Below are 57,671 nucleotides of genomic sequence, written 5' to 3' on the forward strand. Positions count from 1 at the left end.
GCGCGCCGGCTCTGCACTCCTTGGCGACGCAGCCGGCGCAGAACGGTCAGCAGGCCGGTCAGCAGACCGCGCAGCCCTCGCAGGGCGCCGCGGCGGGAAACACCGGCGGCGGCGCTGGGGCGGCCTCCGGCCGGCAGGTCTGCAAGGGCTCCACCGTGACGCTCTCCGGCGAGGGCGGTGCCCCGGCGGCCTCCAGCGACCAGTTCCCGGCGGGGACCACGCTGAAGGTCACCAACCTGGACACCAACAAGTCCACGACGGTGAAGGTCACCTCGGTCTCCGGTAGCTGTGTGCTGCTGAACAACGCGGCCTTCGAACAGGTCCGCGAGCCCGGCAAGTTCCTCGTCCGCCACGCGCTGATCGAGAAGGTGGGGTGAGGATCGGGCCGGCAGGACCCTCACGTCCTCACGACGTGACGCCGGGCACAGAACAGCCAGGTAACACGGGGTTCACACTCGGGCAATGATCGGGAAACCGCCTGTTGACAGGCTGCCGGGCAACAACGGCGGTGCCCCAGTGCCGTAGCGCCGCAGCACCCGCAAGTGCGCCTAGACCCACCCCGAAGGATGTGGCCCCGTGACCTTCAAGGCTGAGTACATCTGGATCGACGGCACCCAGCCGACGGCCAAGCTCCGTTCCAAGACGAAGATCCTCGGGGACTCCGCCAAGGGCACCAAGACCACGGAGCTGCCGATCTGGGGCTTCGACGGGTCCTCCACCAACCAGGCCGAGGGCCACGCCTCGGACCGTGTCCTGCAGCCGGTCTTCTCCTGCCCGGACCCGATCCGCGGCGGCGACGACATCCTCGTGCTGTGCGAGGTGCAGAACATCGACTTCACCCCGCACTCGTCCAACACGCGCGCCGCGCTGGCCGAGGTCGCCGAGCAGTTCGCCGCGCAGGAGCCGATCTTCGGCATCGAGCAGGAGTACACCTTCTTCGACGGCTCCCGCCCGCTGGGCTTCCCCGAGGGCGGCTTCCCGGCCCCGCAGGGCGGCTACTACTGCGGTGTCGGCGCCGACGAGATCTTCGGCCGTGAGATCGTCGAGGCCCACCTGGACAACTGCCTCAAGGCGGGCCTGGGCATCTCCGGCATCAACGCCGAGGTCATGCCCGGCCAGTGGGAGTTCCAGGTCGGCCCGCTGTCCCCGCTCGAGGTCGCCGACCAGCTGTGGGTGGCCCGCTGGCTGCTCTACCGCACCGCCGAGGACTTCGGCATCTCCGCCACCCTCGACCCCAAGCCGGTCAAGGGCGACTGGAACGGCGCCGGCGCGCACACCAACTTCTCCACCAAGGCGATGCGCGAGGGCTACGACGCGATCATCACCGCGTGCGAGGCGCTCGGCGAGGGCTCCAAGCCGCTCGACCACGTGAAGAACTACGGCGCCGGCATCGACGACCGGCTCACCGGTCTGCACGAGACCGCCCCGTGGGACAAGTACTCCTACGGCGTCTCCGACCGCGGTGCCTCGGTCCGCATCCCGTGGCAGGTCGAGAAGGACGGCAAGGGCTACATCGAGGACCGCCGCCCCAACGCCAACGTCGACCCGTACGTGGTGACCCGCCTGATCGTGGACACCTGCTGCGCCGCGCTGGAGAAGGCCGGCCAGGTCTGATCCCCGTAACTCTCCGAGGGGGTGTCCGCCGTCATGGCGGGCGCCCCCTCATGTCTGCTTCAATGAGCACATGGCCAGCTTCCAGAAGCACCCCGCGACAGGTCGCCATGACCTCGAGCCCTTCTGGCCTTCCCGTCAGCACCACGACTTCGACCGGGTGTGTTGCCGCGCGGTGAACGCGCGGGCCCTCTAAAGCCGTACACCCGGCCTTCGGCCAGCGCGACACGACGTACGTCCTCTCCGACGACCTCCTCGCGCGAAAGAGCTGACCTCTCATGGCGAACACTCGTTCTCTCTCCACCGCCACCACTGCCCCCTCCGCCCACGGTTCCCGGCACCGGCTGCGCGCCGTCGACCGGGACGAGGTGGTGGACGTCGCGGACTTCCTGCCGCCGGGCGCCACCTGGCTGCCCGCCCCGCAGCACACCCTGCCCGCCCTGCCGGGCCACCCGCCGATGATCGGCTACCTGCTGCTGGTCCCGGCCGACCAGCAGCCGCCGTTCCAGCCCGTCGCCGTGCCCGACCAGCCCGACCTGTCCGACCGGACCGACCTGTCCGACCTGTCCGACCTGTCCGACCTGTCCGACCTGTCCGACGGCGACGCTGCCACCGGTGCCGCCACCGGTGCCGACCAGCTGGTGCGGATCGACACCTGGCAGCGCACCGCCAGCGTGGACGGACGTGAACTCGACCTGACGTACCTGGAGTTCGAGCTGCTCGCCCACCTCGTGGCACACCCGCACCGGGTGCACACCCGCGACCAGCTGGTCACCACGGTCTGGGGCTACGGCCACGTGGGCGACGGCCGCACGGTCGACGTGCACATCGCCCGGCTGCGCCGCAAGCTCGGCGCCGAGCACCGGGGGACCATCCAGACGGTGCGCCGGGTCGGCTACAAGTACGCCCCGCCGACCGGCCGCCGGTGATCCCGCCGCGGTGATCTGCTGACGGCAGAGCGGCGTTCCGTTCCGCGGCCTCGGCGGGCAGAGTCACCGGCATGAGACTTCTGGTGCTGGGTGGTACGGAGTTCGCGGGACGGGCCGTCGTGGAGGCGGCGCTCGGGCGGGGCTGGGAGGTGACCGTCCTCAACCGGGGGCGGCACGGGCCCCTGCCGGGGACGAGGGCCGTACGCGGCGACCGCACCGCGCCCGGCGGACTCGCGGGCCTGGCCGGGGGCGAGTGGGACGTCGTCGTCGACACCTGGTCGCGGGCGCCGCGCGCGGTGCGGGACGCGGCGCGGCTGCTGCGGGGCCGCGCCGGCCGGTACGTGTACGTGTCGAGCTGCTCGGTGTACGCGTGGGCCCCGTCCGCCGGGTACACCGAGGAGGCGCCCCTGGTCGAGGGCGCCGCGGCCGACGCGGAGCAGACCGAGTACCAGCAGGACAAGCGGGGCGGCGAACTGGCCGCGCTGGGCGCCTTCGGCGCGGACCGCTCGCTGCTCGTGCGGGCGGGGCTGATCCTCGGACCGTACGAGAACATCGGCCGGCTGCCCTGGTGGCTGTCCCGGATCGCGCGGGGCGGCCCCGTGCTGGCGCCCGGCCCGCGGGACCTGCCCCTGCAGTACGTGGACGTCCGCGACCTCGCCGAGTGGATCCTCGACGCGGCCGGGGCGGGGCTGAGCGGGCCGTACAACCTGATGAGCCCGCGGGGTCACGCCACGATGGGCGAGTTGCTCGACGCGTGCGTGCGCGCGACCGGCGCCGGCGCCGAGCTGCGCTGGACCGATCCGGACGTGGTGCTCGGCGCGGGCATCCAGCCGTGGACCCAGCTGCCCGTGTGGGTGCCGCCGGGCACCGACGGGCACGACGCCCTGCACGGCGCGGACGTCTCGCGCGCCCTCGGGGCCGGTCTGCGCTGCCGGCCCGTCGGCGAAACCGTGGCCGACACCTGGGACTGGCTGCGGTCCGTCGGCGGCAGCGCACCGCACCGCCCGGACCGTCCGCCGGTGGGGCTTGACCCGGAGGTGGAGGCGAAGGTGCTGGCGGCCGGGGGTGTACCTGGCACCACCCCCTGAGACGGGGCTCCGGCCCCGTGCCCGCCGCGCACCCGTCGGACAGACTGGCGCCATGACGACGAACACGCGCAGCGGCGGCCTCCGTGCCCGTGCCCAGGCACGGGCACGGGCACTGGCACGGGAGATCGTGCTCGCCGGCGTACGGGGGCTGGTGCTGGCCGTGGTGATGCTGCCGGTCTCGGTGCTCTGCCTCACCCTGACCCTGGTCTCCGTCGCGCTGGTCCCGATCGGTGTCGGCGTCTACACCACCCCGTGGATCCTGGGCGGTGTCCGGGACGTGGCGGACACCCGGCGGCGGCTCGCGGCCGAGTGGTGCGGGGTGCGGATACCGTCGGCGTACCGGCCGGTGCCCGAGGGAGCCAATCCGTGGCGGCGCACCTACGCGCTGCTCCGCGACCCGGCGGTCCGGCGGGATCTGCGCTGGCTGCCGGTCGACATGACGGCGGGGTTCGTGACGGCGCTGCTGCCGGCGGTGCTCCTGCTGTACCCGCTGGAGGGGTTCGCCATCGTGGCCGGGCTGTGGCGGGTGCTCGGCGCGGCCGGCGGCTACTGGTACGGCTTCGTGCACGTCACCGGCCAGGCCTCCGCGCTCGGGGCCGGCGCGCTGGCCGCCGTGCTCCTCACCCTCACCCCGTTCGCGCCGCGCCTGCTGACCGCCCACTTCCGGCTCACCCGGGCCGTGCTGGGGGCGGACCAGGAGGAGTTGGCCGAGCGCGTGCGGGTCCTGACCGAGACCCGGCGGGACGCCGTCGACACCTCCGCCGCCGAGCTGCGCCGGATCGAACGGGACCTGCACGACGGGGCGCAGGCCCGGCTGGTCGCCGTGGGCATGGACCTCGGCACCGTCGAGATGCTCATGGACAAGGACCCGGCCAAGGCCAAGCAGCTCCTCGCGCAGGCCCGCCAGTCCTCCGCCGAGGCCCTCACCGAACTGCGCGACCTGGTTCGCGGCATCCATCCGCCGGTGCTGGCCGAACGCGGACTCGGTGACGCGGTGAGGGCGTTGGCGCTGCGGCTGCCCCTCTCCACCGGGGTCTCGGTGGAGTTGCCCGGCCGCGCGGACGCTCCGGTCGAGTCGGCCGCGTACTTCGCGGTGAGCGAGGCGCTCGCCAACGCGGTCAAGCACTCCGGGGCCGACCGGATCTGGGTCGACGTCCACCACGCCGGGGGCATGCTGCGGATCGCGGTGACCGACAACGGCCAGGGTGGCGCGGCGGTCGGGACCGGTTCCGGGCTCTCCGGGATCGAGCGGCGACTGGGTACATTCGACGGTGTCCTGGCCGTCAGCTCTCCCGCGGGCGGTCCCACCATGGTCACCATGGAGATTCCGTGCGTGTTGTCCTAGCCGAAGACCTGTTCCTGCTGCGCGACGGGCTGGTCCGGCTGCTGGAGGCCTACGACTTCGAGATCGCGGCTGCCGTGGAGAGCGGGCCCGAACTGACCCGGGCCCTGGCCGAGCTGAAGCCGGACGTCGCCGTGGTCGACGTCCGGCTGCCGCCCACCCACACCGACGAGGGCCTGCAGTGTGCCCTGCGGGCCCGGCAAGAGCGGCCGGGCCTGCCGGTGCTGGTGCTCTCCCAGCACGTGGAGCAGCTGTACGCGCGCGAGCTGCTGGCCGACGGCACCGGCGCGGTCGGCTATCTGCTCAAGGACCGGGTGTTCGACGCGGAGCAGTTCGTGGACGCCGTCCGGCGGGTGGCCGCGGGCGGTACGGCGATGGACCCGCAGGTGATCCAGCAGCTGCTGTCCCGGCGGTCGGCCGCCGAGGAGCAGCCGCTGGGCCGGCTGACGCCGCGCGAGCGGGAGGTCCTGGAGCTGATGGCGCAGGGCCGGTCGAACGCGGCGATCGCCGCCCAGCTGGTGGTCACGGAACGGGCCGTCGCCAAGCATACCGCCAACATCTTCACCAAACTGGGACTCGAGGTGTCGGACGACGACAATCGGCGCGTTCTGGCGGTGCTCGCGTATCTGGACCGAGATCGTTGACCATGATTCAATGTTTAGTCAACTCTCCCTGCTCAGGCAGTGTTTGAGGGCGGACCGGGCAGGGATCCTCTGAAGAATTTGTGAGACCGCTGAACACCTCCGGGGCGGCGTCCGTATGGAAGGGCGCCGCTTCACTCCTGTCGGGCGCCTCGATGCTGCCCCGCAAGGAAGTCAGAGGAGTTCCATGGGACGCAACACACGCAAACGCCGTACGCCATTGGCCACCAAGGCCATAGCCGCATCGGCGGCCCTAGCGCTCGGTGGGGGCGGGCTGATCTGGGCGAATTTCTACGCTTCGGCGCATGAGTCGAACGACTCGGCGCAGAACCAGACCAAGGCCGCCGCCGCGCAGGTGGCGACAATCTCCTGCCCGGACGTGCAGCAGAAGCTGACGAACATTCCGGCGAAGGCCCAGCAGGGCGTGGCGGCGGAGCTGGCGAACCTCGACAAGCAGGTCACCGAGGCCTACGCCAGGCTCGCCTCCACGCGCCAGGCACAGACCAACGACCCGAGCTTCGTCCAGAACGCGATCGTCGGCCCCTTGAAGGAGAAGCGGGCCGCGACGATCGACCGGATCAGGATCGACATCCAGCGCGTCGGCGGCCAGTTCGACAACTCGCTGGCCCAGCTCGCCGGCTGCACCACGCAGACCGCCAACCAGACCACCGCCGGTGGCCAGAACGGCGGCCAGCAGAACAACAACGGCGGCCAGCAGCAGAACGGTGGCCAGCAGAACAACAACGGCGGCCAGCAGCAGAACGGCGGTCAGCAGAACAACAACGGCGGTCAGCAGCAGGGCAGCAACGGCCAGGCCGGCAACGGCCCGACCGCCGCCGACTTCGTGGACATCACGAAGGTCGCAGCGAACGTCCAGGCCAAGCCGAGGAAGACCCGTAACGCCTCGACCGGTTCGTTCTCCGTGAGCTGCGGTGTGAACGCCAACAAGAACTTCAACACCGACAACGTGATCGTGGCGCCCGGTGTGACCAACGGCGCGCACCACACGCACGACTACGTCGGCAACCAGAAGATCAACGCCTTCTCCAACAACAACAATTTCCTGCAGGGCGGCACCAGCTGCAGCAACAAGAGCGACCTCTCGTCCTACTACTGGCCGGTGCTGCGTCTGCAGAACGGCACGCAGGAGTTCGACCAGAACAGGGACGGCGGTGGCAAGGAAGGCAACGTCGGCAAGATCCTGACCGCGCAGCAGGCGGAGATCAAGTACGTCGGCAGCCCGGCCGGCAAGGTCGTCGCGATGCCGCAGTTCCTGCGCATCATCACCGGTGACGCGAAGACCACCACCAACGGTCTGGCGAACGCCAACGCGCACTGGAGCTGCACCGGCTTCGAGAACAAGGTCCAGCTGACGGAGCAGTACCCGATCTGCCCGCAGGGCAGCAAGGTGGTCCGTTCGTTCGCCTTCCAGAGCTGCTGGGACGGCAAGAACGTCGACAGCGCCAACCACCGCACGCACGTCGCCTTCGCCGACCCCGCGAGCGGTGCCTGCGGCAACGGCTTCAAGGCGATCCCGACGCTGACGATGCGCCTGGTGTACAACGTTCCGGCGCCGACCATCCAGAACGGCGTGGTCAAGAACGCCTACGCGGTGGACGGCTTCCCGGAGCAGCTCCACAAGGCCGCCACCGACCACGACGACTTCATCAGCATCACGACCGGTGGCCTGGCGAACAAGATCGCCAACTGCATCAACCGCGGTCAGAACTGCAAGTGATCCACTGAGTGGCCACCGGGGCGAACCGCCTCGGTGGGCCCACCGAGAAGGCCGGTGACAGGTCCCTCCCGTCACCGGCCTTCGCCGTGTGTTCCCCCGCGCTGTCGTCCGTCAGCCGACGTGACCGCTGTGGTCGGTCCCGATCTCCAGGTCGCCGCCCAGCGTGCCCCGCAGCACCTTGACGACCTTGTCGTCACCGACGGCCACCCACTTGCGGCCGACGAGATAGAAACCGCCGTAGTCCTTGGCCTCGTTGATCCACTCGCGCTGGCCCCGGTCGGTGGCGAAGGTGGCGAGGATGAATCTGCCGCCCTTGGTCGTGCACCTGGCCTGTCGGAGATCGTCGACGTCCAGTTGGATGTCCGGCGAGCACTTGACCTCGGCGGCCAGGCTCTCGAGGCTGCCGGTCGCCGTGGGCGGCACCGACGCGGTGGTGTCGCCGGAGCCGCAGCCGGCGAGCGCCAGCACGGCGGCGGTGCCCGTCACGGCGAGCAGCCCTCTTGTCAACCTCATCTGATCCTCCGGTCCCGGTCGGGCGACAGCATGCCGCAGGGAGCCCCGGCGCGGTGCCCCGCCCTTCGATACGGCGTGTACCGGCGCAGTACTCAAATCGGGTGCCACCTCAGGAACACGTGTGCGAGGGTGAGCCGGTGAACCAAGACTGGGAAGACCGTGTGACCGCCGCCTGGGCCACCTTCGACGACTACCCGGAGGAGCGTGCGGCCGACTTCCGCGCCGTGATCGACGCCCTCGTCGCCGAACTGCCCGAGGGCAGCCCGCTGGGCCCCTTCGAACGGGCCTGCGCCTGGGACTCCACCGGCCACTCGGACCAGGCGGCACCGCTGTACCGGGAGGCGCTCGCCCTCGGCCTCGGCCAGGCCAGCGGCTACAAGGGGCGCCGGGCCAAGATCCAGCTGTCCAGCTCCTTGCGGAACATCGGGCAGGCGGAGGAGGGCGTCAAGCTGCTCACCCCCGAACTGGACGCGCCCTCGGACGAGTTGGACGACGCGGTACGGGCCTGCCTCGCCCTGTGCCTGTCCAGCCTCGGCCGGGACCGCGAGGGCCTGTCCCTCGCCCTCGGTGCCCTCGCCGCGCATCTGCCCCGCTACCAGCGGTCGATGGCGAACTACGCGCGGGCCCTGGTCGAGCCGGAGGACTGAGTCACCCGGACGGCCGGTGACCATCGAACGGCTCGCTCGTTCTCCCGAACGTGCAGTCACAGGATGTAGCCAACCGTCAAGCACCCGTCCCCGCCCCGGCCGTCGGCGTCGAGCAGGCCGAGGCCGCCCTCGTCGAGCACTACCCGCGGCTCGTCCGGCTCGCGTATCTGGTGCTGCCGCACGGTCCCGGCCGGGGCAGGCGCGTCCTGGCCGCGCACGCGCTCACCCAGCGCGCCCTGCCGCGGGGCCGCAGGTCGTCGTCCGTGATCCCGGCCCAGTCGACCGGCCGGGACGGCGACCCGGGCTACGCCTTCGTCCGCCTCCAGGTGTTGCGTACGGCCCTGGAGGCGGCCCTGCCGCTCCGGCGCAGGGCGTGGCTCACCCGCTCCCAGCTGCCGCCGCTGCTGCCCCAGGTGTGGGGCCTGCGCCTGTTCCCGCACTCGGGCGGCGCCGAGGAACTCGCCCTGGACCAGCGGCTGGCCGCCCTGTCCGGGCCGGGCCGTGCCGCGTACGTGCTGCGCGGGCTGGAGAAGCTCCCCGACGCCGACGTGCGGGCCCTGCTGACGGCGGCCGGCGTCGCGGACCCGGACGCCGCCCTGAAGGAGGCCGACGGCATCCCCGCCCCGTACACGCTGCTGGGCTCCGCCGAGTTCGACCCCTGCTCGCTCCAGGTCCGGCCCACCGATCTGATGCGGCGCAGGCAGCACACCAACGCGGCGCTCGCCGCGGCGGCCGCGCTCGCGGTGTGCGGCGCGCTGATCGCCCTCCCGCGTGGCGGCTGGGGCGCCGACGGCCCCGCCGCCCCGGTGTACGCGCGGAACCCGGCGGCCGAGGCCGCCCTCGACCCGGCACGGCTGGTCCGGATCTCCCCCACCGCCTGGAGGACCGCCGCCCGCACCGACTTCTCCGTCTGGCCCGCGCGCGGCGGCCTCACCCGTGACACCGCCCTGCTGCGCCGCGCCCTCTCCGTCTGGGCCCGCCCCGGCGAGACGGTCAAGGTCTCGGCGACCCCCGGCACCCAGACCGGCGGCCCGGCCGGACCGCCCCAGCTGCTGTACGCGGGCCTGGTCGACAACGCCCGCGTGGTGATCCTCTACGACGGTCTGCGCATCGCCCGCTACGCCGAGCCGACGGACGGCACGCAGGGCGCCGCCCTCGACTTCGCCCGCGTCGACGGGGCCAGGAAGGCCGACGCGGGGGCGCTCGTGCTGGGCCGGGCCGACGGGAACGTGCGGTTCCTGACCGCCCCCTGGGTCCAGAAGGCGGCCGAGCGGGACCTGATGAAACCCGGCGCCGGAGCCATGGACCTGGACCTGGCCGACGGGGTCACCGCGCCGCTGGGCAGCCCCGTCCTGCGCACGGGTGCGTGCACCTCCTGGAACGCGCTCCAGCTGACCGACGACTCCGGCACCCGCCTGGCCACCGACCTCGGCGAGCTGGTCCCGGCCCGGCTCACCTCCGGGCGGCCCACCAAGGCGGGCGACGCGTCCGGGGCCCAGGCCCTGCACACCTGGGCGCCGTTCGCCTGCTCGCTGGCCCAGGAGCGTTCCGCGGGCGTGCGTACCGTCAACGCCTGGTCCTTCGCCGACCAGCCGCTGCCCGACGGGAGCGGCGAGGGCACCTGGGTGTGCACCCGGGCCGAGACCTGGCGGGGCGGCGGCTCGGCGGCCCTGGCCCAGTTCCAGACGGCGGGCTCGCGGCACGGGGTGATCGTGGCCAAGGGCAAGGACGTGACGGCGTGCGGACCGCGTGATCCGCACGTGCTGGCCGGGGTGCTGTGGAAGGCCGGCACGGGGAACTGGTACCTGCTGGCCGCGGGCAGCCGGGGCACCGCGTCGATCCGCACGACCGGCGGGGTCACCGCGTCGGCCCAGGGCAACCTGCTCGCCGTGAAGGCCGAACAGGGCGCCCGCGCGGACCTGAAGGGCACCCTGGACGACGGCACGCCGGTCAACGGCCTGCGTTAGGGCCTGTCCTTTGCATCAGGCCGGACCGGGCCGGACCGGGCGGATCAGGCCGGATCGGGCAGCGCACGTGAACGGCCGAATCCGATCGGTAAAGTGTTCGCATGAGTACCGGGATGCGCCGCAGGATGGGCGTCGAGGAGCGGCGGCAGCAGCTGATCGGCGTCGCCCTCGAGCTGTTCAGCCGGCGCTCGCCGGACGAGGTGTCCATCGACGAGATAGCCGCGGCGGCGGGCATCTCGCGCCCGCTGGTCTACCACTACTTTCCCGGCAAACTCAGCCTGTACGAAGCAGCGTTGAAGCGGGCCTCGGAGGATCTGGCGGGCCGGTTCACGGAGCCGCGCGAAGGCCCGCTGGGCGCCCGGCTGCTGCGGGTGATGCGCCGCTACTTCGACTTCGTCGACGAGCACGGGCCCGGTTTCTCGGCGCTGATGCGTGGCGGACCGGCCGTCGGCTCGTCCACCACCAACGCGCTCGTCGACTCCGTCCGGCAGGCCGCGTATGACCAGATCCTTTCGCACCTGGGCGTCACCGATCCGCCCGCGCGACTGGAACTGGTCGTCCGCTCCTGGATCTCGCTCGCCGAGTCCACGGCCCTGATCTGGCTGGACGGCCGGCGCATCCCGCGCGCCGAGCTGGAACGGCAGCTCGTCCACGACTTCGCGGCGCTCGCCGCGGTCAGCGCGGCCTACGACGAGGAGATGGCCACGATCCTGCGCGGCATGCTCGAGGAGGAGCCGGCCGACGGTCCGCTCAGCGGACTGGTCGGCCGGCTCGTCGCACTGGCCTCATAGGTGCCCTGGACGGCGTCCTGTGCGCCTCAGGGCTTGATGCCCACTCCCGTCCACAGGCTGACCTCGGCGTCCGTGGGGGCGTCCGGGCCGGCGGAACCGGTCTGCGCGGCGTCGGGACGCCAGCGGTGGCCGACGGTGACGCCCGGGTCGAGGAGTTCGAGCCCGTCGAAGAAGCGGGTGACCTCCGCACGGGAACGGACCTGCACCGGGGTGCCGCCGGAGATGTAGATGTCGGTGATCTTCTGCCAGGTGGGCGGGTCGAAGTCGGGCGTGCAGTGGCTGAGCGCCAGGGCGCTGCCGGAGGGCAGGACGTCGAGCAGGCGGCGGACGATGCCGTACGGGTCCTGGGCGTCGGTGACGAAGTGCATCAGGGCGTTCAGGGACAGGGCCACGGGCCGGCTCAGGTCCAGTACCTCGGCGAGCTCGGCGGAGTTCACGAGTGCCTCGGCGTTGTTGACGTCCGCCTCGATGTACGTCGTGCGGCCCTCGCGGGTGCTGCGCATCAGGCGCTCGGCGTACTTGAGGACGAGCGGGTCGTTGTCCGCGTACACCACCCGGGCGTCCGGGACCACGGACTGGGCCACCTGGTGCAGATTGGGCTCGGTGGGGATGCCGGTGCCGATGTCCAGCCACTGGCGGATGCCGTGTTCCCGGGCGAGGACACGGGTGGCCCGGTGCATGAAGGCACGGTTCTCCCGGGCGCACACGAAGATGGCGGGGTACACCTCGGCCACGCGTTCGGCGGCCTGCTTGTCGACCTCGAAGTGGTCCTTGCCGCCGAGGTAGTAGTCGTACATGCGGGCGGAGTGCGGCCTGCTGGTGTCGATGCCCCGCGGGGGCTGCGAGCTGGTCATGCTGTGCCTTTCGGTGGGGGTGGGCTGAGCGGTAGGTGGTCCGGGTCAGTGGGCCGTCAGGTGGTCGGCCAGGCCCCTCTTGACCCCCGCGACGAACGCCGTGATCTCCTCCGGCGTGTAGATCAGGGCGGGACCGTGGGGATCGGTCGACTGGCGCAGGGCCACGCGTCCGTCGGCGAGTTGCTTCGTCTCCACGCACTGGCCCCCGTTGGGGCCGCTCCACGGGCACTCCCAGCCCTGGTCTCCCAGGTCCGAGGCGGGCATGCCGTTGTAGACACTGCTCTCGGCGATGGTCATGAGTACTCCTTGCGCATGCGGTTCAAGAGCGCCTTGCTGTCCGCGGACGAGGTCATCAGCGACAGCCGGTTGTGCGCCTCCAGATGCGCCACCACGTCCGAGCGCTGGTCGAGGTACACGGCGGCGGAGAGGATCTCGCTGTAGACGATGTCGGGCAGCTCCGGTTCCTCGAAGCGGAAGTAGGTGAAGGGGGCGCACGCCCCGACGTGGGCGCAGGCCGAGAAGGGCACGACGTCGAGGCTGACGTGCTCCAGCTCCGAGACCTCGAGGAGTCGGTCGATCTGCTCCCGCATCACCTCGGGGCCGCCCACCATCCGGTGCAGCACGGCCTCCTCCATCACCACCCAGAGGGTGGGCGCGTCGGGCTTCTCCAGCAGGCTCTGGCGGCGCAGCCGGAGATCGACGCGCCGGTCGAGGTCCTCGGAGCTGTCGTTCGGGAAGCCGCCGCTCAAGGTCGCCCGGGCGTAGGCGGGGGTCTGCAGCAGCCCCGTGACGTAGTGCGGCTCGTAGGTGCGCAGCACCTTCGCGCCGGTCTCCAGGCTCACGTAGGCCGTGAACCAGGCGGGCACCACGTCGCGGTACGGGTGCCACCAGCCCGGCTCGTTGGCCCGTTCCGCGAGGGCGACGAACTCGTCGATCTCCTGCTGCTCGGCACCGTAGGTCTCCAGCAGCTTCTCCACGTAGAGGATCTTCAGGCCGACTTCGGCCTTCTCCAGCCGGCGGATGGTCAGGGGCTTCACGCGCAGGGCCCTGGCCGCGTCGTCCAGAGACACACCCGCGCTGTGGCGCATGTCCTGCAGCCGTCGGCCGAGGATCATGCGGAGAACGGTGGGAGCGCTGTTGCCGGCGCCCGCACGTGCCTCGTTCATGGCGACCTGCCTCCTGAGAGTCCGTCATCAGAACTCAGCTTAAAGCGACTTGAGGAGTCAACCATTCGGAAAGCGTCGTCCTGAAATTATCAGGGAGGTGGTTGCAGCGTGAACCGGACTGCAAGCATAGTTACTTGTGTGACGATGCCTCCGTCACGTGAGACTTCGTTCGTCAACGGCCTTACCCCACAGCTGTGTTGACGCACACGTCGTTCTCGCGACCCCCATGGAAGGCGACCGCCGTGTTCCCCCACACGACTTTCCCGCTCCGGCCCCTGGGCGGAGCGAGCCCGGACCGCGCGCACTGGCTCGAGCTGCCGGGTCACCGGACGAGCGTCAGAGCGGCGCGGCGTTTCGTCAGCGCGCGGCTCACCTCCTGGCGGGTGCCCGACGACGCCTGCGCGAACGCCGTGCTCCTGGTGTCCGAGCTGGCCACCAACGCCGTACTGCACACCGTCAGCCTGCGCATACTGTGCGGTATCGGTCTGCTGCCGGACGACCGTCTCCGCCTGGAGGTGCACGACCGGGACGACTCGGCCCGCCGTCTGCCCCGCCGCGAGCCGGGTCCCGACGACGAGGGCGGTCGCGGACTGCTGCTCGTGGAGGAGATCGCGGACAGCTGGGGAGTCTCCCGGTCGAACCTCACCGGGGGCAACGCGGTCTGGGCGAACCTGGCGACCGGCTGAGGCGCGCTCCCGGGCGGCGGGTGCCCGGGCCTGTCCGACCCTTCCCGTCGTCCCCCGGAGGGCGGCCGCGCGGCGTCAGGTGCGTGCTCCGGGGGTCCCCCCGGCCGAAGGCTGGGGGAGATCTTGAAATCACGCCCGGCTTGCCTCGGTTCAGGGCGATCGGCACTTACGGTCAATACAGGACGAGCCGGGCGGCCAGCGCAAGATCTCCAGCGGTCTCCTAGCGCTCGAACTTCCGGTACGAGGCCGCCAGGTCGCGCACCTCGGCGGAGGCGTGCAGGACGAAGCCGTCGTCCGTCACGTGCTCACGCAGCAGTTCGAGGACGGTCTCGGTCAGTTTCGCCTTGGTCTCCTCGGTGCGGCCGGCGAGCAGGCCGATCGTGACGTGCACGATGGCGTGGTGCTGGTCCTCGGGGTCCTCGTAGCCGAACGCCGTGAACGCGCTGGGCCGGAACTGCGTCTTGCAGGCCTCCGGCTTCGCGGCCGCGATCTCGACCGTCGCGGTGTGCAGGGCGTGGGCGAAACCGGCCCGGTCGAAGGCCGGGGCCATCACGGCGGAGTAGTCGACGGTGATCTGCGGCATGACACGCACTCCTGTTCTAGGCAACGGTGTCACCCTAGTCCGCGTGGTCCGCGAGCCGCAGGGTGAGCCGCCACGCCGGACGGGACACCGGCGACGACCCGGACCGTGGTCCGGCGGGCGGCCGCTGTCGTCCCTCTCTTCAGGCCCTCGACACGGCACGGTGGGGCGGCCCCGTCGAACGGGATCCGCCCCACCCACGCCGGTGCCCGCGCGTCACCGCCGGGTGAAGACCGCCACGGTACGGGCGGGGACGGCGAACGTGCCCGACTCCGAGGTGAACGCAGCGGACTTCACGACGGCGTCGGCGCCCTTGGCCTGCACCGGGTGCAGCCGGTAGTGCTCGCCGGCGAGCGCGGCGATCCGCTGCTCCTGCTTCTCGGGGGTCGCGTTGAACACCACGACCAGGTCCCCGAGCCGCATGGTGATCACACCGGGCGTCTCGTCCTCGCCGGACAGCGGGAAGGAGAGCCGGTCCTGCACCTGCGCGGCCGTTCCGAGCGAGAACGCCTTCTCCGCCGTACGGATGCGCAGCAGGTCCCGGTAGGCGGCGGAGGCACCGGTGATCTGCGGGCAGCCCACTTCGACGCCGGTCAGCAGCGGCCGGGCGTAGTCCCACTTGGACTGGTTGCCGGCGGCCATGGGCAGCCCGCGCCCGAAGCCGTTGCCGTCGGCGCAGTTCCAGTGGATGGCGTTGAACCAGTCGCCGCTGTCGAAGGAGTCGCGGTCGAGCGACTTCGAGCGCAGCAGGTCGGTGCCCGCCTGGGACAGCGCCGGGCCCTGCGAGAGGGCGGCGGTGGCCATCGCCAGCACCTGCATCCGGGCCCGGTCGGCGGCCGGGGTGTCCTTCGGCAGCTTGTACGTCAGCGCGTCGAACAGCGACTCGTTGTCGTGCGCGTCGACGTAGGCGAGGGCGTCGCCGGGCGCGGCCGCGTAGCCCGCGGGTGCGCCGTTGTAGTCGATCTCGGCGCCGGTGACCTCCTTGCCGTCGGTGTCGGTGAAGCGGTACTTGGCGAGGTCGCCGGTCAGACCGACCTTGATCAGGTCCTGGTAGTGCAGCAGCCGGGCCTTCTGCTCGGCCGGGGTGCCGTTCGCGGTGGACGCGTTCGGGTCGGTGTACAGGCCGGACGCGAAGCCCTGGACGCCGGGGTCGGAGTCGAAGGGGCTGCCGCCGCGCACGGCGTCACGGGCGCGGTCGGAGAAGGTGGCGATGCCGGTGCCGGCCATGTTGGCCTGCGTGGCCTGCACGAACCGGGCGTCGTCGGCGACCTCCCCGAAGTTCCAGCCCTCCCCGTACAGGATGATCTTCTTGCCGTCCACGCCGTCCTTCTTCAGGGTCAGCGCGTCGAGCGCCTTGCGGACCGCGAGGATGTTGGCCTTCGGGTGGTGGCCCATGAGGTCGAAGCGGAAGCCGTCGACCTTGTACTCCTTGGCCCAGGTGACGATGGAGTCCACGACCAGCTTGCCCATCATCGCGTTCTCCGGCGCGGTGTTGGCGCAGCAGGTGCTGCTCGCCACCGAGCCGTCGGCGAGGAGCCGCTGGTAGTAGCCGGGCACGATCTTGTCCAGCACGCTGGTCTTCGCCTGGCCGGCGGCCGCCGTGTGGTTGTAGACGACGTCCATGACGACCCGGAGCCCGTCCTGGTTGAGCGACTGCACCATCTTCCGGAACTGGACGGTGCGGGCCGTGCCGTCCGGGTCGGTGGCGTAGGAGCCCTCGGGGACCGTGTAGTGGTAGGGGTCGTAGCCCCAGTTGTAGGGGTCCTTGGCGGCTGTCTTCGCCACGCACTCCTGCTGCTTGTCGGAGTCGCCCGGGTAGGAGGCCAGGTCGCAGTCCGGGGTGGCCTGTTCGGACTTCCGCTCGGGGACGGTGGCGATGTCGAAGGCCGGCAGCAGGTGCACGTACGACGTCCCGGCCTCGGCCAGTGCGCGCAGGTGCCGTGAGCCGTCGCTGTTCTTGTCGGTGAAGGCCAGGTAGCTGCCCCGGTCCTTCGCCGGGACGGTCGTGTCGGCCACGGAGAAGTCGCGGATGTGCAGTTCCTGGATCTGCGCGTCCTTCAGCGGGACGGCCTTGGGCTTGTGCAGCGCCGACCAGCCGTGCGGGGCGAGGGACTTGTCGTTCAGGTCGACGACGAGGCTGCGCTCGGAGTCGGCGGTGAGCGCGACCGAGTACGGGTCGGTGACCTCGTTGGTGACCAGCTTGCGGACGCTGGGCGCCCACACCTTCACGGCGTACCGGTAGGGCTTGCCCTTCCAGGACGCCGGTCCGGTGACGGACCAGACGCCGGTGGCGGCGTTCCGGTGCATCTTCACCCGGCGTCCGTCGAGGTCCAGGTGCACGGACCGGGCCGTGGGCGCCCACACCGACAGGGTCGGCCTGCCGTGGCGGAAGACCGGGCCGAGGGAGGCCTTGGCGGCGCCGGCGTACAGGTCGTCCAGGACGCCGGCGGTCTGCACGCCGGTCGCGGCCAGGACGGCGCCGTCGGCGGCCCGCTGCGAGGCCACGAGCTGCCCGCCGAGCGCCTCGCGCACCCGGTCCCGGTCACGCGGGTCGACGGACCAGGCGGCGTAGTCCTTCAGGTACGGGAACCTCGCCTTCTGGGCGTCGGTGAGGGTGGTCTTCGTCAGCCGGAGCCAGCGCTCGTCGTCACTGGTCAGCGTCCCGTCCTTGACGGCGATCGAGCCGTCGCGGGAGTACAGCAGCTGGGTGGACGCGGCGCCCTCGGCGCCGTTCCAGGCGACGGTGTCCCGGTCGATCCAGACCGCCTTGGAGGTGGTCGGGTCGAGCGCGGCCGCACTGCCCGCCGGCTGCGGCAGGAGGTACTTCTCCTGGCCGTTCAACAGCCACACCTCGTAGCCGTCGGACTTGAGGTCCAGGGACTGGTCGGTGGCGAGGTCCTTCTCGTCGCCCTTGTGGACGATGTAGCTGAGGCTGGTGGCACCCTCGGCGAGCGGCACCTCGTAGACCGCGCCGTAGGCGTCGGTCCGCACCGGCTTCAGCGGGTTCGACCAGTCGGTGGGGTTCGCGGCGCCCGTCCAGACGTGCAGGCCCCAGCCGTCGTAGTCACCGTCGGCGCGGTGGTAGTGGATGACCGCCTTGGCCGTGTCCTGGGCCGGGTAGGCGGGCTTCTCGGTGGCCACGTCGGCCTTGCCCTGCTCGATCCAGACCTCGCCCGTCTTGGTGACGTCGATGCTCCGGTCGGCGGAGACGTCCTTGTCGCCGTCCTTGTCGATGACCAGGAAGCCGACGTCGGAGGCGCCCGGCTTGAGCTTCACCCAGGCGAACGCGCCATAGGCGTCACGGCCCGTGAAGGGGTGGCCGGCGGGCCAGGTCGTGGCCTCGCCGTCGGCGATGTCGCCCCAGGCGTACAGGCCCCAGCCGTCGTAGTCGCCGTCGGTGCGCTTGTAGTGGACGATCGCGTAGTCCCTGGACGAGGCCTTGGGGACCTCGGGTGCGGGCGGGGTGCCGGTGGTGCTGCTCGCCGTGGCGCTCGCGGTGTGCCCGGCGACGTCCACGACGACCGCCTTGTAGCGCAGGGCGGTGCCGGCGGGCACGTCCGCGCCGATGGCCTGGGTGACCTTGTAGGGGGCGTGGTCGGCGGTGCCGAGCGTCTTCCACGTGCCGCCTCCGACCTGGGCGGCGAACACGACCCGGTCGAGCTGTCCGCCGTCGACGCCGGCGGTGACCTCGACGGTGCCGGTGGCGCCGGTGTCGGGGGCCTTCAGGGTGAGGGACGGCTTGGTGGCGGGCCGGTCGAGGGGACCTGTGGCCTGGTAGACGACGGCGCTGCCGGCGGGGACGGTGACGGTGAGCTTGCGGTCGCCGTCGGTGGTGCGGCTGTCCTCGGCGCCGTAGATGCCGTGGTACGCCATGCCGGCCGAGCCGGTCGCGAAGGTCGCCGACTTCGCCTCGTCGGCGTTGTTGAAGGCGACGACGTACTCCTGGCCGGTCTTCGCGTCCGTCCGGGTGAAGGCGTAGACGCCGGCGCCGTCGGCCGCGTAGCGCTCGGTCTGGACCCCGTCGGTCAGGGCCGGGTTGGCCCTGCGCAGCTGGGAGAGGGCGGCGATCTGCCGGTAGAGCGGTGCGCTCGTGTCGTAGGAGTCCCGGGCGTGGGTGCGGTCGGTGCCGATCTCGTCGTCGTCGAGGTAATCGGCGACCTTCGAGGCGAACATGGTCTGGCGGGCGTCCTTGTCGCCGCCGGAGCCGGTGAAGCCCTGCTCGTCCCCGTAGTAGACGACCGGGTTGCCGCGGCTGAGGAACATCAGCTCGTTGGCGAGCTCGTCCTTCTCGAGGATCTCGGCGTCCGTCGCCTTCGGGTTGTCCTGCTTCAGGAAGTACCCGATGCGGCCCATGTCGTGGTTGCCGAGGAAGGTGACCTGCTCGTAGGCGTTGGCCTTGTCCGTCGTGTACGTGTAGTCGTCACCGAAGACGCTCGCCAGTCGCTGGGCGCTGCCGCCCTGGGAGGCGTAGGCGCGGGCCGCGTCCTGGAAGGGGAAGTCGAGGGTGGCGTCGAGCCGGCCCTGGGTGACGTACGGGGACGTGACGGAGGTGTCGGCGGAGTAGACCTCGCCGAACATGAAGAAGTTCTTCCGGCCGTGCGCCGCCGCGTAGGAGTCGAGCGCGGTCGCCCACTGGGTCCAGAACGGCAGGTCGACGTGTTTGACGGTGTCGATGCGGAACCCGTCGATCGCGAAGTCCTTCACCCACCGCTCGTAGATCTTCTCCATGCCGTGCACGACCTCGGGCCGCTCGGTCCACAGGTCGTCGAGCCCGGAGAAGTCCCCGTAGGTGGTGGACTCGCCGGCGTAGGTCGAGTCGCCCCGGTTGTGGTACATCGTCGGGTCGTTGAGCCAGGCCGGGACCTTGCTGCCGCTCGTGACCTTCGGGGTGTACGGGAAGGAACCCCCGTCCACGGCGGGGAACTCCTCACCGCCGGCCGCGTAGTCGGCGTCGTCGAAGGGCCGGCCGTCCTTCGTCAGGTAGGGGAAGGCGCCCTTGGAGAGGTAGCCGTAGGACTTCTCCTGGTGGTCGACGACGTCGGCGGTGTGGTTGGTGATGACGTCGAAGAAGACCTTCATGCCCTTGGCGTGTGCCTTGGAGATGAGGGTCTTGAGGTCCTGGTTGGTGCCGAAGTGCGGGTCCACCTGGGTGAAGTCGGTGATCCAGTACCCGTGGTAGCCGGCGGAGGCGTTGGCGCCGGTGCCCTGCACGGGCCGGTTCTTGAAGATCGGCGCCATCCAGAGGGAGGTGGTGCCGAGCTTCTTGATGTAGTCGAGCCGCCCGGTCAGGCCCTTGAGGTCGCCGCCCTGGTAGAAGCCCTTGTCGGTGGGGTCGTAGCCGGTGCTGAGGCGTGAGCCGGTCAGGCCGCCCTTGTCGTTGGCCTTGTCCCCGTTGGCGAAACGGTCCGGCATGACGAAGTAGAACTGCTCGCGCGTGTCGTCGTGCCGGGCGGGCTGGGCGGCGAGCCGCGCGTCGGACGGGGGCGCGGGCGGGGCCTCGGCGTGGGCCGCGAGCGGCTGTACCAGGGCTGCGGCGAGCGCGGCGGCGGCGACGGCCGCGACCCGTCTCGCATGGGCGGTGCGGCGCGTCCGGGACGCCGGCCATCTCGGTATCACAGGCGGGAACTCCTTGCGATTGCGGCTCTCTTGGGTCCGACCCCGCGCGACCGTATCGCCGACGAAAGGCTTACAGCAAGAGGGGTGAAACTCATAGCAAAGATTTTCATCGGCAGCCTTGACGGTCCATCCCGGCTCCCCCACTCTCACGACTGGTTGAAAACCCAACACCCTTCATCGGAGCCGCACATGACCAGACACCGCCCCCCGGGTGTCCTCCGGCGCACGGCAGTCGCCGTGGCCGCCGGCGCGCTGGCCCTCGCCGGGATCGTCGCCCTGCCCCCCACCGCCGCCCAGGCGGACAGCACCGTCAAGGGCGACGTCATCGCCAACCTCTGGGAGTGGAACTGGGACTCCGTCGCCTCGGAGTGCACGAACATACTGGGCCCGGCCGGCTACGGCGCGGTCCAGGTGGCACCCCCGGCGGAGTCCCTCAAGCAGCCGTCGTACTACTGGTGGGACGTCTACCAGCCGTACTCCTACAACCTCAACAGCCGCTTCGGGTCGGCGGCGAAGTTCGCGTCGATGGTGACGGCCTGCCACCAGGCCGGTGTGAAGGTCTACACCGACGCGGTGCTCAACCACACGGCCGGGCAGACCGGCACCGGCTACAACGGCACCACGCTCACCAGCAAGTACGACACCCCGGAGTGGGACCGCTCGGACTACCACGACTCGTCGTCCTGCCCCACCTCCGACCTGACCATCCAGGACTACTCCAACCTCACCCAGGTCCAGAACTGCGAACTGCTCGGCATGCCGGACCTGAAGACGGGCGCCGACTCCGTCCGCTCGGGCATCGCGGCCTACCTCAACAAGCAGCTCGCCCTCGGTGTCGACGGCTTCCGCGTGGACGCCGCCAAGCACATCCCGGCGGCCGACCTGACGGCGATCGAGGCCAAGCTCACGACCACCACCTCCGGCGCGGTCCCGTACGTCTTCGAGGAGATCTACCCGGGCTCCACCCCGCAGCCCGGCGACTACTACGGCACCGGTGACGTCCTGGACTTCACCTACGCGAGCAAGCTGAAGTCCGCGTTCCAGGGGAATGTGAGCGACCTGGCGTCGCTGTCCTCCTCCGGCATCCTCCCGGCCGCGAACTCGGTGTCCTTCGTGACCAACCACGACACCGAACGCAACGGCCTGCACATGAGCTACAAGGACGGCGACACCTACAAGCTCGCCAACCTCTTCCAGCTCGCCTACAAGTGGGCGACGCCGACGGTGTACGCCAGCTGGGAGTGGACCCAGAGCGACCAGGCGCCGCCGAACTCCGCGGGCTTCGTGACGAACACCGACTGCTCGGGCAGCTGGTACTGCCTGGACCGCGACACGTCGGTCGTGGGCATGGTGGCCTGGCACAACGCGGTCGGCTCGACCGCCGTCTCCAACTGGCAGACCAAGTCGTCCGGCGTGATCGGCTTCGGCCGCGGCGGCGCGGGCTTCTTCGCCCTGAACAACGGCTCGTCGCCGGCCACGTACACCTTCACCACCGGCATGGCCGACGGCACGTACAGCAACGTGGTCGACGGCGGTGCCACCAAGGTGACCGTCAGCGGCGGCAACGCGTCGCTCACCGTCCCCGCGAAGGGCGCGATCGCCTTCTACGACTCCTCCTACACCTGCACGGTCGGCTGCGGCGACGCGGGCGGCGGGTCGGGCGGCGACTCGGGCGGCGGGTCGGCGTCCACGGTCAGCGCGACCTTCAACGAGTACGCCCCGACGTCGTACGGGACGAACGTGTACGTCGTCGGCTCGCTCTCCGCACTGGGCGGCTGGGACACCTCGAAGGCGGTCCCGCTGTCGTCCTCCGGCTACCCGGTCTGGTCCGGGGAGGTGAGCGTGCCGATCAACACGTCGTTCGAGTACAAGTACATCAAGAAGGACAGCTCGGGCAACGTGACCTGGGAGTCGAACGCCAACCGGTCCGTCTCGGCCACGACGTCGGCGATCTCCGCGAACAACAGCTGGAACGTGGCGAACGCCGACGCCACCGACGTCACGTTCAAGGAGTACGCGACGACCGACTGGGGCACCAACGTCTACGTCGTCGGCTCCCTCCCCTCCCTCGGCTCCTGGAACACCGCCGACGCCGTCCCGCTGTCCTCGGCGTCCTACCCGACCTGGAGCAGGCTGGTCATCGTTCCCAAGAGCACGGCCTTCGAGTACAAGTACTTCAAGAAGGACGGCTCCGGGAACGTGACCTGGGAGTCCGGGACGAACCGCTCCTACACGACCGGCAGCACGTACGGCTACACGGCGAGCGACACCTGGAAGTAGGACGTGACGTAGTGCCGCGCGCTCAGCAGCCCGGCTTCCCGGCGTGGATCGCGAGCGCCGTGTTCGAGCCCAAGGTGGCGGTGAACTGCCCGCGGGAGTTCACCGCCACCGTCGTGTTGTTCCGCACGTTCGAAGAGGACGGCGGTGACGTCCTTGGTGCCGGGCGGGGAAGCCTGCGCGGTAGTCGGCTACATGCCAACTGTAGCGGCGGCCGCGAGGGCGAGTGCCGCGGGGAGGGTCCTGCGTGCCATGCGGGGGTCCTTCGTCCTTGAAGGCGCTTGCTGCAATGTGCAGCAAACGTGCGGTGACGCAGATGTCACAGGCCCGCTGCCGAAAAGGCAGCGGGCCGTTGTGAAGGTGATGCAAGAACTTCCGGACGGGTCCTGCCGGACGGGTCCTCAGTCCGCCGTCGTCCACCAGACGGTGGTGTCGGCCGGCACCTTCGTCTCGCCGTCGGCCTCGGTCACCTCACCGCTGGTGAGCAGGACCCGGCCGTACGCCGGGGTCGTCACCGCCTCCCCCGTGGTGTTCGCGACGCACACGAACTCCCCGCGCCGGAAGGCGAGGACGCCCTCGGGGGCGCGCAGCCACTCCACCGCGTCACCCGCGCCGAGCGAGGGGTGGTCCCGGCGGGCGGCGAGCGCGGCGCGGTACAGCTCCAGCGTCGAGCCCGGCACCCCGGTCTGCGCCTCGACGCTCAGCTCGCCCCAGCCCGCCGGCTGCGGGAGCCAGCTGCCGCCGCCGCCGAAGCCGTACGAGGATCCCGTGCGGGTCCACGGGATCGGCACCCGGCAGCCGTCCCGGAAGCCGTCCTGGCCGGCGCCCCGGAAGTAGGCCGGGTCCTGGCGCACCTCGTCGGGCAGGTCGACGACGTCGGGGAGACCGAGCTCCTCGCCCTGATAGATGTAGGCCGAGCCGGGCAGGGCCAGCATCAGCAGGGTGGCCGCGCGCGCCCTGCGCAGGCCCAGCGCGCGGTCGCCCGCCGTGCGGATCTGGGTGCCGAGGCCGGGCGGGTTGGCGAACCGGGTGGCGTGGCGGGTTACGTCGTGGTTGGACAGGACCCAGGTGGCGGGGGCGTCGACCGGGCGCATGGCCTCGAGGGTGCGGTCGATGACCTCACGGAGTTCGTCCGCGTCCCAGGCGGCCGAGAGGTACTGGAAGTTGAACGCCTGGTGGAGTTCGTCGGGGCGGACGTAGTTCGCGGTGCGTTCGACGGTCGGTGTCCAGGCCTCCGCGACGAAGATCCTGTCACCGGAGTACTCGTCCAGGATCCGCCGCCACTGCCGGTAGATCTCGTGCACGCCGTCCTGGTCGAAGAACGGCATGACATCGTTGCCCAGCAGCTTCAGCTGCTCGTGGGAGCCGAGATCGGGCAGGCCGGCGGCCTTGACCAGGCCGTGTGCCACGTCGATGCGGAAGCCGTCGACGCCCATGTCCAGCCAGAAGCGCAGGATCGAGCGGAACTCGTCCCCGACCGCCGGGTGGTCCCAGTTGAAGTCGGGCTGTTCGGGAGCGAAGAGGTGCAGGTACCACTCCCCCGGCGCGCCGTCCGGTTCGGTCACCCGCGTCCAGGCGGGGCCGCCGAAGATCGACTCCCAGTCGTTGGGCGGCAGCTCGCCGTTCTCGCCCTTCCCGGGGCGGAAGTGGTACCGCTCCCGCAGCGGCGAGCCGGGGCCCTCGGCGAGCGCCCGCTTGAACCACTCGTGCTGGTCGGAGGAGTGGTTGGGCACGAGGTCGACGATGATCCTGAGGCCGAGCCGGTGGGCGTCGCGGATCAGGGCGTCGGCGTCCAGCAGGTTGCCGAACATCGGGTCGACGGCGCGGTAGTCGGCCACGTCGTAGCCGGCGTCGGCCTGCGGCGAGGCGTAGAACGGGCTGAGCCAGACGGCGTCCACGCCGAGGTCACGCAGATGGGGCAGTCTGGAGCGCACGCCCTCCAGGTCGCCCATGCCGTCGCCGTCGCTGTCGGCGAAGCTGCGCGGATAGACCTGGTAGATCACCGCGTCCCGCCACCAGTCGCGGGGCTGGGCGACGGTGGCGACAGCTGACTCGGGAACGGGGCTCGGTGCCGGGTCGGCGGAGTGCTGGCTCATGGCGTCCTTGATGCGGTGGGGGTCCCCCGCCCGGGCGGGCCGGGCGTGAGGGAGGGTCATGGGTTCTCGGGTGCGCTGACGAGGCGGCCGCGGTGCCGGCGGGGTCGGGTGGACACCGCGGCCGCCACCCGCGCGGACAGGCGCGCGGGAGCCCTGGTGGGAAGGGCGGGGTTCAGCCCTTGGTGCCGCCGGCGGTGAGGCCGGTCACCAGGTTCTTCTGGACAAGGTAGAAGAACACGGACACCGGTATCGCGATCAACACCGCGGTGGCGGCCATGTAGTTCCATTGTGCGTCGTGCTCGCTGACGAAGCTCTGCAGGCCGACGGCGAAGGTGTACTTCGAGTCGTCGAGCATGAAGGTGGTCGCGAACGCCACCTCGCCGACGGCGGTGATGAAGTTGTAGAAGGCCGCCACGGCCAACCCCGGGCGGGCCAGCGGCAGGATCAGCCGCGCGAAGGTGCCGAACGGGGTGAGGCCGTCCACCCGTCCCGCCTCGTCGATCTCGAACGGGATGGTGTCGAAGTATCCCTTGAGCAGCCAGGCGCTGTACGGCACGGCGGTGGTGCAGTTGATGACGATCAGGGCCCAGTAGGTGTCGATGAGACCGAGCTCGCTGAAGATCTCGTACATCGGCACGATCAGGATGGCGATCGGGAAGGCCTGGGTGAGCAGCAGCACCCACATCAGCGGCTTGTAGCCGGGAAAGCGCATGCGCGAGACGGCGTAGCCGGTGGTGGCGGCGACGAAGACGCCGATCAGGGTGGTGCCGAACGCCACGATCATCGTCGACTTGAACCACTCGAAGAAGGCGGTGTGCTCCAGCACGAAGCTGTAGTTGGAGAAGGTCAGCTTGCCCGCGATCTCGCCCGGGTGCAGGTAGTCGTCCTTGTCCGGGCCGAGGGACAGGTAGACCAGCCAGGCCACCGGCGCGAGCGCGACGAGGCTCGCGAGGGTGAGGCCGAGGTGCAGGAGGGCGACGCCGAGCGGGCCGCGTTCGCCGCGCCCGCGGGGGCGGCGCGTGGGCCGGGCGGCCGGGGCGGGCGCGGTCTCGGTCTTTTCCAGGGTCGTGGTGCTCATGGCGGCGGCTCCTGCGGCGTCAGACGGCGAGCTGGTCATTGCGCTTCAGCCAGCGGAAGTAGAAGGAGGTGAAGACGGTGAGGACCGACAGCAGCAGCACGCCGTACGCGGCGGACTGGGCGAAGTCGCGCGGCTGCTGTCCGAAGCCCAGGTAGTAGGCCCAGGTGACGAGGATCTGGGCGTCGGGCGCGCCGGTGGGGCCGAACAGCAGGAAGATGATGGCGAACTGGTTGAACGTCCAGATGATGCCGAGCAGCACCACGGTGGAGCTGACCGAGCGCAGCCCGGGCAGGGTGACGTGCCGGAAGCGCTGCCAGGCGCTCGCGCCGTCCATCTCGGCGGCCTCGTAGAGCGAGGAGTCGATGGACTGCAGGCCGCCGAGCAGCGAGAGCATCATGAACGGCACACCGCACCAGGTGTTCACCATGATCGCGGCGAACCGCTGCCAGAAGGTGTCCTCCAGCCACTGCGGCTCGGGCAGGTGGAGCGTGTGGAGGAACTGGTTGAGCGCTCCGGAGTCGGAGAGCATGATCCGCCAGGAGAAGACGGTGACGAAGGTCGGCACGGCCCAGGGCAGGACGAGCAGCACCCGGTAGAAGGTGCGGCCGCGCAGTTTCTCGTTGAGCATGAGCGCGAGGCCGAGGCCGATGGTGTAGTGCAGGGCCACGCAGGCGGCCGTCCAGAAGACGGTCCACAGGAAGTGCGACCAGAACCGGTCGTACGCCAGCGGGCCGAACAGGATGTCCTTGTAGTTGCCGATCCCGATGAACTTGTAGGTGGCGTCGATGTGGTTGACGCCGATGGTGCGCGCCGAGTTGAGGCTGTTGGCGTCGGTCAGGGTCAGATAGAAGCCGCGCAGCAGCGGGTAGCCCACGATGACGCCCAGCACGAGGACGACCGGCGTGATCATCGCATAGGCGTACCAGTGCTTCTGGATTCCGTGTCTGATGCGCTGGCCCAGGCCGGGCCGCGGCGCGCGGTCACCGCGGCGGTTGCCGGTGGCGCGGTCGATGGCGACTGTCATGTTCGACACCTTCGGGAGATCGGGAGGGGCGGGCCTGGGCACAGGCCGGTGGCCGCCGGATCCTCCCCCCGTGAGGAGGATCCGGCGGCCACGCGGGCGTCACTTGCTGAAGTCGGGCACCAGCTTGGCGATGGCGACCTCGGCGTTGCTCAGGCCCTTGTCCAGCGACTCCTTGCCGCCGGCGACCTTGGGCAGCTCGATGTCCAGCGGACCCCACAGGGAGCTGTACTCGGGCAGCGCCGGACGCGGCTGGGCGGCGGCGAGGACGCCCTGGTAGCCGGCGATGCCGGGGTCGGCCTTGACCTGGGCGGTGTAGGCGTCGTCACGGGTGGGCAGCGTGGAGTTCTTCAGGGCGATGGTCTCCTGGGACTTCGCCGAGGTCATGAAGCCCACGAACTTCAGCGCCGCGTCCTGGTGGGCCTTGTCCGAGCCGGCGTAGACCGAGAGGTTGTGGCCGCCGGTCGGGGCGCCGGCCTTGCCGGCGGCGCCGGCCGGGACGGTGGCGATGCCGAGGTTGGACTTGTCCTTGAAGGCCGAGCCCTTGTAGAAGTTCGTGATCTCCCAGGGGCCCTGGATGATCGCGGCGACCTTGCCGCTGACGAACGCGTCCTGGATGTGGGCGTAGGCGTCGGCGGTGGTGTCGGCCTTGTGCAGGCCCTGGCCCTTGAACAGGCTCAGCCAGGTGCCGTAGGCCTTCTTCGCGGCCGGGGAGTCGACCGTGATCTTCTTGGCGGAGGCGTCGACGGTGTCGGTGCCCTCGCCGTAGAGGAACGTCTGCGCGTAGTAGGCCTGGGTGGAGCCCCAGTAGCCGTAGACGTTCTCCTTGGCGTCGATCTTGGCGGCGTCCGCCTTCAGCTCGTCCCAGGTCTTGGGGGCCTCGGTGATGCCGGCCTTCTTGAACAGGGCCTTGTTGTAGACGAGCGCCAGGGTGTCGGTGACCAGCGGCACGCCGTAGGTCTTGCCCTGGAACTGCGCCTGGGTGATCAGGTTGGACTTGAACTTGTCCTTGTCCGCGAGGGCCTCGGTGCCGTCCAGCGGCAGGAAGTAGCCCTTCTTGGCGAAGGCGGGGGTCCAGCCGACCTCGGAGCGCAGGACGTCCGGGGCGCCCTTGGAGCCGGCGGCGGTGTCGAACTTGTTCTGCGCCTGGTCGAACTGGACGTTGACGTACTTGACCTTGATGTCCTTGTTGGCGGCCTCGAACTGCTTGATCAGGGCCTGGTACGTCGGCGCCTCATTGGTGGCGTTGGAGGTGTCCCACCAGGTGATGGTCACCGGACCGTCCGACTTGCTGTCGCTGTCGCTCCCGCCGCACGCCGTCGCCGTGAGGGCGAGGGACGCCACCAGTGCGGAGGCCGCTATGCCACGCCGCATGAGTTCTCCTTGAGGGTGAAAGCCCGAGTGCTGCGGGGGGCGGTCCCGTCCGCCGTCCCCGCCGTCTTGCCGACTGCGCCTTTGCGGCGGCCGGGCGACAGGGAACGTAACAGCGATGTAAGCGTTGCGAAAGACCTTGCAGAAAAAAAGTGCAAGGGAACCCGTGGGTTATCGTGTCGTGACCTGTCCTCGATCCGTCCGCAACCCAGCAGTGGAGCCGATCAGCGGGCCGAGGGACACTTGTGCAAGACTCTGCAAGCTCTTTCCGCGACATGCCGACCAGAAGGACGAGGGAGCGCGATGACGCAACAACCGGCAGCGGGGCGTACGACCGCCCGCGCACGGCGTCCGATCGGTGGGCAAGCTGATCCCCGGCCGGTACAGTCCACCCCTGTGACCACACGGCTTGCGGACATCGCTGCGCAGGCGGGGGTGAGCGAGGCGACCGTCAGCCGCGTCCTCAACGGCAAGCCCGGCGTCGCCGCCACCACCCGCCAGTCCGTGCTGGCCGCGCTGGACGTGCTCGGCTACGAGCGTCCGGTGCGGCTGCGGCAGCGCAGCGAGGGCCTGGTGGGTCTGATCACCCCGGAGCTGGAGAACCCGATATTCCCGGCCCTGGCGCAGGTCATCGGCCAGGCGCTGACCCGGCAGGGCTACACACCCGTGCTGGCCACCCAGACCCCGGGCGGGTCGACGGAGGACGAGCTGACCGAGATGCTGGTCGACCGGGGGGTCGCCGGGATCATCTACGTCTCCGGGCTGCACGCGGACACCACCGCCGACATGGGGCGCTACGAGCGGCTGCGGGCGCAGGGCGTGCCGTACGTGCTGGTCGACGGTTTCTCGCCGAAGGTGCAGGCGCCGTTCATCTCCCCCGACGACCGGGCGGCGACGACACTGGCGGTGACCCACCTGGTCTCGCTGGGGCACACCCGGATCGGGCTGGCGCTCGGCCCGAAGCGGTTCGTCCCGGTGCAGCGCAAGATCGAGGGCTTCGTGCGCGCCATGCAGGACCAGCTGGGCCTGAGCCCGCAGGTCGTCGAGTCGGAGCTGGTGCAGCACTCGCTGTACACCCTGGAGGGCGGCCAGGCGGCCGCCACCGCGCTGATCGAGCGGAACTGCACGGCCGTGGTCTGCGCGAGCGACATGATGGCCCTGGGCGCGATACGGGCCGCCCGACAGCTCGGCCTGGAGGTCCCCCGGGACGTGTCGGTGGTGGGCTTCGACGACTCCCCGCTGATCGCGTTCACCGACCCGCCGCTGACCACCGTCCGCAAGCCGGTCCCGGCGATGGGCCAGGCGGCGGTGCGGACGCTGCTGGAGGAGATCGGCGGGACGCCCGCACCGCACAGCGAGTTCGTGTTCATGCCGGAACTGGTGGTGCGCGGTTCGACCGCTTCGGCGCCCGGGGACCGGAATCGTCCCTAGGGTGTAGAACGTGCGACCGGAACCCGACCAGGGGATGATCGGGGTTTGAACGCTTTTCTGGCAGACTCTGTGGCTATGGGTGACTCGACCGTGACAGAGCCGGAAGGTCGCGAACAGACGGCCGTTCCGCACCCTGCCACGCACCCCGCCACGGACGAAGGGGGCACCGGTGCCCGGCGGCGCCGGCCGCGTGCTCCGCGCCGCCCCCGGCTGTGGTTCGAGATCCTGCTGATCGCGGTCAGTTACTGGACGTACTCGCTCATCCGCAACGCGGTTCCCGAGCAGCGCGGCAAGGCACTGGGCAACGCCGACTGGGTCTGGCGGGCCGAGCACCGCCTGGGGATCGCCGTCGAGGAGTCGGTCAACCATGCCGTGAACTCGGTGACCTGGTTGATCGTGGGCATGAACTACTACTACGCGACCTTGCACTTCGTGATGACGCTGGGCGTGCTGGTGTGGCTGTTCCGCAGCCATCCGGGCCGGTACGCGGCGGCCCGGACCGTGCTGTTCGCGACGACCGGCGTGGCCCTGCTCGGTTACTACCTGTTCCCGCTCGCCCCGCCCCGGCTGATGCGCGGCGGCCACTTCGTGGACACGGTGATGGTCCACCAGACCTGGGGGTCGATGGCCTCCGGCGACCTGAAGCACATGTCGAACCAGTACGCGGCGATGCCGTCGATGCACATCGGCTGGTCCCTGTGGTGCGGGCTGACGATCTTCGCGCTGGCGGGCGTGCCCTGGGTGCGGGTGCTGGCCCTGCTGTACCCGGTGGCGACGCTCGTGGTGATCGTGTCCACCGCCAACCACTTCTGGCTCGACGCGGTCGGCGGCCTCCTGTGCCTGGCCTTCGGCTTCGCGGTGGCCCGGCTCTGGTACGGGGCCCTGCCGTACACGCTGCCCCGCCTGGTGCCGGTGCGGCCGGCGGCGCCGCTGCCGGACGAGGCGTAGGCGCCGCGCGGCTGGTAGGGCTTGGTCAGTCCTGGTAGAAGAGCTCCTCCACCACTGAGCGTGCCCTGCGGGTCGTACGGCGGTACGCGTCGAGCATGTCACCGGCGTGCCCCGGGCCGTAGCCGAGGTAGCGACCGACGGCGGCGAGTTCGCGGGCGTCGGAGGGGAAGGTGTCGCCGGCCCGGCCACGGACCAGCATGACGGCGTTGCGGACCCGGGTCGCCAGCACCCAGGCCTCGTCGAGGGTCGCGGCGTCCTCGGCGGTGACGAGGCCGGCCTCCCGGGCGGCGGCGAGGGCCGCGCGGGTGCGGGTGGTGCGCAGGCCGGGCTCGCGCCGGCCGTGCCGCAGCTGGAACAGCTGCACGGTCCACTCGACGTCGGACAGGCCGCCGGGACCGAGCTTGGTGTGCAGCTTGGGGTCGGCGCCGCGCGGCAGGCGTTCGGACTCCATCCGGGCCTTCAGCCGGCGGATCTCGCGCACCGCCTCGTCGCCGAGCCCGCCCTGCGGGTAGCGCAGCGGGTCGATCAGCTCGATGAAGCGGCGGGCCAGGTCCTCGTCCCCGGCGACCGGCTCGGCCCGCAGCAGGGCGTGCGACTCCCAGGTCAGGGACCAGCGGCGGTAGTAGGCCTCGTACGACTTCAGGGTGCGCACCAGCGGGCCGGACTTGCCCTCCGGGCGCAGGTCGGCGTCGATGAGCAGGGGCGGGTCGGCGCTGGGCAGCTGGAGCAGGCGGCGCATCTCGGCGACGACCTTGTTCGCGGCCTCGGCGGCCTCCCGTTCCTCCACGCCCTCCTGCGGTTCGTGGACGAAGAGCACGTCGGCGTCGGAGCCGTAGCCCAGTTCGTGGCCGCCGAAGCGCCCCATGCCGATGATCGCGAAGCGGGTGGGCAGGGTGTCGCCCCAGCCCTCACGGACCACCGCGCGCAGGGTGCCGGCGAGGGTGGCCGCCGTGAGGTCGGAGACGGCGCCGCCGACCCGGTCCACCAGGGCGCCCTGGTCGGGCTCGGCCGGGTTCGCCTCGGTCCCGTAGGAGTCGACGATGTCCGCGGCGGCCGTACGGAACAGCTCGCGGCGGCGGACGCCACGGGCCGCGGTGACGCCCTGGGCGGCGTTCTCGGCGCGGCGGACGGCGGCGAGGATCTCCTGCTCCAGGTGGGCGCGGCCGCGCGGCTCCAGGCCGCCACCGCCGCCGTCGCCCTCGCCGAGCAGGGCGACGGCCTCGGGGGCGCGCATCAGCAGGTCGGGGGCGAGGCGGCCGGCCGACAGCACGCGGGCCAGGTTCTCCGCGGCCGCGCCCTCGTCCCGCAGCAGCCGCAGATACCAGGGGGTCTTGCCGAGCGCGTCGGAGACCTTGCGGAAGTTGAGCAGGCCCGCGTCGGGGTCCGCGGAGTCGGCGAACCAGCCGAGCAGCACGGGCAGCAGGGTGCGCTGGATCGCGGCCTTGCGGCTGACGCCGGAGGCGAGGGCCTCCAGGTGGCGCAGGGCGGCGGCCGGGTCGGCGTACCCGAGGGCGACCAGGCGTTCGCGGGCCGCCTCCGGGCGGAGCCGGGCCTCGCCGGGGGCGAGCTGGGCGACGGCGTCGAGCAGGGGCCGGTAGAAGATCTTCTCGTGCAGGCGGCGCACCACGGCGGTGTGCCGCTTCCACTCACGGGTCAGCTCGGCCACCGGATCGGCGCGCAGCCCGAGCGAGCGGCCCAGGCGGCGCAGGTCGGCCTCGCCCTCGGGGACGAGATGCGAGCGGCGCAGCCGGTAGAGCTGGATGCGGTGCTCCATGTCGCGCAGGAAACGGTAGGCCTCGTCGAGCTGCACGGCGTCCGCCCGGCCGACGTAGCCGCCGGCGGCGAGTGCCTGGAGGGCGTCGAGGGTGGTGCCGCTGCGCAGCGACGGGTCGGTGCGGCCGTGCACCAGCTGCAGCAGCTGCACGGCGAACTCGACGTCCCGCAGGCCGCCCGGGCCGAGCTTCAGCTCGCGTTCGACCTCGGCGGCGGGGATGTTCTCCACCACCCGGCGGCGCATCTTCTGCACGTCGGCGACGAAGTTCTCGCGCTCGGCGGCCTTCCAGACCAGCGGCCCGACGGCGGCGACGTACTCCTCCCCCAGCTCCAGGTCCCCGGCGACCGGGCGGGCCTTGAGCAGGGCCTGGAACTCCCAGGTCTTGGCCCAGCGCTGGTAGTAGGCGAGATGGCTGCTCGGCGTCCGGACCAGCGGACCGTTCCTGCCCTCGGGGCGGAGATTGGCGTCCACGGGCCAGATCGACCCCTCGACGGTCGTCTCGGAGCAGATCCGCATCATGTGCGAGGCGAGCCGGGTGGCGGACTTCAGGGCCTTGGCCTCGTCGGCGCCGTCGGCGGCGTCCCCGACGAAGATCACGTCGACGTCGGAGACGTAGTTCAGTTCGTGGCCGCCGCACTTGCCCATCGCGATCACCGCGAGCCGGCACGCGGCGGCGTCGTCGGGCGCGGCGGCCTTCGCCAGGGCGAGGGCGGCACGCAGGGTGGCGGTGGCGAGGTCGGCGAGCTCGGCGGCGGTCTCGGCGACGGCCGTGGTGCCGTTCACGTCGCGGGCGGCGATGGACAGCAGGCAGCGGCGGTAGGCGACGCGCAGGGAGACGGGGTCGGTGGCCCCGGCCAGTCCGCGTTCGAACTCCTCCACCCCCGGGTGCAGGTCCCGCGGCTCGTAGGTGACCAGCACCTCCCAGTCCCGGGGGTGGCGGGCCAGGTGGTCGGCCAGCGCGGCGGACGCGCCGAGCACGCCCAGCAGCCGGTCGCGCAGCGGTTTGGCCGCTATCACCGTGTCCAGCAGTTCCCGGCGCGCGGTCGCCCCCGGCTGTGCCTCGAGCAGCCGGACGAGCCCCAGCAGCGCGAGGTCGGGGTCGGCGGTCGCGCCCAGCGCCTCCAGCAGCACCGGGTCGTTCCGCACGGGCGCGACCTCGGCGCTGTCCAGCAGCCGCTCGGCGGCCGACGGATCGGTGAAACCGTGCCGCAGCAGTCGAGTGAAGGTACTGCTCCTGCGTCCCGGCCCCGTCATCCCCGGCCTCCCTCGATCACGCTTCGTCCTGGCCAGAGCCTAACCGCACGGCCCCGAAACCCGCGCCGCCCCGGCCCCGAGCCCAACCGGTTGGCACCCCACGGGCGCAGGCGCGCAGCCCGCACGGGTGCAGGGGGCGCAGCCCCCGGGCGGGGTCGAAGGCGCGGAACCCCGCAGGGGTGCGGGCACGGAGCCCCGCAAGAGTGCGGGGGGGCGTGTCATCGCAGGCCGCCACCGCAGCCCGCCACCGAGCAGTTCACCCGATCTTCACCCGCCGTGCCGGACACCTTGACACGGGATAGTGTTGACGTGCGCATGATATGCCCGCACCACCAGCCCCGCTCTTCCCCCACCGGAGGTTGATGTGTCCGGCAGTTCCGTGTACCGCCGCGCCCGTACCGCCGTGGCATCCGCGACGGCCCTCGTCGCGGCCTCGGTCGGCCTGTGGGCCGGGCTCGGCGGCGAGTCCGCGCACGCCGCGGGCACCGTACCCTCCCCCGACCACGTGGTCGTCGTGGTCTTCGAGAACCACGCCTACGGCCAGGTCATCGGCTCCTCCAGCGCCCCGTACATCAACTCGCTCAAGACCGGCGGCGCCAACCTCACCCAGTCCTACGCCGAGACCCACCCGAGCCAGCCCAACTACTACGCCCTGTTCTCCGGCTCCACCCAGGGCGTCACCGACGACAGCTGCGTCACCCCGGGCTTCTCCTCCGCCGCCAACCTGGCCTCCGAGGCCCTCGCCGCGGGCCGCACCTGGGCCAGCTACAACGAGACCCTGCCCAGCCAGGGCTCGACCACGTGCAGCAGCGGCGACTACGCCCAGAAGCACAACCCGTGGTTCGGCTTCAGCAACGTCCCCACCTCGTCGGCCAAGACGTTCGCCCAGTTCCCCACCGACTACTCCACCCTCCCCCAGATCTCCTTCGTCGTCCCCGACCTGTGCAGCGACATGCACGACTGCTCGGTGTCCACCGGCGACACCTGGCTGAAGAACAACCTGGGCGCCTACGCCACCTGGGCCAAGACCCACAACAGCCTCCTGGTCGTCACCTTCGACGAGGACAACCGGCTCAGCGGCAACCGCATCCCGACCGTCCTGTACGGCCAGCCGGTGACGGCCGGGTCGTCCTCCGCCACCACCTACAACCACTACGACCTGCTGCGCACCCTGGAGGACACCCAGGGCCTGACCACGCACGCGGGCAACGCGGCCGCCGCCAAGGACATCACCGGAATCTGGGCCTCCTGAGGATCCCCCTCCGCCGGAAAGGCACGTCCACGGCATGACGGTACGCAACCGCATCCTCGTCCTGCTCGCGGCCCTCGCCGTACTCGCGGGGGTCGCCACGGCCGCCGTCCTCCACGCGTCGGCGCGCGCGGACCGCCGCGACCGCCCGCAGGCGGGCGGCCCGACGGTCACGTCCGGGTCGGTGACCCTCACGCGGGCCGGCCGCATGGTGTTCCGCAACATGGCCTGGGGCCCGCACCGCGACGAGTTGACCACGGTCCCCGCCTCCGACCCGTCCGGCCCCCGCACCGCCTCGGGCGTCACGTGCCTGCGCTTCCACGCCGCCGCCGGCACCGGTGTGTGCCTCCAGGCGGTGCACGGCCCGGTCTCGGACAGGTACCGGGCGGTGATCCTGGACGCCCGTCTGAAGGCGACGGCCCATTACGACGTGCCCGGCATCCCCTCCCGTGCCAGGGTGTCGCCGTCCGGCCACTTCGCCGCCTGGACGGCGTTCGTCGGCGGTGACTCGTACGCCGGCACGCACTTCTCGACCCGCACGGCGGTCGTGGACACCCGCACGGGGAAGCTGATCCCGACCCTGGAGTCCTTCCGCATCCGCAAGGACGGCCACGCCTACCGGGCGGCGGACGTCAACTTCTGGGGCGTGACGTTCACGGCGGACGACCGCACGTTCTACGCGACGCTGGCGACGAAGGGGACGACGTACCTGGTCCGGGGCGACCTGAAGGCCCGCACGGTCACCACCGTCCACACCGACGTCGAATGCCCCTCCCTCTCCCCCGACGGCACCCGCGTCGCTTACAAGAAACGCGTCCCCGGCCTCCCGAAGGACGCCCCCTGGCGCCTGTACGTCCTCGACCTCCGCACCATGCGCGAGACCCCGCTCGCGGAGACCCGCAGTGTGGACGACCAGGCGGTCTGGAAGGACACCCACACGCTGGTGTACGCCCTGCCGGGCGACTACGGGGCGGACCTGTACGAGACGTCCGCGGACGGCACGGGCGAGCCGCACCGCATCAGCTCGGCGGCGGTGTCCCCGGCCTACGTGGGGTGAGGCAGCCGAGGACTCGGTGTCACCCGATGGCGCGCCAAGAGGCGCGTTCGCCCCACCGCGCCCCTCCCCGATGCCTGGCGTGAGCTGCGTCGCGATACGACGCGTACGACGGAGGGGCGTGGATGTCGGTGGAGGGCGAGGCGGTACGGCCCAGGAGCGAGGCGGACGAGCCGGGGTGGGAGGTCGACCCGGCCGCCGCGTATCTCCTACCTCGAAACCTCACGGGCCGTGCTCGACGGTGCCGACCTGGGCCACCCCACCGGGTCGGTGACCCGTGCCCGCACAGCGCGGTGAAGCAGGAAGCCCCCGGAAGGGTCGGACGACCCAGGCCTAAATCCCTGGACTGTGGGCCAGGGAGCACGTCAAGCGTGCGCCCTCGCGTCACCTTCGCCAGAACAGGTGGTGCGCTCACGCCACTCGGGCTGGGCACGGCGACGCCTACTGCGCGAAGATCGAGCAGGCCGCCAGATCGGCCGCGCCGCTCAAGGCGCAGAAGGGCTGTGCGACCTGACTTGATGTGCGAGCGGCATGATGCCGACCGTGAGTGCTGACGTGTCGCAGCGTCCGGTTCCCGATGAGCTCTGGCAGTGCGGCTGTCTTGACGGCCCGGGGACGGCCCAGAAGGGGTACGAAGCCATGGGACCGTCGGTGCATCGACCGACGGCCCCCGATGCGAAGACGGCAGTGAACCCGCCCTGACCTGCGCTTACAGCACCGGCAGGTTCTTGCGCAGCTCGAACGCCGTGACCTCCGAGCGGTACTCCTCCCACTCCTGCTTCTTGTTCCGGAGGAAGAAGTCGAAGACGTGTTCGCCGAGGGTCTCGGCGACCAGGTCGCTGGTCTCCATGAGGGCGAGGGCCTCGCCGAGGTTCTGCGGGAGGGGCTCGATGCCCATCGCGCGGCGCTCGGCGTTGGAGAGGGCCCAGACGTCGTCCTCGGCGCCGGGCGGGAGCTCGTAGCCCTCCTCGATGCCCTTGAGGCCGGCCGCCAGGAGGAGGGCGTAGGCGAGGTAGGGGTTGGCGCCGGAGTCCAGGGAGCGGACCTCCACGCGCGCGGAGCCGGTCTTGCCGGGCTTGTACATCGGGACGCGGACCAGGGCCGAGCGGTTGTTGTGGCCCCAGCAGATGTAGGAGGGGGCCTCGCCGCCGGCGCCCGCGGTGCGCTCGGAGCCGCCCCAGATGCGCTTGTAGGAGTTGACCCACTGGTTGGTGACCGCGGAGATCTCGGCGGCGTGGCGCAGCAGGCCCGCGATGAAGGAGCGGCCGACCTTGGAGAGCTGGTACTCCGCACCCGACTCGTAGAACGCGTTCCGGTCGCCCTCGAACAGCGACAGGTGCGTGTGCATGCCCGAGCCCGGGTGCTCGGAGAACGGCTTCGGCATGAAGGTCGCCTGGACGCCCTGCTCCAGCGCCACCTGCTTCATGACCAGGCGGAACGTCATGATGTTGTCCGCCGTGGAGAGCGCGTCGGCGTAGCGGAGGTCGATCTCCTGCTGGCCCGGGGCGCCCTCGTGGTGGGAGAACTCCACCGAGATGCCCATCGACTCCAGCATGGTGATCGCCTGGCGGCGGAAGTCCATGCCGATGTTCTGCGGGGTGTGGTCGAAGTAGCCCGAGTTGTCGGCGGGCGTCGGGCGGGAGCCGTCCAGGGGGCGGTCCTTCAGCAGGAAGAACTCGATCTCCGGGTGGGTGTAGAAGGTGAAGCCCAGGTCGGAGGTGCGGGCGAGGGCGCGCTTGAGCACGTAGCGCGGGTCCGCGAAGGACGGGGAGCCGTCCGGCATGAGGATGTCGCAGAACATGCGGGCGGTGCCGGGGGCCTCGGCCCGCCAGGGCAGGACCTGGAAGGTGGAGGGGTCCGGCTTGGCGATCATGTCGGACTCGTAGACCCGGGCGAAGCCCTCGATGGCGGAGCCGTCGAAGCCGATGCCCTCGTCGAAGGCCTGCTCCAGCTCGGCGGGGGCCACGGCCACGGACTTGAGGAAGCCCAGCACGTCCGTGAACCACAGCCGTACGAACCGGATGTCGCGCTCCTCCAACGTCCGGAGCACGAACTCCTGCTGCTTGTCCATCTTCCGCTTCCCCATCCTTGCTGGTCAGGCCGCCTGTCCCCGGTCCCACGGGAGGCGGTCGGGCACCTGAGCATCCCACCACAACACGGTTTCGCGCGTGTTGCCGACCTTGATCGTCCGGCCGTCCGCGGCCGGAACGCCTCGCGTACGGCAGGTGTACTGCTCTGAGCCCATCTTGCCTGCTCGCACCGACATCCGTAATGGCCGACCCGTTTCCCGCGTGAGCGACGCCACGTCCTCATAATTTGCATCTCAAATGCAACTTTAAATAGCGTGTGGATCAGTGCCGGGCCCGCCTCGGGCCCGTCGAGCCACGAGGAGTCCGTCATGCTCTCCGAGCAGTCCGCAGCCACCGTCCGCGCCACGCTCCCCGTCGTCGGCGCCGCCATCGGCGAGATCACCGAGCGCTTCTACGCCGGGCTCTTCGCCGCCCACCCCGAACTGCTGCGGGACCTGTTCAACCGCGGCAACCAGGCGGCCGGCACCCAGCGCCAGGCCCTCGCCGGTTCCATCGCCGCCTTCGCCACGTACCTCGTGGACCACCCGGACCAGCGCCCGGACGCGATGCTGGGCCGCATCGCCCACAAGCACGCCTCCCTCGGCGTCGCGCCCGAGCAGTACGCGGTCGTCCACGAGCACCTCTTCGCCGCCATCGCCGAGGTCCTCGGCGAAGCCGTCACGCCGGAGGTCGCCGCCGCCTGGGACGAGGTGTACTGGCTGATGGCGAACGCCCTCATCGCCATCGAGAAGCGGCTGTACGAGGAGAGCGGCAGCCGCGGGTGGCGGGAGTGGGAGGTCGTCGAGCGCGTCCCCGAGACCGCCGACGTCATGACCTTCCGGCTGCGCCCGGTGGACGGCGGACCGGTACGGGACTTCCGCGCGGGACAGTACGTCTCCGTCGGCGTGAAGCTGCCCGACGGGGCCCGGCAGATACGGCAGTACAGCCTCTCCGGCGCGCCGGGGACGACGGTGCGGCAGATCAGCGTGAAGGCGGTGCGCGGCGACGCGGCCCCCGGCGGCGAGGTCTCCCACCACCTGCACGCGCGCGTGCAGGTGGGCGAGGTCCTGCAGCTGTCCGAGCCGTACGGCGACCTCGTCCTGGACGACGTCACGGACACGCCCCTGCTGCTCGCCTCCGCCGGCATCGGCGTGACCCCGATGGTCGCGATGCTGGCGCAGTTGGCGGAGACCGGCCACAGCGCCCCGGTCACCGTCGTGCACGGCGACCGCTCCCCCGCCGACCACGCCCTGCGCGCCGACCACGAGGCGTACGCGGCGAAGCTCCCGGACGCGGCGGCGCACTTCTGGTACGAGGAGCAGGCCCCGGAGGAAGGGCGGTCCGGGCTGGTGGACCTGGGCGGCATCGCCGTGCCGGAGGGTACGCGCGCGTACCTGTGCGGCCCGCTCCCCTTCATGCGCGCGGTGCGCACCCAGCTGATCGGCAAGGGCGTGGCCCCCGCCGACATCCACTACGAGGTCTTCGGCCCGGACCTGTGGCTGGCCTCCCGGGGCTGAGCCCTCAGGACGGCCGGGAGATCTCCAGCAGCAGCGGTCCGGTCGGCGCGGTGACCATGTCCGCCACCGTGAGCGGGTCCAGCGAGGCGTAGAACGCCTCCTGGGCCCGCCGCAGCGCGCCCCGCAGGCGGCACGCGGAGCTCAGGGGGCAGGGCGTGGCGCCGCCCTCGCAGTCGACCACGTCGCCCTCGCCCTCGAAGGCGCGCACCACCGCGCCCACCGACGCCGTGCGCCCCCGCTCGGTGAGCGCGAGCCCGCCGCCCCGGCCGCGCCGGGCGTCGACCAGGCCCATGTGCTGCAACTCGGCGACGACCTTCGCCGCGTGGGTGTAGGGAACGTCCATGTCCCCCGCGACCTCCCGGGTCGTGGGGGTGGCCCCGCCGGCGACGGCGAGCCGCATGAGCATCCGCAGGGCGAGGTCGGTGGAGCGCAGCAGCCGCATGGCAGCCAGCGTAGATAATGCGCATCCCGCGTTCAACTTATCGTTTCCCGCCGTTTCCGCCGCCCTCCCTACGGCGGACGGCGCTCCCCCGACTACGATCAGCGGGCCCCACCCGTCCCTGCCCTTTCCCCAGAAGGACACCGCCATGGGTTCCGCGAAGAACACCAGCAACGCCGCGCGCACGGCGCGAATAGAAGAGATGCGGCGCGCCGAACAGGCCCGCGAGCGGCGCAACCGGGTGCTCACCGTCGCCGCGAGCGTGGTGGTGGTCGCCGGTCTCGTCGTCGGTGGCGTCGTGCTGGTGCGCTCGCAGTCGGACAGCGGCAAGGACACGGCGGGCGACTCCAAGGGCTCCGGGGACTCGGGCCACTTCGTCACCGGCGAGGACGGCGTGCGGACCTGGTCCGGCAAGCTGTCCCGGACGCACGTCACCACGGCCGTGAAGTACCCGATGCGCCCGCCCGTGGGCGGCAACCACAACCCGGTCTGGCTGAACTGCAACGGTGACGTCTACACCTCGCCGGTGAAGGACGAGAACGCCGTGCACGCGCTGGAGCACGGCGCGGTCTGGGTGACGTACACCGCCAAGGCGAAGAAGGCCGACGTGGACGCGCTCGCCGCCAAGGTGAAGCAGACGCCGTACACGCTGATGAGCCCGTACGAGAACCAGGCGGCGCCGCTGATGCTGTCGGCCTGGGGCCACCAGCTGACCGCGAAGAGCGCCGACGACCCGGCGGTGAACAAGTTCTTCGCCACCTACGTCCAGGGCAAGCAGACTCCCGAGCCGGGTGCCTCGTGCACCGGCGGGACGATGAAGTGACGCGGCTCGTCGGCTGGGCCGCGGGCGCCGCGGCGGCGGTGCTGGTCGCGGCCGGGGCGATCACGTACGCGGTGGCCGAGGACGGCGGTTCCGCCGCGAGCACGCCGGGCGCGGAGTCGGCGGACGCCGGGTTCGCGCGGGACATGGCGGTCCATCACCAGCAGGCCGTGGAGATGTCGTACCTCGTGCGCGACCGCACGAAGGACGAGGAAGTCCGGCGGCTCGCCTACGACATCGCGCAGACCCAGGCCAACCAGCGCGGCATGCTGCTGGGCTGGCTCGACCTGTGGGGGCTGCCCAAGGTGTCGGCGAACCCGCCGATGACCTGGATGGGCATGGGCGACATGCCCGCCGGCAAGGACGGCGCGCTGATGCCGGGCATGGCCACCAACACCGAGCTGAAGAAGCTGCAGGGCCTCAGCGGCAGGCAGGCGGAGGTCTTCTACCTGCAGCTGATGACGGACCATCACAAGGGCGGCGTCCACATGGCCGAGGGCTGCGTGGCGAAGTGCGCCGTCGGCGTGGAGAAGAGGCTCGCGCAGGGCATGGTGGACGCGCAGCAGTCGGAGATCCAGCTGATGGCGGGCATGCTCAAGGAACGCGGGGCGCGAGCGCGTTCGTGACACGCCCAATCGCCCAAGAGGGACGAAAGCACCAAATCCCCCTGCGTGACCGTTCCTTGGTTTTCTCTTGACTGTCACGTTTACCTGGCATGAACGGTTCATCGAAAGAGTGGCCCCCATCGTGTGATCCATCGGGCCGAACCGCCGCGGGCCCGGCACGGACCGCCGATGACCAACCACACATGCCTACATGCGCCTCACATCGCGAGGTGCATCGCAGGGGGTTACATGAGATCCAACCGCGCCAACCTGCGCGCCGTGAGCCTGGCAGCGACACTGCCGATGGTCGCCGGTGCGCTGGCGCTCGGCATACCCGCGGCGCACGCCGCGGGCAACCCGGGACGCGACACGCTCGCGGGCACCAAGCCCGCCTGGGCCACCGCGAAGGCGGACAAGGGCGCCGCCTCCGACAGCGCCCAGGTCCACGCCCGGGTCTACTTCGCCGGTCGCGACGCGTCCGGCCTCGCGGCCTACGCCAAGGCGGTGTCCGACCCGGGCTCGCCGCAGTACGGCAAGTACCTCAGCGCCAAGCAGGCCCAGGCCCGCTACGGCGCCACCAAGGCCCAGGTGGCCGCCGTCAGGTCCTGGCTGAAGTCGGCCGGGCTGAAGGTCACCGGGGGCACGCGGCACTACGTCACCGTCACCGGTGACGTGGCCGCCGCCGAGAAGGCGTTCGGCACCCAGCTGCACAACTACGCCAAGGGCTCCAAGACGTACCGGGCGCCCGCGAAGGCGGCCTCGGTGCCGGACGCCCTGAACGGCGCCGTCCTGACCGTCACCGGCCTGGACAACGCGCCGCACAAGGCGAACCACAAGGACCAGCTGCCGCCGCCGGACGCCGTGTTCAAGAACTCCGGGCCGTTCTCCTCGTACTACGGCTCGAACGTCGCGAGCACCCTGCCCGACGCGTACGGCTCGAAGATCCCGTACGCCGTCAAGGGCTACACCGGCAAGCAGCTGCGCGCCGCCTACGGCGCCGGCACGTACACCGGCAAGGGCGTCCGGATCGCCATCACCGACGCCTACGCCTCGCCGACCATCGCCTTCGACGCGCAGACCTACGCCGGCAAGCACGGCGACGCGGCGTGGAAGACCGGTCAGCTGCACCAGGTGCTGCCGAAGAAGTACACCAACACCGAGGAGTGCGGGGCGGCCGGCTGGTACGGCGAGGAGACCCTCGACGTCGAGGCCGTGCACGCGGTCGCGCCGAACGCCGACGTCACCTACGTGGGCGGCGCCTCCTGCTACGACGACGACCTGCTCGACTCGCTGAGCAAGATCGTCGACCATCACCTGGCCGACATCGTCTCCAACTCCTGGGGCGACATCGAGGCCAACCAGACGCCGGACCTGGCCGCCGCCTACGACCAGGTCTTCCAGTTCGGCGCGGTCGAGGGCATCGGCTTCTACTTCTCCTCCGGCGACAACGGCGACGAGGTCGCCAACACCGGTGTGAAGCAGGTCGACACCCCGGCCAACTCGGCCTGGGTGACGGCGGTCGGCGGTACCTCGCTGGCCGTCGGCAAGGGCGACAGGTACCTGTGGGAGACCGGCTGGGGCACCGAGAAGGCCCCGCTGTCGGCCGACGGCAAGAGCTGGACCGGCTTCCCCGGCGCCTTCACCTCGGGCGCGGGCGGCGGCACCAGCAAGACCGTGGCCGAGCCCTTCTACCAGAAGAAGGCCGTCCCGGACGCGCTCGCCAAGGCCAACAGCGCCACCGGCAACCGCGTCGTCCCGGACATCGCGGCGATCGCCGACCCGAACACCGGTTTCAAGGTCGGCCAGACCCAGACCTTCCCGGACGGGTCGCAGCAGTACAGCGAGTACCGCATCGGCGGCACCTCGCTGGCCGCGCCGGTGATCGCGGCCGTCCAGGCCCTCGCCCAGGAGGCGCACGGCGGCACGGCGCTCGGCTTCGCCAACCCGGCCATCTACGCCAAGTACGGGTCGAAGGTGTACCACGACGTCACCGACCACCCGGCCGGCAAGGACCTCGCGGTGGCCCGCGTGGACTTCGCCAACGGCTACGACGCCACCGACGGCCTGCTGACCTCGGTCCGCAGCCTCGGCAAGGACAGCTCGCTGTCCGCGGTGAAGGGCTACGACGACGTCACCGGCGTGGGCACGCCCGCGAACGGCTACGTCGAGTCGTACAAGCGCCACTGAGGCACCGCCGGCCGACGGCACCTTGAGGGGGCGCGGGGTGGCACACACCCCGCGCCCCTTCGCCGTGTCCGTGGCGGCGCACCACCCCCCCGCACCCCGATCGCGTCGCTCTGACGATTACACTGGCCCCGTGCCTCCGTCGAACTTCTGGTCCATCTATCAGCACGGCTTCGCACGCGTCGCCGCGTGCACGGGCCACACCGTCATCGCCGACCCGCACGCCAACGCCGAAGCGGTCCTGCGCCAGGCGCGCCGGTGCGCCGACGAGGGGGTCGCCGTCGCCGTCTTCCCGGAGCTGGGGCTGTGCGGCTACTCCATCGAGGACCTGCTGCTCCAGGACGCGCTGCTCGACCAGGTCGAGGAGGCGCTCGGGACGGTGGTCGCCGGGTCGGCCGAGCTGCTGCCGGTGCTGGTCGTCGGTGCCCCGCTGCGCCACCGCAACCGGATCTACAACTGCGCGGTGGTCGTGCACCGCGGCCGGGTCCTCGGTGTGGTGCCCAAGTCGTACCCGCCGAACTACCGGGAGTTCTACGAGCGCCGGCAGATCGGCGACGGCGCCGACGAGCGCGGCGGCTCGATCCGCGTCGGCGGCGAGGCCGTGCCGTTCGGCGTGGACCTGCTGTTCGCGGCCGGGGACGTGCCCGGTCTCGTGCTGCACGCGGAGATCTGCGAGGACATGTGGGTGCCGGTGCCACCCAGCGCGGAGGCGGCCCTCGCCGGTGCGACCGTCCTCGTCAACCTCTCGGGCAGCCCGATCACGGTCGGGCGGGCCGAGGACCGCAAGCTGCTGTGCCGCTCGGCGTCCTCCCGCTGCCTCGCCGCCTACGTCTACGCCGCGGCCGGCCTCGGCGAATCGACCACCGACCTGTCCTGGGACGGCCAGGCCATGGTGTACGAGAACGGCGTGCTGCTGGCCGAGACCGAGCGGTTCCCGCTCGACGACAGTCACGCGGTGGCCGACGTGGACCTCGACCTGCTGCGGCAGGAGCGGCAGCGGATGGGCACGTTCGACGACAACCGCCGTACCCACACGGCGCGGACCGACGACTTCCGGACGGTCGCCTTCGCACTCGACCCGCCGCTCACCGACCTGGGGCTGCGCCGTCGCCTGGAGCGCTTCCCCTTCGTGCCGGCCGACGCCGACCGGCTCGCCCTGGACTGCTACGAGGCCTACAACATCCAGGTCGCGGGCCTGCAGCAGCGCCTCGCGGCCATCGGCGGCCCGAAGGTGGTCATCGGGGTGTCCGGCGGCCTCGACTCCACGCACGCGCTGATCGTCGCCGCCCGCGCGATGGACCGCGCCGGCCGCCCGCGCAGCGACATCCTGGCCTTCACCCTGCCCGGCTTCGCCACCAGCGACCACACCAAGGACAACGCCCACAAGCTGATGAACTCGCTCGGCGTCACCGCGGCCGAGCTGGACATCACGCCCACCGCGCGGCTGATGCTCGAGGAGATGGGCCACCCGTTCGCGTCCGGCGAGCCGGTGTACGACGTCACCTTCGAGAACGTGCAGGCGGGCCTGCGCACCGACTACCTCTTCCGGCTGGCCAACCAGCGCGGCGGCATCGTGCTGGGCACCGGTGACCTGTCGGAGCTGGCGCTCGGCTGGTCCACGTACGGCGTGGGCGACCAGATGAGCCACTACAACGTCAACGGCGGTGTGCCGAAGACGCTGATCCAGCACCTGATCCGCTGGGTCATCAGCAGCGGCCAGTTCGACGAGGAGACCGGCCGGACGCTCGCCGCGATCCTCGACACCGAGATCAGCCCGGAGCTGGTCCCGGGCGAGGAGATGCAGTCCACGGAGTCGAAGATCGGCCCGTACGCGCTGCACGACTTCACCCTCTTCCACGTACTGCGCTACGGCTTCCGGCCGTCGAAGATCGCCTTCCTGGCCTGGCACGCCTGGCACGACCCGGAGTCCGGCGCCTGGCCGCCGAACTTCCCCCAGGCCAAGCGGGTGGCGTACGACCTGCCGGAGATCCGGCACTGGCTGGAGGTCTTCTGCCGCCGCTTCTTCGGGTTCGCCCAGTTCAAGCGCTCGGCCATGCCGAACGGCCCGAAGGTCTCGGCCGGCGGCTCCCTCTCCCCGCGCGGCGACTGGCGCGCCCCGTCGGACGGCAACGCGCGGGCGTGGCTGCGGGACCTGGCGCGGTTCGACATCCCGGAGGGTCGTGGGTGAGGGGCCGTGGGCCTCTGCATCGGCGCACAGCGATCCGCGCCTGTACCTCGCGGAGTTGCGAGGCGGCCGAACCGGAGCAGCCGTCTGTCACCCGGAGCGGGAGACCAGTTCGCGCACCCGTCGAGGATCAGGGTTGACGTGCGGCTGCCCTGCCACGACGACGGTCGGCACGGTCTCGTTGCCGTCGTTGACCGCCCGCACGGCCGCGGCTCCGGCCGGGTCACGCCAGATGTCGACCCAGTGCAGCCGGCGGGCGCGACGGCCCAACCGCAGGCGCATGCGCATGCGCATGCGCAGACAGTACGCGCATCCCGGCCGCCGGTGGACGACCGGCCGGCCGTCGGCCGCACTGCGGCGGGCCTCCACCGCTCCGGTCGACCTCGGGAAGACGAGGGGCGAGTTCGGGCCCGCGCGGAGCACGAACACCGCAAGGGCCGGCACGGCGGCGCCGGCGCTCCCCGCCAGAGCCGACGCGGTCGCGACGACCGAGCCGCAGAGCACGAACAGCATCGGCAGGATCCAGGCGCGGGTCACGGAGACGAAGGCTGTCGCCCGGCAGCGGCCGGGGCGACGCGAAGGGGCGCCCGGTGACCTCCGGGCGCCCCTTCCCCGTGTCCGCGGGCCGGGTCAGCGGGTGAGGCTCTCCGCGTGCTCCGGCCGGTGCGCGGCGACCACGCGCTCCCGCCCGCCGTACGGGACCTGCCGCCGGTCCACCGCGTACGCCACGCCGGCCACGCCCAGGCCGAGCGCCGCCAGCGCCGCGCCCGCCAGCGCCGGCGAGGTGACGCCGAAGCCGGCCGCGAGGGCCAGGCCGCCGATCCAGGCGCCGCCGGCGTTGGCCAGGTTGAAGGCCGCCTGGTTGGCGGAGGAGGCCAGGGAGGGCCCGGCCGACGCCTTCTCCATGACCATCAGCTGCAGCGGGGAGCCCGTGACGAACGCCGCCACGCCGAGCAGGGTCACCGCGGCCGCCGCGCTCCACTCGGCGCGCATCAGCACCGGGAAGAGGAGCAGTACCGCCCCGAGCGAGGTGAGGCCGCCGAACAGGGTGCCGCGCAGCGAGTGGTCGGCCAGCCGGCCGCCGAGCAGGTTGCCGGCGGTGGCGCCGACGCCGAACAGGGCGAGCAGCAGCGTCACGTCGGACGCGGCGAACCCGGCGGAGTCCGTCAGCATCGGCGTGATGTAGCTGTACGCCGAGAACAGGGCGCCGAAGCCGGCCACCGTGGTGCCGAGGGCCAGCCAGACCGGCAGGGAGCGCAGGGCGGCCAGTTCGCCGCGCAGGCCGGTCTTCGGGGCGTGGGTGTGGTCGTGGGGGATGAACAGGGCCAGGGAGGCTATCGCCGCCAGGCCGATCGCGCTGACGCCCAGGAACGTCGCCCGCCAGCCCAGGTGCTGGCCCATGAGGGTGGCGACGGGGACACCGGCGACGTTCGCCACCGTCAGGCCCAGGAACATCAGGGACACGGAGCGGGCCTTGCGCTCCGGCGGCGCCATGGTCGTCGCGACCACCGCGCCCACGCCGAAGAAGGCGCCGTGCGGCAGGCCGCTGAGGAACCGGGCGGCCAGCAGCGACGCGTTGCCGGGGGCGAACGCGGAGAGCGCGTTGCCCACGACGAACAGGGCCATCAGGCCGATCAGCACCGTGCGCCGGGACATCCGCGCGGTGACCGCGGCGAGCAGCGGGGCGCCGATGACGACGCCCAGCGCGTACGCCGAGACCAGGTGCCCGGCGCTGGGGATCGAGATGTGCAGGTCGTCCGCGACGTCGGGCAGCAGGCCCATCATCACGAACTCGGTCGTACCGATGCCGAAGGCGCCCACGGCAAGGGCTAGCAGGGCCAGGGGCATGAGAGACCTTTCAGAGGGTGTTCCGTACAGATGCTCGACTTCTCAGTCGTCTCGCTATGTTCAAGTACGGAACAAAGACGCTCAGGGGCGGTATTCCAGCAGGTTAAGAACCGGTTGCCGATGTGGTGACCTTCACACGTGCCGCCACCGGAAGATGGTCGCTGCCCGTGCGCGGAAGGGTCCAGGAGCTCTCCGGCTGGATGCCCTTGACCATGATCTGGTCGATCCGGGCCATCGGGAACGACGCCGGCCAGCTGAAGCCGAAGCCGCTGCCCGCCGCGCCCTGCGTCGAACGCATCTGGGAGGTGACGGCGTTGAGGGCGCGGTCGTTCATCGTGCCGTTCAGGTCGCCGAGCAGCACGACGTGCTCGACCGTCTCGTCGGCGATGGCCTCGCCCAGCGCGTTGGCGCTCGTGTCGCGCTGCCGGGCGGTGAATCCGGCCTTGATCTTCACCCGCACGGACGGCAGATGGGCGACGTACACCGCGACCGGCCCCTCGGGGCTCGCCACCGTGGCGCGCATGGCCCGCGTCCAGCCCAGCTTGATGTCGACGGCCCGGGCGCCGCTCAGCGGGTACTTGCTCCACAGCCCGACGGTGCCCTGCACCGAGTGGTACTTGTACGTCGACGCCAGCGCCGTCTCGTACACCGGCACGGCGGACGCCTTCAGTTCCTCCAGCGCCAGCACGTCCGCGTCGGAGGCGGCCACGTCCCGCGCGGTGCCGGACGGGTCCGGGTTGTCGGCGTTGACGTTGTGCGTGGCCACCACCAGATCGCCGCCGCCGCCCGACTTGTCGGTGAGCAGCCCCCCGAAGAGGTTCAGCCACACAATCCCCGGCAGCAGCACGGCGATCAGCGCCGTCGCCGACTTCCGCAGCAGCCCCAGCACCAGCAGCACCGGGACGGCCAGCCCCAGCCAGGGCAGGAAGGTCTCGGTCAGGCTGCCGAGGTTGCCGATCCGGTTGGGGATGCGCGAGTGCACCAGCATCACCAGGGCGAGCAGCAGCGCGAGCACGGCGAGGACGACGCCCCGGCGCCAGATGCGCGGATCGCCGCGCCAGCCGTCCAGGAACCGGTTCACCAGGCGTCGAAGCCGGGATCCCCGACGCTCGGGCCCCGAGCCGTCGTTGTCCGTCTCCGTCACGTACGCCTGCTGTGCCATACCGTCTGCCTCACTGCCTGCCGTGCACACCGTCGTCCCCTGTGTTCTTCCGACCCTAGGGGATGATCGGTCTCGTTCCCGCCCTCCCGTGGCGGCCGTACGGGCACGAGGACGAAGAAGTCGGCGCGGGGAGTTCCGGTTCGCGGGCGGTCGGCCCGCACTGTGACGAAACGCGCACATTCCGGTTGCGGCCTCAGGCGGTCGGTGGGCTGACGGGCCGTAGGCCCTCGAGAACCGTGTCGACGATCTCTTCCGCGAGCCCTTCGGGGAGGTCGGCGTCGGGACGCATGACCGTGCGGGTGAGCATGGGGCCGACGAACAGGTCGTTGGCCAGTTCGAGGTCGACGTCCGCGCGGAGTTCGCCGTTCAGTTGCCCCCGGCGCAGGACCTCAAGGCCGAGGTTGCGCCGGGGAACTATCACGCTGGCGTGGTAGGCGGCCCAGATCTTGGGGCTGCTCTTCATCTGGACGTGCGCGTTGTGCAGGATCGCCGACGACCGGTTGACCAGGCCGCGTCGGCGCAGCGACTCCAGCAGCACGACCAGGTCGTCCCGCATCGAGGTGCCGGGGAGCTCGGGGTCCTCGGGTTCGGCGGTGCGCATGGCGTCGACGAACAGCTCTTCCTTGCCGCTCCAGCGGCGGTAGATGGTCGCCTTGCCGACCCCGGCGGTGCGGGCGATGCGCTCGATGGAGAGTTCGGCCAGCGGCACGCCCTCCTCGAGGAGCTTCACCACGCCCTCGAGGATGGCCTGCTCCACCGCTTCACTGCGGGGGCGGCCCCGGGTGGGGCCGCACGGCCGGGGCCGGCTGTCGGCAAGGCTCACGTCGTTCCGTCCTTTCGCCTGCTGCGCTCCGATTGTCGCGCAGCTGCCTCCTCCCCCGTTGGTCCTGTTCCCCTGATCGAGTCCGCCTGACCGAGCTCGCCTGATCGAGTCCCCCTGACCGAGCTCGCCTGACCGAGTCTCTCCCCGTCGGCTACTCCCCCGCCGCCACCAAGTGCGCCTCTTCCTGGTCCTCCTGACGCGCCGGCGCCTTGCCCGGCAGGAAGAGGGCCACCACGACCGCGCCGATGAGCGCGACGCCGGTGCCGCACAGCGCGGTGACGTGCATGGCGTGCAGGAAGGCGTCGTTGGCCGGGCCGACGAGGGCCTCGCCCTGGGGACCGAGCTTCTCGGCGACGCCGAGGGTGGCCTCGACGGACTCGCCCGCCGTTCCCCTGAGGCCGGCCGGCAGCAGGCCCAGCTTGTCCTCGATGCCGTTGCGGTAGGCGGTGGACAGGACCGAGCCGAGCACGGCGATGCCGAGGGCGCCGCCGACCTGGCGGAAGGTGTTGCTGAGGGCGGAGGCCGAGCCGGCCTTCTCCCGCGGCAGGGCCTGCATGATGACGACGGAGGTCGGGGTCATGATGTGCGCCATGCCGGTGCCCATGAGGAAGAAGACGACCTCCAGCACCCAGATCGGCGTGTCGGCCTCGAAGCCGGCGAAGGCGGCCAGCGTCGCCGCGATCACGATCAGGCCCGCCGTGGTGGTGGCCCTGTTGCCGAAGCGGTCGACCACCAGCCGGGCGCGCGGTGCGAAGATCATCTGGGCGGCGGCCAGCGGCAGCATCAGCAGACCGGACTGCAGCGGCGAGTAGCCGCGCACGCTCTGGGTGTAGAAGACCGAGAAGAAGGTCACGCCCATCAACGCGAAGAAGACCAGCGCGATGGCGCTCATGGCGGCCGAGAAGACCTTGTTCTTGAAGTAGGTGACGTCCAGGGACGGGTGGTCGCTGCGCTTCTCGAAGATCACGAAGCCGGCGAGGACGGCCAGGCCGGCCACGATGGTCGCCAGCACCTTGGCGTCCGTGAAGTCGGCCAGCTCGCCGCCCTTGATGATGCCGTAGACGAGCAGGACCAGGCCGACGACGGACAGCACGACGCCGACGGGGTCGAGGCGGCCGGGGCTCGGGTCGCGGGAGTCGGGCACCAGCCACACCATCAGCGCGAGCGCGAGGATCACGATGGGCACGTTGATGAGGAAGACCGAGCCCCACCAGAAGTGGTCGAGCAGCAGACCGCCGGTGATCGGGCCGATGGCGATGGCGAGGCCCACGCCGCCGGCCCAGATGCCGATGGCCTTGGGCTGCTCCTCGCGCTCGAAGACGTTCATCAGGACGGCGAGGGTGGCGGGCATGACGAACGCGGCGCCGAGGGCCATCAGGGCGCGGTAGGCGATGAGCTCGCCGGGTGAGCCCGACTCGGCGGCCAGGGCCGAGCCGATACCGAACACCAGGATCCCGCCGAGCAGGACCTTCTTGCGGCCGAGCCGGTCGCCGATGAGGCCGGAGGTGAAGAGCAGACCCGCGAAGACGAGGGTGTAGGCGTTGATCGCCCATTCGATCTCGCTCTGGGTGGCGCCCAGACCGGTCGGCGCCGGGGTGGAGATCGTCTTGATCGCGACGTTCAGGATCGAGTTGTCCAGCACCACGATGAGCAGGCTCAGCATCAGCACGCCGAGGATCGCCCAGCGGCGCCGGTGCACCTCTTCCGGTATCCGGCGGGCTGGTACGGCAGGAGTAGTCATGACGCCAGAGCCTAGGGCAATTCCAATACGGTACCGTCTCGTATCTGAATTCCTTTACCGAGGCCTTACGCTCGGGCCGTGCGCCAGGGATCACGCGGGGTCCCTCTGGCCCCGAGTGGCACGAGGTGCCACCATGGAGGCGGTCCGGGGACGCCGTCAGGGCGCCTCGAGATGACGTTAGGAGCCGTTGCAATGACGCAGCTCTCGGCTGCCCAGACGAAGCCCTCCGACGGCAGCAGGACGCTGTACGGGGGCAAGGGCACTCGCCGCATCACCGTCCGCGACATCGCCCTCGCCAAGGAACGCGGCGAGAAGTGGCCCATGCTCACCGCCTACGACGCGATGACCGCGTCCGTGTTCGACGAGGCGGGCATCCCGGTCCTCCTGGTCGGCGACTCCGCCGGCAACTGCCACCTCGGGTACGAGACGACCGTGCCCGTCACCCTCGACGAGATGACCATGCTGTCGGCGGCCGTCGTCCGGGGCACCGACCGCGCCCTGATCGTCGGCGACCTGCCCTTCGGCTCCTACCAGGAGGGCCCGGTGCAGGCGCTGCGCTCGGCGACCCGGCTGGTGAAGGAGGCGGGCGTCGGCGCCGTGAAGCTGGAGGGCGGCGAGCGCTCGCACGAGCAGATCCGGCTCCTCGTCGAGTCCGGCATCCCGGTCATGGCCCACATCGGCCTGACCCCGCAGTCCGTCAACGCCATGGGCTACCGCGTGCAGGGGCGCGGCGAGGAGGCGGCCCAGCAGCTGCTGCGCGACGCCAAGGCCGTGCAGGACGCGGGCGCGTTCGCGGTGGTGCTGGAGCTGGTGCCGGCGGAGCTGGCGGCCGAGGTGACCCGGGTGCTGCACATCCCGACCGTCGGCATCGGGGCCGGGCCGGAGACGGACGCGCAGGTCCTGGTGTGGACGGACATGCTCGGGCTGACGTCCGGGCGGGTGCCGAAGTTCGTGAAGAAGTACGCCGATCTGCGTGAGGTCATGGGCGGTGCGGTGAGGGCGTTCGCGGAGGACGTCGTCGGCGGGGCGTTCCCGCTGGAGGAGCACTCCGTCCACTAGGACCATGGCCCGCACCGAGCGGCAGCCCGCCGATCTTCCCCCGTCGGCGGGCTGCCGCGCTGTCCGCCCGGGGGGTTTCTCGCCCCCGCCGCCCCTGCCCGTCCCGTCCCAGGGGCTGCGCCCCTTCGACCCCGCCAGGGGGGCCGCGCCCCCTGGACCCCCGCGGGGCTCCGCCCCCGCACCCCGCCGGGGCTCGGCCCCGGACCCCGTGCGCCTGAACGGGTGAGAAGGGGGGCCGCGCCTGCCGGCCGACTCGCACGGGTGGTGGGTGGGCACAGGTCCGGGGGTCTCGGGGCGGAGCCCCCACAGGGCTGAACCGCCCGGGCCTCGAACACCGGCCGGGCCCAGAAGAGAGGCCCGCACCTTCCGGTCGACCCGTGTCGGAGCCGTGTCGGTGGGCTGTAGGTGGTCTGTCGGTCGGGGCTGGCACCGTCATCGGCATGAAGCGAATCGACAACGACCCCACCGGCGCGGGCCACGCCGTCACCGTGCGGGGACTGGTCAAGCACTACGGCGAGACCAAGGCGCTGGACGGGGTGGACCTGGACGTGCGCGAGGGCACCGTGATGGGTGTGCTCGGGCCGAACGGAGCCGGCAAGACCACCCTCGTGCGGATCCTGTCCACCCTGCTGGCCCCCGACGCCGGCCGGGCGACCGTCGCCGGCTACGACGTCGTACGGCAGCCCCGGCAGCTGCGCCGGGTGATCGGGCTCACCGGGCAGTACGCCTCGGTGGACGAGAAGCTCCCGGGCTGGGAGAACCTGTACCTGATCGGACGGCTGCTCGACCTGCCCCGCGGTCAGGCCCGCGCCCGCGCCGACGAGTTGCTGGAGCGGTTCTCGCTGACGGAGGCCGCGCGGCGGCCCGCGGGAACGTACTCCGGCGGTATGCGGCGGCGCCTCGACCTGGCCGCCTCGATGATCGGCCGGCCCGCCGTCCTCTACCTGGACGAGCCGACCACCGGGCTCGACCCGCGCACCCGCAACGAGGTGTGGGACGAGGTCAAGGCCATGGTCGGGGAGGGTGTCACCGTCCTGCTGACCACCCAGTACATGGAGGAGGCCGAACAGCTGGCCTCGGAGCTGACCGTGGTGGACCGCGGCAGGGTCATCGCGAACGGCGGCATCGAGGCGCTGAAGGCCAAGGTCGGCGGGCGCACCCTGCGGGTGCGGCCGGCCGATCCGCTGGAGCTGCGCCCGCTCGCCCGCATGCTCGACGAGCTCGGCGTCACCGGCCTCGCCGCCACCACCGTCGACACCGACAGCGGCACCCTGCTGGTGCCGGTCCTCAGCGACGAGCAGCTGACCGCCGTGGTCGGCGCGGTCACCGCGCGCGGCATCACGATCTCCGCCATCACCACCGAACTGCCCAGCCTGGACGAGGTGTTCCTGTCCCTCACCGGCCACCGTGCCAGTGCCCCGCAGGACGCCACGCCCGCCGACACCCGCCAGGAGGTCGCCGTATGAGCGCCGCCACCCTCACTCCGGCGGCCGCGGCCGCCCCGCCGTCCGACACTCCCATCTCGCCGCGCGCCCATCTGCGCCACACCGGTGCGCTCATCCGCCGCAACCTGCTGTGGATCCGGCAGGACCCGGAGTCGATGTTCGACGCCGTTCTGTTCCCGGTGGTCTTCACGCTGCTGTTCGTGTATGTCTTCGGCGGCTCGATCGGCAAGTCCCTGGGCGGCGGCCAGGACCAGTACGTGCAGTACGTCGTGCCCGGCCTGATGGCCATGATGGGCATGAACATGGCCCAGGGCGTGGGCACCGGCTTCAACCAGGACTTCAACTCCGGTGTCATGGACCGCTTCCGGTCGCTGCCCATCGGCCGCGGCTCCGTCCTCTTCGCCAAGATAGCGGTGGAGCTGATGCGGATGCTGTTCGCGACCGCGGTGCTGATGGTGGTCGCCGTCCTCGTGGGCTACGACATCCACCACTGGACCGGTCTGCTGGCCTCCGTGGGGCTGTCCGCGGTGTTCGGCTCGGCGCTGATGTGGGTGTTCCTCACGCTCGGCGTGATGATGAAGAACGCGCAGTCCGTGCAGGCCATGGGCTTCCTGGTGCTGATGCCGCTGCAGTTCGGCTCGTCGATCTTCGCGCCGACCGCCTCGATGCCGGGCTGGCTGCAGAACTTCACCGACTACAACCCGCTGTCCGCGCTGGCCGACACCGCGCGCGGTCTGATGGAGGGCGGCCCGGTCGCGCACGACCTGTGGGTGACGCTGATCTGGTCGGTGGGGCTCACCGCGGTGATCGCACCGGTCGCGATCCACAAGTTCCGCACCAAGAACTGACGCCGCGCCGGCCCGGCCGGGCGTGTCAGACCAGGGCGGTGGCCTCCGCGAGGGAGAGGCCACCGCCTTCCGTGTAAGCGGAGTCGTACGTCTCCTCGTCGAGCACGGCCCGGACGGCCGCCTCGGCGCGCTCGCGCACCGCGCGCTCGACGGTCCCCGCGACGTGGCCGGACGGCAGCAGCGCGTCGGCGGCGCCCAGGCAGCGGGCGGCGTCGCGGGCCCGGAGCCCGCCGTCGACCGCGGGCAGGGCCGTCGCGGCGATGATCAGGTACAAGTTGCGCAGGTGCGGGGCGATGGTCTGGGACAGCGGTTCCTCGGCGCGGTCCAGCGCGCGCCGGATCGTGTCCAGGGCTTCGTCGGGGCGGCCGTCGACGGCGTCCACCCAGGCCTCCTGGCCGAGGATGAGGGCGTCGAAGACGGCGAAGTGGGCGATCCCGAAGTCCCGGCGGAGCAGGCGGAGCTGTTCGCGGGCCTCCGCGACCCGGTCGGTGAGCGAGAGCCAGCCGGCGAGGAAGAGGCGGGCCATGGGCATCGCCTCGTTGGTGCTGCCGTCCCGGCGGGCGATGACCTCGCGCAGCATGCCCTCGCCGCGCTCCGGCTCGCCCGTCTCCAGGAGCACGGCGGCCAGGCGGACACCGAGCACCGCCGTCTGGGCGCGGGCACCGAGGCGGTCGGCCTGCTCGATGGCCGCCCGGAAGTCGGCGGCGGCCGACTCGTACTCGCCCTTGCGCTCAAAGGACTCGCCGCGCGCGGAGAGTGCCTCGGCGGCGCCCCAGGTGTCGCCGAGGCGCTGGAAGATCTCCAGTGCCTCGTCGGCGTCGCGCAGCGCGTCGCCCGCCCAGTCGCTGCGGTTGGCGAGGATGTTGGCCCGTATCTGCAGCGTCGTGGCCAGTTCCCAGTCGAAGCCCGGGGTCTGCCGGGAGGTCCGCACGCAGGCGTCGATGATGGTGCGCAGCCGCTCGATCCCCTCGGTCAGCAGCACGGCGAAGAACCACAGCATGCCGGGCGGACGGCAGGTCTGCGGCAGGCCGGGTTCGTACACCCGGGTGATGACGAGCAGTTTCGCCCGGGCCGCGGGGGTCTGCCAGGCCTCCAGTTCGGTGTCCATGCAGGCGAGGTGCGCCAGGTGCAGGCCGCGCCGGGCCTCGTCGAGGAGTTCGCCGGTGTACGGGGGCGGGACGTCCGTGCAGCGCTGCCACATCGGCGCGGCGCGGCGGACGGGCTCGTCGAACGGGTCGGGGCCGAGCGCCATGACCTCGCGGCACAGGGTGCGGGCCTCGATGCGCAGGTCGCGCATCTGCCAGTACCAGATGAGGGAGAGAACCAGGCAGATCGCCTCCTGCTCGTCCCGTGCGGCGACGGCCCGGCGCAGGGCGGTGCGCACGTTCTCGTACTCCAGTTGTAACCGCGCGATGGCGGCCCGCTGGCCGGAGCCGCGCAGCAACGGGTCGGTGGTACGGGCGAGTTCGCGGAAGTACGTCAGGTGGGCGTGCTCGGCCTCCGCGCGCCGCCCGGCCTCGTCGAGCCGTTCGCCCGCGTACTCGGCGACGGTCTCCAGGAGCCGGTAGCGCATCCCGTCGGGGGCGGGGGCGGCGACGACGAGGGACTTGTCGACCAGGGAGCCCAGCGCGTCGAAGGCGTCCGGCCCGCACACCGCCTCGGCGGCGGCGAGGTCGCAGCCGCCCGCGAAGACCGACAGACGGCGCAGCACCTCGCGTTCGCCCTCGTCGAGCAGGTCCCAGGACCAGTCGACCACGGCCCGCAGGGTCTGCTGCCGGGGCAGCACGGTGCGGCTGCCGGAGGTGAGCAGCCGGAAACGGTCGTCGAGCCGGTCGACGATCTGCCGGGGCGTGAGCATCCGCAGCCGGGCGGAGGCGAGTTCGATGGCGAGGGGCAGGCCGTCGAGGCGGCGGCAGATCTCGGCGCACGCCTCCGGGTCGTCCTCGGTGCGGAAGCCGGGCCGGGCGGCCGCGCCCCGCTCGGCGAGCAGCCGCAGCGCGACCGGCTCGGGCAGCGGTTCCACGGGGCGCAGCAGCTCACCGGGGACGCCGAGGGGTTCCCGGCTGGTGGCGAGCACGGTGACCTCCGGGCAGCGGGCCAGCAGCCGCTCCGCGAGGCGGGCCGCCGCCTCCACCACGTGCTCGCAGTTGTCCAGGACGAGCAGCATGCGGCGCCGGCCGCAGTGCTCGACGAGCCGCTCGACGGGGTCGTCGTGCCGGTCGGCGACGGCCCGCAGGCCCTCGGCGCCGGCGCCGTGCAGCACGGTCTCGCGGGCGCCGATCGCGGTGAGCACGGCCTCCGGTACGGCCTCCGGGTCGTCGACGGGCGCCAGTTCGGCCAGCCACACCCCGTCCCGGGCCGCGTCCCGCACGGCTTCGGCGGCCTCCTGCGACAGCCGGGTCTTGCCCGCTCCGCCGGGCCCGAGCAGGGTGACCAGCCGGGCCGCCGCGAGGTCCGAGCGGAGTGCCTCGATGTCGGTCTCCCGGCCGACGAACGAGGTGAGGCGGGCGGGGAGGTTGCCCGGTGCCGGGGGCCCGGCGGCCGGGCGCACCGGTGGCGTCGCCGGCCGCGGGGACAGCAACTCGGCGTGCAGCGCGCGCAGTGCGGGCCCGGGATCGGAGCCGAGCCGCTCGGCGAGGAGCTGTCGTACGTCCTCGTAGGCGGCCAGCGCCTCCGCCGTGCGGCCCGCGTCGCGCAGGGCGCGCAGCCGCAGGGCCTGGAGGGGTTCGTCCAGGGGGTGGGTGTCGCACAGGGCGGTCAGCTCGGGCAGCGCCCCTTCGGCGTGGCCGAGGGCGAGGGCGGCGGCGTGGCGGGCGCGCAGGGCGTCCAGGCGGCGGGTGTCGCACCGGGCGGCCTCGGCGGTGCGGTCGGGCAGGTCGGCCAGGGCGGGCCCGTGCCACAGCGCGAGGGCGTCGTCGAGGACGGTGGCCGCCTTCGCCGGGTCGTCGTCGGCCAGGGCGCGCAGCCCCTCGCCGGTGAGGCGTTCGAAGCGGTGCAGGTCGATGTCGTCGGGAGCGGCGGTGAGCCGGTACCCGCCCTCCGCCGAGGCGACCGCGCCGGCCCCGAGGGCCCGCCGGAGCCGTCCGACCAGCGCCTGCAGCGCGGCGGTGGCGTCGGCGGGCGCATCCCCGTCCCACACCTCGTCGACCAGCACGCCGACCGGTACCGTCCGGCCGGGTCTGAGCGCGAGCACGGTCAGCAGCG

At 71.5% G+C, this 57,671-nt stretch carries 42 protein-coding genes and 1 pseudogene (1 of these 43 running past the window's edge); 24 read left to right on the forward strand and 19 right to left on the reverse strand.

Going from position 1 to position 57,671, the window contains the following annotated elements:
• The 7 genes and pseudogenes from ABZX30_RS15910 to ABZX30_RS15940 form a co-directional block, all read left to right on the forward strand.
• Nucleotides 1–377 (forward strand): annotated as a pseudogene (locus ABZX30_RS15910) (hypothetical protein); the annotation flags it as partial.
• Between the two features lie 199 nt (nt 378–576).
• Nucleotides 577–1,614 carry a glutamine synthetase gene (glnII, locus tag ABZX30_RS15915; RefSeq protein ID WP_355933828.1) on the forward strand — a complete coding sequence of 346 codons (1,038 nt, stop codon included), beginning with the start codon at nt 577–579 and terminating at the stop codon, nt 1,612–1,614.
• Nucleotides 1,615–1,889: 275 nt separating this feature from the next.
• A complete protein-coding gene (locus ABZX30_RS15920; RefSeq protein WP_355933830.1) occupies nt 1,890–2,540 on the forward strand; it encodes a winged helix-turn-helix domain-containing protein in 651 nt (216 codons plus the stop codon).
• Between the two features lie 71 nt (nt 2,541–2,611).
• The gene (locus ABZX30_RS15925; RefSeq protein WP_355933832.1) at nt 2,612–3,628 is read left to right on the forward strand and encodes an NAD-dependent epimerase/dehydratase family protein; all 1,017 of its coding nucleotides are present in this window, start codon (nt 2,612–2,614) and stop codon (nt 3,626–3,628) included.
• A gap of 52 nt (nt 3,629–3,680) precedes the next feature.
• Nucleotides 3,681–4,973, forward strand: coding sequence for a sensor domain-containing protein (locus ABZX30_RS15930; protein WP_355933834.1), 1,293 nt, complete (start codon nt 3,681–3,683; stop codon nt 4,971–4,973).
• The gene (locus ABZX30_RS15935) at nt 4,958–5,614 is read left to right on the forward strand and encodes a response regulator transcription factor (RefSeq protein WP_355933837.1); all 657 of its coding nucleotides are present in this window, start codon (nt 4,958–4,960) and stop codon (nt 5,612–5,614) included. The genes ABZX30_RS15930 and ABZX30_RS15935 overlap by 16 nt, the downstream gene beginning before the upstream one ends.
• A 184-nt stretch (nt 5,615–5,798) precedes the next feature.
• Nucleotides 5,799–7,349 (forward strand): DUF1996 domain-containing protein, encoded by a 1,551-nt coding sequence (locus ABZX30_RS15940; RefSeq protein ID WP_355933840.1) that lies wholly within the window; start codon nt 5,799–5,801, stop codon nt 7,347–7,349.
• Nucleotides 7,350–7,460: 111 nt separating this feature from the next.
• On the opposite strand, the gene ABZX30_RS15945 is transcribed toward ABZX30_RS15940, so the two are convergent.
• Complete coding sequence (locus tag ABZX30_RS15945; RefSeq protein WP_355933842.1) at nt 7,461–7,862, reverse strand: hypothetical protein; 402 nt, start codon at nt 7,860–7,862, stop codon at nt 7,461–7,463.
• Nucleotides 7,863–7,999: 137 nt separating this feature from the next.
• On the opposite strand from ABZX30_RS15945, the gene ABZX30_RS15950 reads away from it, so the two are divergent.
• The 3 genes from ABZX30_RS15950 (at nt 8,000) to ABZX30_RS15960 (ending at nt 11,267) form a co-directional block, all read left to right on the forward strand.
• Nucleotides 8,000–8,509, forward strand: coding sequence for a tetratricopeptide repeat protein (locus ABZX30_RS15950; protein ID WP_355933843.1), 510 nt, complete (start codon nt 8,000–8,002; stop codon nt 8,507–8,509).
• A gap of 50 nt (nt 8,510–8,559) precedes the next feature.
• A complete protein-coding gene (locus ABZX30_RS15955) occupies nt 8,560–10,476 on the forward strand; it encodes a hypothetical protein (protein WP_355933845.1) in 1,917 nt (638 codons plus the stop codon).
• Between the two features lie 101 nt (nt 10,477–10,577).
• Nucleotides 10,578–11,267 carry a TetR/AcrR family transcriptional regulator gene (locus ABZX30_RS15960; protein WP_355933848.1) on the forward strand — a complete coding sequence of 230 codons (690 nt, stop codon included), beginning with the start codon at nt 10,578–10,580 and terminating at the stop codon, nt 11,265–11,267.
• Nucleotides 11,268–11,293: 26 nt separating this feature from the next.
• On the opposite strand, the gene ABZX30_RS15965 is transcribed toward ABZX30_RS15960, so the two are convergent.
• The 3 genes from ABZX30_RS15965 to ABZX30_RS15975 are packed head-to-tail and all read right to left on the reverse strand — an operon-like array spanning nt 11,294 to nt 13,287.
• Nucleotides 11,294–12,121, reverse strand: a complete 828-nt coding sequence (locus ABZX30_RS15965; RefSeq protein ID WP_355933850.1) for an SAM-dependent methyltransferase — start codon at nt 12,119–12,121, stop codon at nt 11,294–11,296.
• 45 nt (nt 12,122–12,166) lie between these two features.
• Nucleotides 12,167–12,418 carry a DUF397 domain-containing protein gene (locus ABZX30_RS15970; protein WP_355933852.1) on the reverse strand — a complete coding sequence of 84 codons (252 nt, stop codon included), beginning with the start codon at nt 12,416–12,418 and terminating at the stop codon, nt 12,167–12,169.
• Entirely contained in the window at nt 12,415–13,287 is an 873-nt protein-coding gene (locus ABZX30_RS15975) for a helix-turn-helix transcriptional regulator (RefSeq protein WP_355933854.1), read from the reverse strand. Before ABZX30_RS15975 ends, ABZX30_RS15970 begins: the two co-directional genes overlap by 4 nt.
• A 242-nt stretch (nt 13,288–13,529) precedes the next feature.
• Here ABZX30_RS15975 and ABZX30_RS15980 point away from each other — a divergent pair, with 242 nt between their 5' ends.
• The gene (locus ABZX30_RS15980; protein ID WP_355933856.1) at nt 13,530–13,973 is read left to right on the forward strand and encodes an ATP-binding protein; all 444 of its coding nucleotides are present in this window, start codon (nt 13,530–13,532) and stop codon (nt 13,971–13,973) included.
• Nucleotides 13,974–14,193: 220 nt separating this feature from the next.
• Here the strand turns inward: ABZX30_RS15980 and ABZX30_RS15985 are convergent, their stop codons facing one another.
• A complete protein-coding gene (locus ABZX30_RS15985) occupies nt 14,194–14,556 on the reverse strand; it encodes an isomerase (RefSeq protein WP_355933859.1) in 363 nt (120 codons plus the stop codon).
• Nucleotides 14,557–14,769: 213 nt separating this feature from the next.
• A complete protein-coding gene (gene pulA, locus ABZX30_RS15990) occupies nt 14,770–20,169 on the reverse strand; it encodes a pullulanase-type alpha-1,6-glucosidase (RefSeq protein WP_355933861.1) in 5,400 nt (1,799 codons plus the stop codon).
• 189 nt (nt 20,170–20,358) lie between these two features.
• On the opposite strand from pulA, the gene ABZX30_RS15995 reads away from it, so the two are divergent.
• The gene (locus ABZX30_RS15995; protein WP_355933864.1) at nt 20,359–22,449 is read left to right on the forward strand and encodes a carbohydrate-binding module family 20 domain-containing protein; all 2,091 of its coding nucleotides are present in this window, start codon (nt 20,359–20,361) and stop codon (nt 22,447–22,449) included.
• Nucleotides 22,450–22,847: 398 nt separating this feature from the next.
• On the opposite strand, the gene ABZX30_RS16000 is transcribed toward ABZX30_RS15995, so the two are convergent.
• The 4 genes from ABZX30_RS16000 to ABZX30_RS16015 all read right to left on the reverse strand — a co-directional run bounded on the left by ABZX30_RS16000 (nt 22,848) and on the right by ABZX30_RS16015 (nt 28,015).
• The gene (locus ABZX30_RS16000) at nt 22,848–24,542 is read right to left on the reverse strand and encodes a glycoside hydrolase family 13 protein (RefSeq protein WP_355933963.1); all 1,695 of its coding nucleotides are present in this window, start codon (nt 24,540–24,542) and stop codon (nt 22,848–22,850) included.
• A 172-nt stretch (nt 24,543–24,714) separates the two neighbouring features.
• A complete protein-coding gene (locus ABZX30_RS16005; protein ID WP_355933866.1) occupies nt 24,715–25,620 on the reverse strand; it encodes an ABC transporter permease subunit in 906 nt (301 codons plus the stop codon).
• A gap of 19 nt (nt 25,621–25,639) precedes the next feature.
• The gene (locus ABZX30_RS16010) at nt 25,640–26,644 is read right to left on the reverse strand and encodes a sugar ABC transporter permease (protein WP_355933869.1); all 1,005 of its coding nucleotides are present in this window, start codon (nt 26,642–26,644) and stop codon (nt 25,640–25,642) included.
• A 99-nt stretch (nt 26,645–26,743) separates the two neighbouring features.
• Nucleotides 26,744–28,015 carry an extracellular solute-binding protein gene (locus ABZX30_RS16015; RefSeq protein ID WP_355933872.1) on the reverse strand — a complete coding sequence of 424 codons (1,272 nt, stop codon included), beginning with the start codon at nt 28,013–28,015 and terminating at the stop codon, nt 26,744–26,746.
• A gap of 393 nt (nt 28,016–28,408) precedes the next feature.
• Here ABZX30_RS16015 and ABZX30_RS16020 point away from each other — a divergent pair, with 393 nt between their 5' ends.
• Nucleotides 28,409–29,443: a LacI family DNA-binding transcriptional regulator gene (locus ABZX30_RS16020; RefSeq protein WP_355933874.1), complete on the forward strand. Its 1,035-nt coding sequence runs from the start codon at nt 28,409–28,411 to the stop codon at nt 29,441–29,443.
• 75 nt (nt 29,444–29,518) lie between these two features.
• Complete coding sequence (locus tag ABZX30_RS16025; RefSeq protein WP_355933876.1) at nt 29,519–30,391, forward strand: phosphatase PAP2 family protein; 873 nt, start codon at nt 29,519–29,521, stop codon at nt 30,389–30,391.
• Between the two features lie 25 nt (nt 30,392–30,416).
• Here ABZX30_RS16025 and ABZX30_RS16030 read toward each other — a convergent pair whose 3' ends face one another.
• The gene (locus tag ABZX30_RS16030) at nt 30,417–33,419 is read right to left on the reverse strand and encodes a bifunctional [glutamine synthetase] adenylyltransferase/[glutamine synthetase]-adenylyl-L-tyrosine phosphorylase (protein ID WP_355933879.1); all 3,003 of its coding nucleotides are present in this window, start codon (nt 33,417–33,419) and stop codon (nt 30,417–30,419) included.
• Nucleotides 33,420–33,783: 364 nt separating this feature from the next.
• Here ABZX30_RS16030 and ABZX30_RS16035 point away from each other — a divergent pair, with 364 nt between their 5' ends.
• Nucleotides 33,784–34,671, forward strand: a complete 888-nt coding sequence (locus ABZX30_RS16035; protein WP_355933882.1) for an alkaline phosphatase family protein — start codon at nt 33,784–33,786, stop codon at nt 34,669–34,671.
• Between the two features lie 34 nt (nt 34,672–34,705).
• A complete protein-coding gene (locus tag ABZX30_RS16040; protein ID WP_355933884.1) occupies nt 34,706–35,725 on the forward strand; it encodes a TolB-like translocation protein in 1,020 nt (339 codons plus the stop codon).
• 706 nt (nt 35,726–36,431) lie between these two features.
• On the opposite strand, the gene glnA is transcribed toward ABZX30_RS16040, so the two are convergent.
• On the reverse strand, nt 36,432–37,793 hold the full coding sequence (gene glnA, locus ABZX30_RS16045) for a type I glutamate--ammonia ligase (protein WP_355933886.1): 1,362 nt from the start codon (nt 37,791–37,793) through the stop codon (nt 36,432–36,434).
• A gap of 327 nt (nt 37,794–38,120) precedes the next feature.
• On the opposite strand from glnA, the gene ABZX30_RS16050 reads away from it, so the two are divergent.
• Nucleotides 38,121–39,308, forward strand: coding sequence for a globin domain-containing protein (locus ABZX30_RS16050; RefSeq protein WP_355933889.1), 1,188 nt, complete (start codon nt 38,121–38,123; stop codon nt 39,306–39,308).
• A gap of 4 nt (nt 39,309–39,312) precedes the next feature.
• Here ABZX30_RS16050 and ABZX30_RS16055 read toward each other — a convergent pair whose 3' ends face one another.
• Entirely contained in the window at nt 39,313–39,750 is a 438-nt protein-coding gene (locus ABZX30_RS16055; RefSeq protein ID WP_355933891.1) for an Rrf2 family transcriptional regulator, read from the reverse strand.
• Between the two features lie 145 nt (nt 39,751–39,895).
• Between ABZX30_RS16055 and ABZX30_RS16060 the strand changes: the two genes are divergently transcribed.
• The 4 genes from ABZX30_RS16060 (at nt 39,896) to ABZX30_RS16075 (ending at nt 45,544) form a co-directional block, all read left to right on the forward strand.
• Nucleotides 39,896–40,570 (forward strand): DUF3105 domain-containing protein, encoded by a 675-nt coding sequence (locus ABZX30_RS16060; protein WP_355933893.1) that lies wholly within the window; start codon nt 39,896–39,898, stop codon nt 40,568–40,570.
• Nucleotides 40,567–41,193: a DUF305 domain-containing protein gene (locus tag ABZX30_RS16065; protein WP_355933895.1), complete on the forward strand. Its 627-nt coding sequence runs from the start codon at nt 40,567–40,569 to the stop codon at nt 41,191–41,193. The genes ABZX30_RS16060 and ABZX30_RS16065 overlap by 4 nt, the downstream gene beginning before the upstream one ends.
• A gap of 228 nt (nt 41,194–41,421) precedes the next feature.
• Nucleotides 41,422–43,359 carry a S53 family peptidase gene (locus ABZX30_RS16070; RefSeq protein ID WP_355933898.1) on the forward strand — a complete coding sequence of 646 codons (1,938 nt, stop codon included), beginning with the start codon at nt 41,422–41,424 and terminating at the stop codon, nt 43,357–43,359.
• Nucleotides 43,360–43,489: 130 nt separating this feature from the next.
• Nucleotides 43,490–45,544 (forward strand): NAD(+) synthase, encoded by a 2,055-nt coding sequence (locus ABZX30_RS16075; protein ID WP_355933901.1) that lies wholly within the window; start codon nt 43,490–43,492, stop codon nt 45,542–45,544.
• Nucleotides 45,545–45,631: 87 nt separating this feature from the next.
• Here the strand turns inward: ABZX30_RS16075 and ABZX30_RS16080 are convergent, their stop codons facing one another.
• From ABZX30_RS16080 to ABZX30_RS16100, 5 genes are all read right to left on the reverse strand, one after another.
• The gene (locus ABZX30_RS16080; protein ID WP_355933902.1) at nt 45,632–46,078 is read right to left on the reverse strand and encodes a hypothetical protein; all 447 of its coding nucleotides are present in this window, start codon (nt 46,076–46,078) and stop codon (nt 45,632–45,634) included.
• 93 nt (nt 46,079–46,171) lie between these two features.
• Nucleotides 46,172–47,389, reverse strand: a complete 1,218-nt coding sequence (locus tag ABZX30_RS16085; protein WP_355933904.1) for an MFS transporter — start codon at nt 47,387–47,389, stop codon at nt 46,172–46,174.
• Nucleotides 47,390–47,492: 103 nt separating this feature from the next.
• Nucleotides 47,493–48,551 (reverse strand): endonuclease/exonuclease/phosphatase family protein, encoded by a 1,059-nt coding sequence (locus ABZX30_RS16090; protein WP_355933905.1) that lies wholly within the window; start codon nt 48,549–48,551, stop codon nt 47,493–47,495.
• A 193-nt stretch (nt 48,552–48,744) separates the two neighbouring features.
• The gene (locus tag ABZX30_RS16095; RefSeq protein ID WP_355933907.1) at nt 48,745–49,374 is read right to left on the reverse strand and encodes a TetR/AcrR family transcriptional regulator; all 630 of its coding nucleotides are present in this window, start codon (nt 49,372–49,374) and stop codon (nt 48,745–48,747) included.
• Nucleotides 49,375–49,525: 151 nt separating this feature from the next.
• Nucleotides 49,526–51,115 carry an MFS transporter gene (locus ABZX30_RS16100; RefSeq protein ID WP_355933909.1) on the reverse strand — a complete coding sequence of 530 codons (1,590 nt, stop codon included), beginning with the start codon at nt 51,113–51,115 and terminating at the stop codon, nt 49,526–49,528.
• Nucleotides 51,116–51,307: 192 nt separating this feature from the next.
• On the opposite strand from ABZX30_RS16100, the gene panB reads away from it, so the two are divergent.
• The 3 genes from panB to ABZX30_RS16115 all read left to right on the forward strand — a co-directional run bounded on the left by panB (nt 51,308) and on the right by ABZX30_RS16115 (nt 54,467).
• Complete coding sequence (gene panB / locus ABZX30_RS16105; RefSeq protein ID WP_355933911.1) at nt 51,308–52,174, forward strand: 3-methyl-2-oxobutanoate hydroxymethyltransferase; 867 nt, start codon at nt 51,308–51,310, stop codon at nt 52,172–52,174.
• A 440-nt stretch (nt 52,175–52,614) separates the two neighbouring features.
• The gene (locus ABZX30_RS16110) at nt 52,615–53,640 is read left to right on the forward strand and encodes an ATP-binding cassette domain-containing protein (RefSeq protein ID WP_355933913.1); all 1,026 of its coding nucleotides are present in this window, start codon (nt 52,615–52,617) and stop codon (nt 53,638–53,640) included.
• Nucleotides 53,637–54,467 (forward strand): ABC transporter permease, encoded by an 831-nt coding sequence (locus ABZX30_RS16115; RefSeq protein ID WP_355933915.1) that lies wholly within the window; start codon nt 53,637–53,639, stop codon nt 54,465–54,467. Before ABZX30_RS16110 ends, ABZX30_RS16115 begins: the two co-directional genes overlap by 4 nt.
• Before the next feature lie 25 nt (nt 54,468–54,492).
• Here ABZX30_RS16115 and ABZX30_RS16120 read toward each other — a convergent pair whose 3' ends face one another.
• On the reverse strand, nt 54,493–57,671 hold the 3' portion of the coding sequence (locus tag ABZX30_RS16120; protein ID WP_355933965.1) for a BTAD domain-containing putative transcriptional regulator. It continues 91 nt past the right edge of the window; only the last 3,179 of its 3,270 coding nucleotides appear in the window; its start codon lies beyond the right edge, outside the window; it ends in the stop codon at nt 54,493–54,495.

The organism is Streptomyces sp. NPDC004542 (assembly GCF_040610035.1).
In the GTDB taxonomy this organism is placed as follows: domain Bacteria; phylum Actinomycetota; class Actinomycetes; order Streptomycetales; family Streptomycetaceae; genus Streptomyces.

What these genes read in the sequence shown, in the direction of transcription:
- ABZX30_RS16040 (WP_355933884.1), top strand. Translation starts at nt 34,706, where the DNA reads ATGACGGTACGCAACCGCATCCTCGTCCTGCTCGCGGCCCTCGCCGTA.
- ABZX30_RS16000 (WP_355933963.1), bottom strand. Translation starts at nt 24,542, where the DNA reads ATGAGCCAGCACTCCGCCGACCCGGCACCGAGCCCCGTTCCCGAGTCA.
- ABZX30_RS16055 (WP_355933891.1), bottom strand. Translation starts at nt 39,750, where the DNA reads ATGCGGCTGCTGCGCTCCACCGACCTCGCCCTGCGGATGCTCATGCGG.
- ABZX30_RS15960 (WP_355933848.1), top strand. Translation starts at nt 10,578, where the DNA reads ATGAGTACCGGGATGCGCCGCAGGATGGGCGTCGAGGAGCGGCGGCAG.
- ABZX30_RS15945 (WP_355933842.1), bottom strand. Translation starts at nt 7,862, where the DNA reads ATGAGGTTGACAAGAGGGCTGCTCGCCGTGACGGGCACCGCCGCCGTG.
- ABZX30_RS15985 (WP_355933859.1), bottom strand. Translation starts at nt 14,556, where the DNA reads ATGCCGCAGATCACCGTCGACTACTCCGCCGTGATGGCCCCGGCCTTC.
- ABZX30_RS16100 (WP_355933909.1), bottom strand. Translation starts at nt 51,115, where the DNA reads ATGACTACTCCTGCCGTACCAGCCCGCCGGATACCGGAAGAGGTGCAC.
- ABZX30_RS16085 (WP_355933904.1), bottom strand. Translation starts at nt 47,389, where the DNA reads ATGCCCCTGGCCCTGCTAGCCCTTGCCGTGGGCGCCTTCGGCATCGGT.
- ABZX30_RS16030 (WP_355933879.1), bottom strand. Translation starts at nt 33,419, where the DNA reads ATGACGGGGCCGGGACGCAGGAGCAGTACCTTCACTCGACTGCTGCGG.
- ABZX30_RS15940 (WP_355933840.1), top strand. Translation starts at nt 5,799, where the DNA reads ATGGGACGCAACACACGCAAACGCCGTACGCCATTGGCCACCAAGGCC.
- ABZX30_RS16110 (WP_355933913.1), top strand. Translation starts at nt 52,615, where the DNA reads ATGAAGCGAATCGACAACGACCCCACCGGCGCGGGCCACGCCGTCACC.
- ABZX30_RS16015 (WP_355933872.1), bottom strand. Translation starts at nt 28,015, where the DNA reads ATGCGGCGTGGCATAGCGGCCTCCGCACTGGTGGCGTCCCTCGCCCTC.
- ABZX30_RS16005 (WP_355933866.1), bottom strand. Translation starts at nt 25,620, where the DNA reads ATGAGCACCACGACCCTGGAAAAGACCGAGACCGCGCCCGCCCCGGCC.
- ABZX30_RS16115 (WP_355933915.1), top strand. Translation starts at nt 53,637, where the DNA reads ATGAGCGCCGCCACCCTCACTCCGGCGGCCGCGGCCGCCCCGCCGTCC.
- ABZX30_RS15920 (WP_355933830.1), top strand. Translation starts at nt 1,890, where the DNA reads ATGGCGAACACTCGTTCTCTCTCCACCGCCACCACTGCCCCCTCCGCC.
- ABZX30_RS16060 (WP_355933893.1), top strand. Translation starts at nt 39,896, where the DNA reads ATGGGTTCCGCGAAGAACACCAGCAACGCCGCGCGCACGGCGCGAATA.
- ABZX30_RS15965 (WP_355933850.1), bottom strand. Translation starts at nt 12,121, where the DNA reads ATGACCAGCTCGCAGCCCCCGCGGGGCATCGACACCAGCAGGCCGCAC.
- panB (WP_355933911.1), top strand. Translation starts at nt 51,308, where the DNA reads ATGACGCAGCTCTCGGCTGCCCAGACGAAGCCCTCCGACGGCAGCAGG.
- ABZX30_RS16010 (WP_355933869.1), bottom strand. Translation starts at nt 26,644, where the DNA reads ATGACAGTCGCCATCGACCGCGCCACCGGCAACCGCCGCGGTGACCGC.
- ABZX30_RS15930 (WP_355933834.1), top strand. Translation starts at nt 3,681, where the DNA reads ATGACGACGAACACGCGCAGCGGCGGCCTCCGTGCCCGTGCCCAGGCA.
- ABZX30_RS15925 (WP_355933832.1), top strand. Translation starts at nt 2,612, where the DNA reads ATGAGACTTCTGGTGCTGGGTGGTACGGAGTTCGCGGGACGGGCCGTC.
- ABZX30_RS16050 (WP_355933889.1), top strand. Translation starts at nt 38,121, where the DNA reads ATGCTCTCCGAGCAGTCCGCAGCCACCGTCCGCGCCACGCTCCCCGTC.
- ABZX30_RS16070 (WP_355933898.1), top strand. Translation starts at nt 41,422, where the DNA reads ATGAGATCCAACCGCGCCAACCTGCGCGCCGTGAGCCTGGCAGCGACA.
- glnA (WP_355933886.1), bottom strand. Translation starts at nt 37,793, where the DNA reads ATGGACAAGCAGCAGGAGTTCGTGCTCCGGACGTTGGAGGAGCGCGAC.
- ABZX30_RS16090 (WP_355933905.1), bottom strand. Translation starts at nt 48,551, where the DNA reads ATGGCACAGCAGGCGTACGTGACGGAGACGGACAACGACGGCTCGGGG.
- ABZX30_RS15995 (WP_355933864.1), top strand. Translation starts at nt 20,359, where the DNA reads ATGACCAGACACCGCCCCCCGGGTGTCCTCCGGCGCACGGCAGTCGCC.
- ABZX30_RS15975 (WP_355933854.1), bottom strand. Translation starts at nt 13,287, where the DNA reads ATGAACGAGGCACGTGCGGGCGCCGGCAACAGCGCTCCCACCGTTCTC.
- ABZX30_RS15970 (WP_355933852.1), bottom strand. Translation starts at nt 12,418, where the DNA reads ATGACCATCGCCGAGAGCAGTGTCTACAACGGCATGCCCGCCTCGGAC.
- ABZX30_RS16025 (WP_355933876.1), top strand. Translation starts at nt 29,519, where the DNA reads ATGGGTGACTCGACCGTGACAGAGCCGGAAGGTCGCGAACAGACGGCC.